General features: G+C 66.0%; 45 protein-coding genes and 1 tRNA gene (2 of these 46 only partly in view). 32 read left to right on the forward strand and 14 right to left on the reverse strand.

The window, feature by feature from the left end; translation table 11 throughout:
• The 21 genes from mraY to AC1VVK_RS14535 form a co-directional block, all read left to right on the forward strand.
• Positions 1-48 carry the end of a phospho-N-acetylmuramoyl-pentapeptide-transferase gene (mraY, locus tag AC1VVK_RS14435; protein WP_132389350.1) on the forward strand. The gene continues 1,023 nt to the left of window position 1, outside the view, so 48 of the gene's 1,071 nt are visible here — the last part of the coding sequence; its start codon lies beyond the left edge, outside the window; its stop codon occupies positions 46-48.
• A 4-nt stretch (positions 49-52) separates the two neighbouring features.
• Positions 53-1,399, forward strand: coding sequence for a UDP-N-acetylmuramoyl-L-alanine--D-glutamate ligase (murD, locus tag AC1VVK_RS14440; RefSeq protein WP_482903509.1), 1,347 nt, complete (start codon positions 53-55; stop codon positions 1,397-1,399).
• A 1-nt stretch (position 1,400) separates the two neighbouring features.
• Entirely contained in the window at positions 1,401-2,600 is a 1,200-nt protein-coding gene (locus tag AC1VVK_RS14445) for an FtsW/RodA/SpoVE family cell cycle protein (RefSeq protein ID WP_132389354.1), read from the forward strand.
• Positions 2,597-3,781 (forward strand): undecaprenyldiphospho-muramoylpentapeptide beta-N-acetylglucosaminyltransferase, encoded by a 1,185-nt coding sequence (murG, locus tag AC1VVK_RS14450; RefSeq protein WP_482903510.1) that lies wholly within the window; start codon positions 2,597-2,599, stop codon positions 3,779-3,781. The genes AC1VVK_RS14445 and murG overlap by 4 nt, the downstream gene beginning before the upstream one ends.
• 115 nt (positions 3,782-3,896) lie before the next feature.
• Positions 3,897-5,318: a UDP-N-acetylmuramate--L-alanine ligase gene (gene murC, locus AC1VVK_RS14455; protein ID WP_132389358.1), complete on the forward strand. Its 1,422-nt coding sequence runs from the start codon at positions 3,897-3,899 to the stop codon at positions 5,316-5,318.
• 112 nt (positions 5,319-5,430) lie between these two features.
• Positions 5,431-6,339 carry a UDP-N-acetylmuramate dehydrogenase gene (gene murB, locus AC1VVK_RS14460; RefSeq protein ID WP_482903511.1) on the forward strand — a complete coding sequence of 303 codons (909 nt, stop codon included), beginning with the start codon at positions 5,431-5,433 and terminating at the stop codon, positions 6,337-6,339.
• 9 nt (positions 6,340-6,348) lie between these two features.
• On the forward strand, positions 6,349-7,311 hold the full coding sequence (locus AC1VVK_RS14465) for a D-alanine--D-alanine ligase (RefSeq protein ID WP_482903512.1): 963 nt from the start codon (positions 6,349-6,351) through the stop codon (positions 7,309-7,311).
• Positions 7,308-8,309, forward strand: coding sequence for a cell division protein FtsQ/DivIB (locus tag AC1VVK_RS14470; RefSeq protein WP_482903513.1), 1,002 nt, complete (start codon positions 7,308-7,310; stop codon positions 8,307-8,309). Before AC1VVK_RS14465 ends, AC1VVK_RS14470 begins: the two co-directional genes overlap by 4 nt.
• Positions 8,309-9,589 carry a cell division protein FtsA gene (gene ftsA, locus AC1VVK_RS14475; protein WP_132389368.1) on the forward strand — a complete coding sequence of 427 codons (1,281 nt, stop codon included), beginning with the start codon at positions 8,309-8,311 and terminating at the stop codon, positions 9,587-9,589. The genes AC1VVK_RS14470 and ftsA overlap by 1 nt, the downstream gene beginning before the upstream one ends.
• Before the next feature lie 160 nt (positions 9,590-9,749).
• Positions 9,750-11,339 carry a cell division protein FtsZ gene (gene ftsZ, locus AC1VVK_RS14480; protein ID WP_482903514.1) on the forward strand — a complete coding sequence of 530 codons (1,590 nt, stop codon included), beginning with the start codon at positions 9,750-9,752 and terminating at the stop codon, positions 11,337-11,339.
• Between the two features lie 204 nt (positions 11,340-11,543).
• Positions 11,544-13,676 (forward strand): SPOR domain-containing protein, encoded by a 2,133-nt coding sequence (locus AC1VVK_RS14485; protein ID WP_482903515.1) that lies wholly within the window; start codon positions 11,544-11,546, stop codon positions 13,674-13,676.
• Positions 13,677-13,877: 201 nt separating this feature from the next.
• Positions 13,878-14,384: a type III secretion system chaperone family protein gene (locus tag AC1VVK_RS14490; protein WP_482903516.1), complete on the forward strand. Its 507-nt coding sequence runs from the start codon at positions 13,878-13,880 to the stop codon at positions 14,382-14,384.
• 137 nt (positions 14,385-14,521) lie between these two features.
• The gene (locus AC1VVK_RS14495; protein ID WP_482903517.1) at positions 14,522-15,331 is read left to right on the forward strand and encodes a pyrroline-5-carboxylate reductase family protein; all 810 of its coding nucleotides are present in this window, start codon (positions 14,522-14,524) and stop codon (positions 15,329-15,331) included.
• A gap of 206 nt (positions 15,332-15,537) precedes the next feature.
• Complete coding sequence (locus AC1VVK_RS14500; RefSeq protein ID WP_132389376.1) at positions 15,538-16,278, forward strand: Bax inhibitor-1/YccA family protein; 741 nt, start codon at positions 15,538-15,540, stop codon at positions 16,276-16,278.
• A 108-nt stretch (positions 16,279-16,386) separates the two neighbouring features.
• Entirely contained in the window at positions 16,387-17,154 is a 768-nt protein-coding gene (locus tag AC1VVK_RS14505) for a hypothetical protein (RefSeq protein WP_132389378.1), read from the forward strand.
• Between the two features lie 219 nt (positions 17,155-17,373).
• A tRNA-Ala gene (locus AC1VVK_RS14510) sits at positions 17,374-17,449 on the forward strand.
• A 145-nt stretch (positions 17,450-17,594) separates the two neighbouring features.
• Positions 17,595-18,650: a GTPase ObgE gene (obgE, locus tag AC1VVK_RS14515; RefSeq protein WP_132389380.1), complete on the forward strand. Its 1,056-nt coding sequence runs from the start codon at positions 17,595-17,597 to the stop codon at positions 18,648-18,650.
• A complete protein-coding gene (locus AC1VVK_RS14520; RefSeq protein ID WP_482903518.1) occupies positions 18,635-19,195 on the forward strand; it encodes a P-loop NTPase family protein in 561 nt (186 codons plus the stop codon). The genes obgE and AC1VVK_RS14520 overlap by 16 nt, the downstream gene beginning before the upstream one ends.
• Before the next feature lie 42 nt (positions 19,196-19,237).
• The gene (locus AC1VVK_RS14525) at positions 19,238-20,182 is read left to right on the forward strand and encodes a DMT family transporter (RefSeq protein WP_482903519.1); all 945 of its coding nucleotides are present in this window, start codon (positions 19,238-19,240) and stop codon (positions 20,180-20,182) included.
• 114 nt (positions 20,183-20,296) lie between these two features.
• A complete protein-coding gene (proB, locus tag AC1VVK_RS14530; protein ID WP_482903520.1) occupies positions 20,297-21,445 on the forward strand; it encodes a glutamate 5-kinase in 1,149 nt (382 codons plus the stop codon).
• Positions 21,442-22,404, forward strand: coding sequence for an NAD-dependent epimerase/dehydratase family protein (locus tag AC1VVK_RS14535; protein WP_482903521.1), 963 nt, complete (start codon positions 21,442-21,444; stop codon positions 22,402-22,404). The genes proB and AC1VVK_RS14535 overlap by 4 nt, the downstream gene beginning before the upstream one ends.
• Positions 22,405-22,410: 6 nt before the next feature.
• Here the strand turns inward: AC1VVK_RS14535 and fahA are convergent, their stop codons facing one another.
• The gene (gene fahA / locus AC1VVK_RS14540) at positions 22,411-23,727 is read right to left on the reverse strand and encodes a fumarylacetoacetase (RefSeq protein WP_482903522.1); all 1,317 of its coding nucleotides are present in this window, start codon (positions 23,725-23,727) and stop codon (positions 22,411-22,413) included.
• A gap of 71 nt (positions 23,728-23,798) precedes the next feature.
• Positions 23,799-24,551: an energy transducer TonB gene (locus AC1VVK_RS14545; protein ID WP_482903523.1), complete on the reverse strand. Its 753-nt coding sequence runs from the start codon at positions 24,549-24,551 to the stop codon at positions 23,799-23,801.
• Positions 24,552-24,698: 147 nt separating this feature from the next.
• Here AC1VVK_RS14545 and AC1VVK_RS14550 point away from each other — a divergent pair, with 147 nt between their 5' ends.
• The 4 genes from AC1VVK_RS14550 to AC1VVK_RS14565 all read left to right on the forward strand — a co-directional run bounded on the left by AC1VVK_RS14550 (position 24,699) and on the right by AC1VVK_RS14565 (position 27,229).
• Positions 24,699-24,968 (forward strand): GlsB/YeaQ/YmgE family stress response membrane protein, encoded by a 270-nt coding sequence (locus tag AC1VVK_RS14550; protein ID WP_132389386.1) that lies wholly within the window; start codon positions 24,699-24,701, stop codon positions 24,966-24,968.
• 71 nt (positions 24,969-25,039) lie between these two features.
• The gene (locus tag AC1VVK_RS14555; protein WP_132389622.1) at positions 25,040-25,345 is read left to right on the forward strand and encodes a hypothetical protein; all 306 of its coding nucleotides are present in this window, start codon (positions 25,040-25,042) and stop codon (positions 25,343-25,345) included.
• A gap of 291 nt (positions 25,346-25,636) precedes the next feature.
• The gene (locus AC1VVK_RS14560; protein WP_482903524.1) at positions 25,637-26,239 is read left to right on the forward strand and encodes a superoxide dismutase; all 603 of its coding nucleotides are present in this window, start codon (positions 25,637-25,639) and stop codon (positions 26,237-26,239) included.
• Between the two features lie 123 nt (positions 26,240-26,362).
• On the forward strand, positions 26,363-27,229 hold the full coding sequence (locus tag AC1VVK_RS14565) for an NAD(P)-dependent oxidoreductase (protein ID WP_132389390.1): 867 nt from the start codon (positions 26,363-26,365) through the stop codon (positions 27,227-27,229).
• Positions 27,230-27,617: 388 nt separating this feature from the next.
• Here AC1VVK_RS14565 and AC1VVK_RS14570 read toward each other — a convergent pair whose 3' ends face one another.
• Both AC1VVK_RS14570 and AC1VVK_RS14575 read right to left on the reverse strand, forming a co-directional pair.
• Entirely contained in the window at positions 27,618-28,163 is a 546-nt protein-coding gene (locus AC1VVK_RS14570) for a sigma-70 family RNA polymerase sigma factor (RefSeq protein WP_132389392.1), read from the reverse strand.
• Positions 28,156-28,308 carry a NepR family anti-sigma factor gene (locus AC1VVK_RS14575; RefSeq protein ID WP_482905177.1) on the reverse strand — a complete coding sequence of 51 codons (153 nt, stop codon included), beginning with the start codon at positions 28,306-28,308 and terminating at the stop codon, positions 28,156-28,158. Before AC1VVK_RS14575 ends, AC1VVK_RS14570 begins: the two co-directional genes overlap by 8 nt.
• A 450-nt stretch (positions 28,309-28,758) precedes the next feature.
• On the opposite strand from AC1VVK_RS14575, the gene AC1VVK_RS14580 reads away from it, so the two are divergent.
• Complete coding sequence (locus AC1VVK_RS14580; protein ID WP_482903525.1) at positions 28,759-30,420, forward strand: CHASE domain-containing protein; 1,662 nt, start codon at positions 28,759-28,761, stop codon at positions 30,418-30,420.
• 56 nt (positions 30,421-30,476) lie between these two features.
• On the opposite strand, the gene AC1VVK_RS14585 is transcribed toward AC1VVK_RS14580, so the two are convergent.
• Positions 30,477-31,487: an IS30 family transposase gene (locus AC1VVK_RS14585; RefSeq protein WP_482903526.1), complete on the reverse strand. Its 1,011-nt coding sequence runs from the start codon at positions 31,485-31,487 to the stop codon at positions 30,477-30,479.
• Positions 31,488-31,816: 329 nt separating this feature from the next.
• On the opposite strand from AC1VVK_RS14585, the gene AC1VVK_RS14590 reads away from it, so the two are divergent.
• Positions 31,817-32,188 (forward strand): PilZ domain-containing protein, encoded by a 372-nt coding sequence (locus tag AC1VVK_RS14590; protein WP_132389396.1) that lies wholly within the window; start codon positions 31,817-31,819, stop codon positions 32,186-32,188.
• 69 nt (positions 32,189-32,257) lie between these two features.
• Here AC1VVK_RS14590 and AC1VVK_RS14595 read toward each other — a convergent pair whose 3' ends face one another.
• The gene (locus AC1VVK_RS14595; RefSeq protein ID WP_482903527.1) at positions 32,258-33,052 is read right to left on the reverse strand and encodes a response regulator; all 795 of its coding nucleotides are present in this window, start codon (positions 33,050-33,052) and stop codon (positions 32,258-32,260) included.
• Positions 33,053-33,529: 477 nt separating this feature from the next.
• On the opposite strand from AC1VVK_RS14595, the gene AC1VVK_RS14600 reads away from it, so the two are divergent.
• The 3 genes from AC1VVK_RS14600 to AC1VVK_RS14610 all read left to right on the forward strand — a co-directional run bounded on the left by AC1VVK_RS14600 (position 33,530) and on the right by AC1VVK_RS14610 (position 35,290).
• A complete protein-coding gene (locus AC1VVK_RS14600; protein ID WP_132389400.1) occupies positions 33,530-34,216 on the forward strand; it encodes a sigma-70 family RNA polymerase sigma factor in 687 nt (228 codons plus the stop codon).
• 16 nt (positions 34,217-34,232) lie between these two features.
• Positions 34,233-34,685: a response regulator gene (locus AC1VVK_RS14605; protein WP_482903528.1), complete on the forward strand. Its 453-nt coding sequence runs from the start codon at positions 34,233-34,235 to the stop codon at positions 34,683-34,685.
• Positions 34,686-34,765: 80 nt separating this feature from the next.
• Entirely contained in the window at positions 34,766-35,290 is a 525-nt protein-coding gene (locus tag AC1VVK_RS14610; RefSeq protein WP_482903529.1) for a DUF2501 domain-containing protein, read from the forward strand.
• 37 nt (positions 35,291-35,327) lie between these two features.
• Here the strand turns inward: AC1VVK_RS14610 and AC1VVK_RS14615 are convergent, their stop codons facing one another.
• Entirely contained in the window at positions 35,328-35,792 is a 465-nt protein-coding gene (locus AC1VVK_RS14615) for a pyridoxamine 5'-phosphate oxidase family protein (protein WP_482903530.1), read from the reverse strand.
• A gap of 316 nt (positions 35,793-36,108) precedes the next feature.
• On the opposite strand from AC1VVK_RS14615, the gene AC1VVK_RS14620 reads away from it, so the two are divergent.
• Positions 36,109-37,107, forward strand: coding sequence for a DNA topoisomerase IB (locus AC1VVK_RS14620; RefSeq protein ID WP_482903531.1), 999 nt, complete (start codon positions 36,109-36,111; stop codon positions 37,105-37,107).
• 409 nt (positions 37,108-37,516) lie between these two features.
• Here the strand turns inward: AC1VVK_RS14620 and AC1VVK_RS14625 are convergent, their stop codons facing one another.
• Complete coding sequence (locus AC1VVK_RS14625) at positions 37,517-40,075, reverse strand: HWE histidine kinase domain-containing protein (RefSeq protein ID WP_482903532.1); 2,559 nt, start codon at positions 40,073-40,075, stop codon at positions 37,517-37,519.
• Positions 40,076-40,467: 392 nt separating this feature from the next.
• Here AC1VVK_RS14625 and AC1VVK_RS14630 point away from each other — a divergent pair, with 392 nt between their 5' ends.
• Positions 40,468-41,199: a Crp/Fnr family transcriptional regulator gene (locus AC1VVK_RS14630; RefSeq protein WP_132389410.1), complete on the forward strand. Its 732-nt coding sequence runs from the start codon at positions 40,468-40,470 to the stop codon at positions 41,197-41,199.
• 158 nt (positions 41,200-41,357) lie between these two features.
• Here AC1VVK_RS14630 and AC1VVK_RS14635 read toward each other — a convergent pair whose 3' ends face one another.
• The 6 genes in view from AC1VVK_RS14635 to AC1VVK_RS14660 are tightly spaced (at most 23 nt apart) and all read right to left on the reverse strand, a layout consistent with a single transcriptional unit that may run on beyond the window.
• Positions 41,358-45,431, reverse strand: coding sequence for an LVIVD repeat-containing protein (locus tag AC1VVK_RS14635; RefSeq protein WP_482903533.1), 4,074 nt, complete (start codon positions 45,429-45,431; stop codon positions 41,358-41,360).
• Positions 45,431-47,275 (reverse strand): hypothetical protein, encoded by a 1,845-nt coding sequence (locus tag AC1VVK_RS14640; protein ID WP_482903534.1) that lies wholly within the window; start codon positions 47,273-47,275, stop codon positions 45,431-45,433. The genes AC1VVK_RS14635 and AC1VVK_RS14640 overlap by 1 nt, the downstream gene beginning before the upstream one ends.
• 1 nt (position 47,276) lies before the next feature.
• Entirely contained in the window at positions 47,277-49,265 is a 1,989-nt protein-coding gene (locus AC1VVK_RS14645; RefSeq protein WP_482903535.1) for a heme-binding protein, read from the reverse strand.
• On the reverse strand, positions 49,265-50,590 hold the full coding sequence (locus AC1VVK_RS14650) for a multiheme c-type cytochrome (RefSeq protein WP_482903536.1): 1,326 nt from the start codon (positions 50,588-50,590) through the stop codon (positions 49,265-49,267). The genes AC1VVK_RS14645 and AC1VVK_RS14650 overlap by 1 nt, the downstream gene beginning before the upstream one ends.
• 23 nt (positions 50,591-50,613) lie before the next feature.
• Positions 50,614-56,859 (reverse strand): hypothetical protein, encoded by a 6,246-nt coding sequence (locus AC1VVK_RS14655; RefSeq protein WP_482903537.1) that lies wholly within the window; start codon positions 56,857-56,859, stop codon positions 50,614-50,616.
• Positions 56,856-57,671, reverse strand: the 3' portion of a protein-coding gene (locus AC1VVK_RS14660; RefSeq protein WP_482903538.1) for a ShlB/FhaC/HecB family hemolysin secretion/activation protein. The gene runs 990 nt beyond the window's last position; the window shows 816 of its 1,806 coding nt (coding positions 991-1,806); the start codon falls outside the window, past its right edge; its stop codon occupies positions 56,856-56,858. Before AC1VVK_RS14660 ends, AC1VVK_RS14655 begins: the two co-directional genes overlap by 4 nt.

Here is a 57,671-nt window from a genome sequence, read left to right on the forward strand (position 1 = left end):
TCGATCGTCCTTGCGGTGATCGGGCTGTCCACGCTCAAGCTGCGATAAGCGCGTGATCGTTTCTCCCGCCTTCGCCGGAAAGCATTACGCGGTCCTCGGCCTTGCCCGATCCGGCCTTGCCGTGGTCGAGACGCTGCTGGCCAGCGGCGCGCATGTCATGGCCTGGGACGCGCGCGACGAGCCGCGCCAGCTGATCGCCGGCCGCGCGGAGCTGGCCGATCCCGTCACGGCGGATCTTACCGGCTATGACGGGGTGATCGTTTCGCCCGGCGTGCCGCTCAACACGCATCCCATCGCCGAAGCCGCGCGCCGTTATGGCGTGCCGGTGATCGGCGATATCGAGCTGTTCGCGCTCGCCCGCGCCAGCCTGCCTGCGCACCGCGTGATCGGGATCACCGGCACCAACGGCAAGTCGACCACCACGTCGCTCGTCCAGCACTTGCTCAAGTCGGCCGGCGTCGATTCGCGCGTGGGCGGCAACATTGGCGTGCCCGTGCTCTCCGCCGATCCGCTGCCCGAGGGCGGGGTCTATGTGCTCGAACTGTCGAGCTACCAGATCGACCTGACCCGCAGTCTCGACTGCGATGTCGCCGCGCTGCTCAACATCACGCCCGACCATCTCGACCGTTACGAGAGCTTTGCGGCCTACGCGGCGGCCAAGGCGCGCCTCTTCGCGATGCAGGATGCGTACCGCCCCGCCGTGTTCGGCACCGGCGATGCCGAGACGGCGGACATTGCCGCAGTCGAGAGCGCCCGCCGCGAACCCGGTCTCGTGCGCGAGGTGGACGGCCACGATATCGCCGCGCTCCAGAAGAACTGGCCATCGCTGCAAGGTCCGCACAACCTCCAGAATGCCGCCGTCGCTGTCGCCATTGTCGAGGCGCTGGGCATTCCGGCCGCCAAGTGGAAGCCGGCGCTGCGCAAGTTCCGGGGCCTGCCGCACCGCATGGAGCGCGTGGCCGAGGCGAACGGCGTGCTCTACATCAACGATTCCAAGGCTACCAACCCGGCCTCTGCGGCGCCTGCGCTGGCGGCTTTCCCGCCCGATCCCAAGCCGCGCATCCACTGGATCCTGGGCGGTCTGCCCAAGGGCGACGACCTCGACGAGTGCGCGCCCTATTTTGGCAATATCGCCGCCGCCTATACCATCGGCGACGCCGGCCCGCGCTTTGCCGAGATCCTCGCGCCCTATACGCGCGTCCACCGCAGCGAGATGATGGCCGAAGCTATCCGCGAAGCCATGGCCGAAGCCGTTCCCGGCGATGTCGTCATGCTTTCGCCCGCTTGCGCCAGCTTCGACCAGTTCCGCGATTACGAAGCGCGCGGACTGGCCTTCCGCCAGATCGTCGAGGCCCTGCTGGAAATGCAGGGTACGGCGGCCGCAGGGGAGAAGCAGTAGCATGGCAACCATCGCGCCCGGGGCTGCTCCCGCCAATACTCGCTACAACCGCAACCGTCGCGGCCAGTTTGCGATCTGGTGGCAGGAGATCGACCGTACCGTTCTCGCGCTCGTGCTGATCCTGATGGGGATCGGCGCGGTGGCAGTTGCGGCGGGGTCCCCGGCCAGCGCGCGGCGCCTTTCGACGACGCAGGAACACCTGCCGTCACTTTACTTCTTCTGGCTCCACTTGCGCTGGCAGTTCGTGGGGCTCTGCGCGATGTTCTGGGCTTCGAGCCTTTCGAAGGACAGCGCGCGCCGGCTTGGCATCCTGATCGCCGGGCTCATGCTGTTCGGGCTGCTGCTGGTGCCGGTGGTGGGTTCCGAAGTGAACGGTGCCAAGCGCTGGCTGCACTTCGGCATCTCTATCCAGCCCTCGCAGTTCCTCGGCACCGGCTTTCCGATCCTGCTCGCATGGATCCTTTCGTGGCGCGCGCGCGATCCGAACATTCCGGTCGTGGCCATCTGCTTCTGCCTGATGGGCCTGCTGGGCGCACTGCTGATGGCGCAGCCGGACTTCGGCTCGACCATGCTGTTTTCGGGCACGTTCTTCGTGATGATCCTGCTGGCGGGTATCCCGCTCAAGCGCATCGGCATGTTTTTCGGGATCGGCATCGTCGGCATCGTCGTGATGTATTTCACGTACGCCAACGGCCGGAACCGCATCGATTCGTTCCTCTCGGGCGGCAATGCCTTCGACCAGGTGGACCTTGCCCAGCGCACGCTGTTGAACGGTGGCTGGTTCGGGCAGGGTTTCTGGATGGGCATCCGCAAGATGGCGCTGCCCGAGGCGCATACCGACTATATCTTCTCGGTCATCGGCGAGGAATTCGGACTGATCGCCTGCATGGTAATCGTGTGCCTCTACCTGACGTTGCTGGTGCGGGTAATGCTGCGACTGGTGGATGAGGAAGACCTCTTCACCGTGCTCGCCGCCGCCGGTATCGCCTCGCAGTTCGGCGGGCAGGCGTTCATCAATATTCTCGTCAACCTGCAACTCTTCCCCTCGAAGGGCATGACCCTGCCGCTGATCAGCTACGGTGGCTCGTCGACTGTCGCGATGTGCTTGACGGTCGGGCTTCTGCTGGCAATCACGCGGCGCAATCCCTTCATCAAGCGCGAGGGCTTCTCGCTGCGCGCCATCGGAGACATTCCTTCATGAGTCTGGTCAGCCGTCACTACGTTCTCGCCGCGGGCGGGACGGGCGGACACCTCATCCCCGCCTTCGCGCTCGCTGCCGAGCTGGAGCGCCGGGGCCATCACGTCGCGCTCATCACCGATGAGCGCGGCGCCGCGATTCCGGGCAAGCCCGATTACCTGACCGCACATGTGCTGCCACAGGGCCGTATCGCGGGGAAGAACCCGCTGAACTGGCTGAAGGGCCTGCTCGGCATCCTTGAAGGCAAGCGTATGGCGCTGCGCCTGTTCGAAAGCTTCCAGCCGACCGCCGTGATCGGCTTCGGTGGCTATCCGGCGCTGCCAACGATGCTGGCCGCACGCTCGGCCCGCATTCCGACGATCCTGCATGAGCAGAACTCAGTGCTGGGCCGCGTGAACCGCTACTTCGCGGGCAAAGTGGATGCCATTGCCACGGCTTTTGAACAGGTCGACCGGCTCGATCCCAAGCTGGCGACCAAGGTCACGCTCGTCGGCAATCCGGTGCGTGACGAGGTTCTGGCACTGCGTGACAAGCCGTTCCCCGAATTCGGCGAGGACAGCCTGCTGCGCATTCTCGTCACCGGCGGTAGCCAGGGCGCGCGGGTGCTTTCCGAAGTCGTGCCTGATGGCCTTGCCATGCTGCCTCCGGCACTGCGCTCGCGCCTCCAGGTGATCCAGCAGTGCCGCGCCGAGGACATCGAGGCCGTCCGCGCGCGTTACGCCGGCCACGGCATCCCGGCCGAACTGGCGACTTATTTCGAGGACATGGCCGAGCGTTTGGCTGGTGCGCACTTGTTCATCGGCCGCTCCGGCGCCTCGACGATTGCTGAGTTGACCGACGTGGGCCGTCCGGCGATCCTGATCCCGCTGCCCATCGCTACGGACGATCATCAGGCTGCCAACACGCGTGAGATCGTGGCCGCTGGCGGCGCCCGCGCGATCCGTCAGGAAAGCTTCACCGCGACTACGCTGGCCAAGCAGATTCAGGCCATGGCGCTTCATCCCGAAACGCTCGCCAATGCCGCGCATGCCTCGTGGAACTGCGGCTATCCCAACGCTGCTAGCGACCTTGCCGATCTCGTCGAGAGCTACGGCGCCAGCCCGATTATGGACGTAATTCGAATGGACAAGACCGTGCCCGCCAAGGGCGGCGAAGCCCTCGCGCGCAAGGGTGGCGTGGCATGATCCTTCGACCCTTCGACAAGCTCAGGGCTCAGGATGAGCGGACTTTGACTTGCTATTCCCTTTCGCCGCTCATGCTGAGCTTGTCGAAGCATGATGCTCAGCGCGAGGTGTCCCAGTGAAGGGCGTCGGCACCGACATCGGCACGATCCACTTCGTCGGCATCGGCGGCATCGGCATGTCCGGCATTGCCGAGGTGATGCACAACCTTGGCTACGCCGTGCAGGGCTCTGACATTGCCGAAGGTTACGTGGTCGAAGGCCTGCGCAAGCGCGGCATCAAGGTCTCGATCGGCCATGCGGCGGAAAACGTCGAGGGCGCGGCCGTGGTCGTGACCTCCACCGCCGTGAAGCGTGAGAATCCGGAAGTCGTCTACGCGCTCGAACACCGCATCCCTGTGGTGCGCCGGGCCGAGATGCTGGCCGAACTGATGCGCCTGAAGAACACCGTCGCGGTGGCCGGCACCCACGGCAAGACCACCACGACCTCGATGGTGGCTGCGCTTCTCGATGCGGGCGGGGTCGATCCCACCGTCATCAACGGCGGCATCATCAATGCCTACGGGTCCAACGCCCGCCTTGGCGAGAGCGACTGGATGGTCGTGGAAGCCGATGAAAGCGACGGTTCGTTCCTGCGCCTCGACGGCACGATCGCCGTCGTTACCAACATCGATCCCGAACACCTCGATCACTACGGCTCGTTCGACAAGGTGAAGGACTCCTTCGTCGAATTCATCGAGAACGTGCCGTTCTACGGCTGCGCGCTGCTTTGCATCGATCACCCCGAAGTGCAGGCGGTGATCCCCAAGGTGCGCGACCGCCGTGTGGTGACTTACGGTTTCTCCGCACAGGCGGACATTCGCGGCGAAAACGTCACCCCGGTTCCGGGCGGCAACCGTTTCGACGTGGCGCTGCGCCAGCGCGACGGCTCGTTCCGCCGGATCGAGGGCATCGAACTGCCGATGCCGGGCCGCCACAACGTCCAGAACGCGCTCGCCGCCATCGGCGTCGCGGTGGAGATGGGCTGCTCGGATGCCTGCATCCAGACCGGCTTCTCCAAGTTCGGCGGCGTGAAGCGCCGCTTCACCAAAGTCGGCGAGATCGCAGTCGATGGCGGTGCGGTCACCGTGATCGACGATTACGGCCATCACCCGGTGGAGATCCGCGCCGTGCTCGCTGCCGCGCGTGAGGGCGTGAAGGGCCGCGTCATCGCCGTGGTCCAGCCGCATCGGTTCACCCGCCTGCGCGATCACATGGAAGACTTCGAAGGCGCGTTCAACGATGCCGACGTGGTCTATGCGGCGCCCGTCTACGCAGCGGGCGAGCAGCCGATCGAGGGCGTCGATTCCGATCACATGGTCTCCGGCATGAAGGCGCGCGGGCACCGTTCCGCGCAAGTCATCGCCGGGCCGGATGCGCTGGCGGATGTGCTGGCGACGTCGATCCAGCCGGGTGACATGGTCGTCTGCCTTGGTGCGGGCGATATCACAAAGTGGGCGGCCGGTCTGGCCGATGCCGTGGTCAAGCGGAGGGCTGCGTGATCGGCCACCTCGCGCTTCGCCCATGTGCTTCGACAAGCTCAGCACGAGCGGCATTTCATGGTCTTCTGGTAACCCACTCCGCTCATCCTGAGCCTGTCGAAGGATGATGGACGTGGCGCAACCGCTCCTTCCTGAAACGCGGGGCAAGCTGACGGCCGATGCGCCGCTGGCCCCGCTCGTCTGGTTCAAGTCCGGCGGCGCGGCCGAGTGGCTGTTCGAGCCGAAGGATCTGGCCGACCTGCAGGCGTTCCTGCGCGATCTCGATCCCGCCGTTCCGGTCATGGCGCTGGGCCTTGGCTCCAACATGATCGTGCGCGACGGCGGCGTCCCGGGCGTCGTGATCCGCCTCGGCAAGCCCTTCGCCAAAGTGACGAAAGTGGACGACATGACGCTGGAATGCGGCGGCGGCGCCAGCGGCATCCTCGTCTCCTCGACCGCGCGCGACAGCGGCATAGCCGGCGTCGAATTCCTGCGCTCAATCCCCGGCACTGTCGGCGGCTTCGTGCGGATGAACGGCGGCGCCTATGGCGGCGAGGTCAAGGACGTGCTGGTCGATTGCGATGTCGTCCTGCGTTCCGGCGAACTGGTCACGCTGGTCAATGCCGACCTTGGCTACACCTATCGCCATTCGGAACTGCCCGAAGGCGCCGTGGTCGTCTCCGCCCGTTTCAAGGGCCAGTCCGGCGAGCCAGAGGCGATCCAGGCCGAGATGGACCGCATCTCCGCCAGCCGCGAGGCCAGCCAGCCGCTGCGCAGCAAGACCGGCGGTTCGACCTTCAAGAACCCCGAAGGCCACAAGGCCTGGGCTCTGGTGGACGAAGCCGGCTGCCGCGGCCTGACCATCGGCGGTGCGCAAGTCAGCGAGAAGCACACCAACTTCCTGCTCAACGTGGCCGACGCCACCAGTAGTGATATCGAGGCCCTGGGCGAGGAAGTGCGCCGCCGGGTCAAGGAAAAGTCGGGCGTCACGCTCGAATGGGAAATCCAGCGGGTTGGACTATCCGCTGAAAGCAAGAAGTGAGTTGATCTAGTGTCCCTTCCTAAGCTTCACGTCGCAGTCCTGATGGGCGGTTGGTCGAACGAGCGGCCGGTCTCGCTGATGAGCGGCGAGGGCGTGGCCAAGGCGCTCGAGTCCAAGGGCCACAAGGTCACCCGCATCGACATGGACCGCGATGTCGCGCTGCGCCTTTCGGAAGCGAAGCCGAATGTCGTGTTCAACGCGCTCCACGGCGCGCCGGGCGAGGACGGCACGGTGCAGGGCATGATGGACCTGATGGGCCTCACCTACACCCATTCGGGCCTCGCCACGTCGGTGATCGCTATCGACAAGGAACTGACCAAGCAGGCGCTGGTCCCGCACGGCATTCCGATGCCCGGCGGCCGCATCGTCGAGAGCGCCGAGATTTTCGAGCGCGATCCGCTGCCGCGTCCTTATGTGCTGAAGCCTGTCAACGAAGGCTCGTCGGTCGGCGTCGCCATTGTCACCGCCGAGGGCAATTACGGCAACCCGATCGGCCGCGATAGCGAAGGCCCCTGGCAACACTTCGACCGCCTGCTGGCCGAGCCCTATATTCGCGGGCTTGAACTCACGACCGCCGTGATCGGCGACCGCGCGCTGCTGGTGACCGAACTGAGGCCCAAGTCGGGCTTCTACGACTTCGATTCCAAGTATACCGACGGCATGACCCAGCACATCTGCCCGGCCGAGATCCCGGACGAGATCACGGCGGCGTGCAAGGATCTGGCCCTGCGCGCGCACCAGTTGCTGGGCTGCAAGGGCACCAGCCGCTCGGATTTCCGCTGGGATGACACGCAGGGCGTCGAAGGGCTGTTCCTGCTGGAAGTGAACACCCAGCCGGGCATGACCCCGCTCAGCCTCGTGCCTGAACAGGCCCGCGCCTGCGGCATGGAATATCCCGATCTGGTCGAAGAGATCATCGCTGAAGCGCTCGAAGACGCGCGCGCCCGCAAGGCGGCCAAGGAGGGCGGATGAGCCAGACGATCCGGCGCAAGCCGAAGAGCGCAAGGAAAGTCGCCGCCCGTCAGGGCACCAAGGCCAAGGTCCGCAAGGCCAAGGCGACCACGGGATCGACGCTCGACGCAGCGATGTCGTGGCTGCCTTTCACCGAAGAGCAGCTGCACAAGATTTTCCTCATCGCCATCCTCGGCGGTGCGGTGGGGCTTGCCGCCGTCGTCGCCAATGCAGCGGGGGTGCCGATGCTGGCGGCCGACCAGTTCGCGCACGTTTCCGCCAATGCGGGCTTCGAGGTGAAGCGCGTGGAAGTGCGCGGCGTGAAGCATCTCAATGAGCTGAAGGTCTACGAAAAGGCACTGGCCGAACGTAACCGGGCGATGACCGAAGTCGATCTCGACGCGCTGCGCGGGGAACTGCTGGGCCTGTCATGGGTCAAGGATGCGCGCGTCTCGCGCCAGTTGCCCGATACGCTGGTGATCGACATCGTCGAGCGCGAGGCCCACGCGGTGCTGCGCAAGGACGACCAATACGTGCTGATCGACGAGACCGGGCACGAACTGGAGCAGGTCAGCCGCAAGGATACCGGCGGCAAGCTGATCGTCTCGGGCCCGGGCGCGGGCGAGCAGGTGACGGAGCTCGCGAAGCTGCTGGAGGCGGCCCCCGCGCTCCAGCCTGGCGTGCAGGAGGCTGAGTGGATCGGCAATCGCCGCTGGAACCTGACATTCCGCACCGGGCAAGTGCTCGCGCTGCCCGAAGGCGACAAGGAAGCGGCGGGCGCGCTCGTCACTTTCGCGCGGCTTGACGGCACCAATCGCCTGCTGGGCGGCAAGGTCATGGCCTTCGACATGCGCGCGCCGGACAGGATCTATATGCGTGTGCCTGATGGCGAAGGGCAGCAAATCGCCGCAAGCGCCGGTGCCGTCCCCCACACCGGGGATCAGGCGACCGGCGCCGTGCCCCCAAGTGCCCAGAGCAGCCCGAAAACCGAAATGCCGGCCGTAGCGGAGGAGCAGTGATGGCAGGCCCCCGGATCACCCGCGTATTCGGCGCGGTCAACATCGGCTCCTTCCGCATTTCCGCGATTGTCGCGGGCATGTCCGAGATGGGCGACATGATCGTGCTGGGTTCCGGCCACCGCGCCAGCCAGGGCATCAAGCGCGGCTACGTCACCGATATTGCCGCCGCGACTTATGCGGTGCGCGACGCCATCGACCGTGCCGAGAAGATGGCCGACACCAGCGTCTCGAAAGTCTGGATCGGCTGTTCGGGGGCAGGGCTCGCCAGCCGGATCGACCAGTTCGATGCCGAAATCGGCGGCCGCCGCATCGAGCAGGAGGATATCGACCAACTGCTCGTTTCCGCGCGTGAGGTGATCCAGCCCGACGGGCGCATGGTGCTGCACGCGCAGCCTGCGCAGTACCGCCTCGATGGCGCGCACGGCGTTGGCAATCCCAAGGGGCTTCATGCCGAGCGTCTGGGCGTGGACATCCACATCATGCTGGCCGACGGCGCGCCGATCCGCAATCTGACCGAGGCGGTGCAGAGCGCGCACCTTGAGGTTGAGGCCGTTGTCGGCTCGCCGATCGCGGCGGGCTATGCCTGCCTCTCGCCCGAGGAGCGCGATCTGGGAGTCGCACTCGTCGAATTCGGTGCGGAAGTGACAAATGTGGCGGTCTATTCGCACGGGCTGCTGATCGACATGATCTCGATCCCGATGGGATCCGCCGATATCACCGACGCGATTGCTTCCGCTTTCGGCATCCGTCGCTTCCAGGCCGAGCGTCTGAAATGCGTCAACGGATCGGCCATCGCCAGCCCGCACGACCACCGCGAGATGATCCCGGTCAATGCGCCGGGCGAAGAACATGCCGGCCCGATCGCCCGCCACGCGGACGACAAGAACCGCATTCCGCGCGCCGAACTGATCGGCGTCATCACCGGTCAACTCGGTGTGCTGATGGAAGAAGTCAACAAGGCGCTCAAGGTGATGCGCTTCAATGCGCAGCGCGGCAAGCAGGTGGTCTTCACCGGCGGCGGTGCGGAACTTGTGGGGCTGGCCGATTATGCGCAGGCGGCGCTGGGCAAGCCGGTGCGCGTGGGCAGCGTGCCGCATTTGACCGGATTGGCGGAAGCCCATGTAAAACCGGGCTTTTCCACCCTCGCCGGACTGGTGCTCTATGCGGGCGCGGACCCGGTGGACATCCGCAGTTTCGGAAAGAACCGTCAGCAGACAATAAGTTATTCCGGTCTGGGCGTGGTCAACCGCGTCTATAGAGCGCTGAGGGAATACTTCTGACCCGTTGTCACCAGACCGTGGCCGGTCCGGCACGATTGGCCGCAATCGGCGGCTTCTGCTGTGGACAAAGGGTCGTCAAGCTTTGCCTCGATGAAACGAAGCGTGCAATCAGGCTAGTCAAGGTAAATGTCTTCGCGCACGGGCCTGCCAGGAGATCGAAATGAGCATCAACATCGGACCGCCGGCTATCGAGGAGCTTCGTCCGCGCATTGTCGTCATCGGTGTCGGTGGCGCGGGCGGCAACGCTATCGCCAACATGATCCAGGCGCAGATAGAGGGCGTAGACTTCGTCGTCGCCAATACTGACGCCCAGGCGCTCAATAATTCGATCGCCGAGACACGCATACAGCTCGGGCCGGACATCACGCAGGGCCTCGGCGCCGGCGCGCGTCCCGAAGTGGGGCGTGCGGCAGCGGAGGAAACTCTGCCTGATATCGAGCGTCTGCTCGATGGCGTGCACATGGTCTTCATCGCGGCCGGCATGGGCGGCGGTACCGGTACCGGCGCCGCGCCGATCATCGCGCAGGCCGCGCGCGCCAAGGGCGTGCTGACCGTGGGCGTGGTCTCCAAGCCGTTCATGTTCGAAGGCACGCGCCGCATGCGCTCTGCCGACGCCGGTATCGAAGAGCTGCAAAAGCACGTCGATACGCTGATCGTCATTCCGAACCAGAACCTGTTCCTGGTCGCCAAGGCGGAAACCACTTTCAAGGAAGCGTTCGAGCTTGCCGACGAAGTGCTCCAGCAGGGCGTGCGCTCGATCACCGACCTGATGATCATGCCGGGCCTCATCAACCTCGACTTTGCGGACGTCCGCTCGGTCATGGGCGAAATGGGCAAGGCGATGATGGGCACGGGCGAGGGCGAAGGCCCGAACCGCGCACTCGAAGCGGCCGAACGCGCCATAGCGAACCCGCTGCTCGATGGCGTGTCGATGCAGGGCGCCAAGGGCGTGATCATCTCGATCATCGGCGGCGACGACATGAAGCTGCTCGAAGTCGACGAAGCCGCGAACCACATTCGCGAACTGGTCGATCCCGATGCGAACATCATCTGGGGCTCGGCGTTCAACCCTGACCTTCAGGGCAAGATCCGCGTCTCGGTGGTCGCCACCGGTATAGAGCAAAGCGCCGAACAGGCCGAGATTGCCTCGCGTCCGATGTCGCTGGGCGCCAGCCGTGGTCCGGTCCGGCCGATGGTTTCGCGTCCGGCTCCGATGGAAGCTGCGGCGCCCGTGCGCCCGGCCATCCAGACGCCTTCGGCCTATACGCCGGCTGCGGCTCCGCTGAACCTGTCAACGCCTGCTCCGGCACCGGCGCCTGCTCCCGAACCCGAAGAGTTTGACGGACTGGAACTGGGCGCTGGCGAGGAACTGGGCGAGGTTCACGGCGAAGTCGCGGCGGACGGTTACGCCAGCCTCTCGGGCTTCAATGGCCAGCGCGCTGCGCCGCTTGACCTTTCGGGCGGCATCGAAGTGCCGGCGCCCGCGGTGCCGCAGGATGAGCTTCTGCTCGACGGCGGACAGTCGGTGCCCGCTTCGCCGCTGCGTCAGCGTCGTCCGGCGGCCGAGGCTGCTCCGGCGCCTGCCCCGGTTTCGGCGCCCGCACGTCCGACCGGTGGCGGCAGCACGCTGTTCGAGCGTATGACCAGCCTTTCGCGTCCCAAGGCGGCGGCAGCCGAGCCTTCGGCCGACGATGAGGATTCGGCATCGATCTCGATCCCGCGCTTCCTCGGACGCCAGAACAACCAGTAATCGACTTTGATGCGGGGCGGGCGGCTTTTGAGCCGTCCGCCCCGTTGTCGTTTCTTGTATCGTCGTTTCTGGCGGACCGGTTCCTTACGTGTTAGCGCGAGGTTCAGGTAACGGGCGGCATAGGCCCGCCCCGGAAGAGATCAACCGGCGCGCGGCGGCCTAGGGCCCCGCTCTGTCGCAGCAAAGGTATCGCGAAACTTGCGGGTGAGGCAGAAGCCATCGGGCAGGGTGTGGTCCGGCAAGAACGTCCGCGCGGCGCTTGCTTTTCCAATGCTTGCGCCGATCGCGCTGGTCTTGCCGCAGGCGGCGTCTGCCCAGAGCGCGCCCGTGGTGGCGCGGCCGGTGGTTCAGGCCATTCCCGGCGCCGAATCGCAGCGCCTCAGCGCCGCGCTTGCCCGTCTCGGTCGCAATCCGCGTGATGCGGCGGCGCTGATGGAGGCGGCCGATGCCGCCAGAGCCCTCAACGACTTCGATGCGGCCATCGGTTTCTATCGCCGTGCCGACGAAATCACGCCCGGAAATGCGCGCGTCAAGGCGGGGCTGGCCGCCTCGCTGGCCATGAACGGAGACCCGGTTTCCGCCATTCCGCTGTTCGCCGAGGCCGAAAAGGCCGGGGCCGCCCCGTCGCAGATCGCTGCGGATCGCGGCCTCGCCTACGATCTTGTCGGCGCGAATGCGACCGCACAGCACTATTACGCCACAGCGCTCGGCAGCGCTGCGGACGAGGAAGTGCGTATGCGGCTGGCGATCAGCCAGGCGATCGCTGGTGACAATGCTTCGGCGCAGACCACGCTGATGCCGCTGCTCCAGAAGCAGGACAAGCCGGGCTGGCGCACGCGCGCCTTCGCGCTGGCCATTGCCGGTGAGACGCAGCAAGCGGTTGATGTGTCCAATTCGATTCTGCCGCCGCAATTGGCGCAGAGCATAGCGCCCTATTTGCGGTACATGCCGCGCCTGACCCGCGCGCAGCAGGCCTCGGCGGCGAATCTCGGCAAGTTCCCGCGTGCGTCCGAGATCGGCCACGACGATCCCCGTATCTCTGCTTATGCGGTGCAACTCGCGGCCACCGAGGCGGCGATGGCGCCGCGCACGGCTCTGGCGGCGAACCAGACCGCCTCGCCCCGGGCGAACAGCCGGAGCGGACGCAAGGCTGCTACTCCGCTGGCGGCTGCGCGCACTGCTTTGACGCCCGGTGCCGCGCCGTTCGGCCCCGTTCCGCCGTCGACAACGCCCGCGCATGTCGGGCTCTCATCCTCGACGACTCCGCCCCGCACATCGCCTCCAGCGCACACTGCGTCGGATTCCGCGCGGGTCGCTCCGCCCGAGCCCATGCCGACGATCGAGCGCGATGCTTCGGGTGAACTGCTGCCGGTAATGCCGGGCAGGGCCGCTGCGGCTTCTCCGGCGCCGGCCGCCCTCGCGCCATCGCGTGCGGCATTGACCCCGGCACCTGTGCGCACGGCAGTGGCGCCGCCTCCGCCAGTCTCCTCCGTTCCTGCGGTGAACAGGACGCCGACGCCGGGCTTCGACCTTGCGCGCGGGCAGGGGGCGTCCGCCCCGGTTCCTGCCGCTTCGGTGCCCACGCCTGCGCCCGCAAAGCTCGCTGGCAGCGAATCGCCGCCGGAGCCCAATGCGCACCAGCTCTCGCTGACCGAAATCTTTGCCGACCTTGGCAAGCCGACGATGCAGGACACGCCTGCCGACGGCGCGGTCGACATCCGACAGATCAAACCGACCCCACCGGAGCCGATTCCCGCACCCAAGGTCCCGGCAAAGCCCGAGGCCAAACCGGACGCGAAGCCTGAGGCAAAGGCAACGGGCAAGCCGGACGCCAAGGCCGAGGCAAAGCCCGATGCCAAGGCAACCGACAAGCCCGACGCCAAGGCGGACACGAAGCCGGGAGCCAAGGGCGACACGAAAGCCGGCGCCAAGGGCGATACAAAGCCCGGAGCCAAGGGCGATACGAAGGCAGGCGCCAAAGCCGATGCGAAGCCCGGAACGAAGGGCGATGGGAAAGGCGATACGTCGGCCAAGGGCAAGAAGCCCGCAGCGCCAACGCATCCCAGCCGTATGTGGGTGCAGATCGGCGTCGGCCGCAACAAGGATGCGATCGCCTTCGACTGGCGGCGCAACCTCAAGCAGGCTCCGTCGTTGTTCAAGGGGCATGAGCCTTATGTGACCGACATGGGGCGGACCAACCGCGTGTTGATCGGTCCGTTCGAGACGCAGAAGGCTGCCAATGCCTTCTTGGCCGAGGCGAAGAAGCAGGGCTTTGCCGATGCACTGCCTTGGACCAGCCCGGCAGGGCAGGTCGTGGACCCGCTTCAGGCCAAGTAGCCGCCGATCAGCGTGCCCTGTGGACAAACCGCGGGGTGTGCTGGCGAATGCTCTGGTCTCTTGCGCGAAAGGCCTTATCCACACGCTGTTAACAGCCTAGTGCAGTTTTGCGCAGGCGATCGCATTCACTGGATTGTGCAGCAGGGGCAAGGCGAAGCATCCAAGCGGCCAAGCGTTGCGGAGGTCGGAATGTCGGAGATCATGAGAACGGTTCAGGACGATATCGACCGCGAAGAGGACAGCGCTCCCGTGGAGATGCTGGCAGCCCTTTTCGAGGCGCGTGACTGGCCCTTCGAGCTTGCCAGCGAGGACGAGATTTCCGGTGAGGTGAAGGGCGCCTGGGCGACCTATCAGTTCCAGGCGATCTGGCGCCCCGAGGACAGGGTGTTGCAGTTGCTCTGTCTGCCCGACGTGCGCATCTCTGACGCCAAGCGCGCCGCGATGTACGAAGCGCTGGCGCTCATCAACGAACAGCTCTGGGTTGGGCATTTCGATGTCTGGTCGAACGGCTGGGTGGTTCTCTATCGTCACGGCCTGATGCTGGGCGAGGATGGCCTCCTCGGGCCCGGTCAGGCCCAGACCGTCGTCGAGGCCGCGATCGAGGAATGCGACCGCTTCTACCCGGTGTTCCAGTTCATCCTCTGGGGTGACAAGACGCCCGCCGAGGCACTGGCCGCTGCCATGATCGACGCTGCGGGCGAGGCCTGAGCGTATTTACGGGGCGGGCGGCCGGTCTGGTCCGGCCCGCTTCCGTGTGCTTGGGTCTTGGCACGCATCCGGCGCTGTCCTAAGTGGCGCGCCTGTCGCAGGGGCGGCGATCCCGCGCCATGATCCAAGGAAATGATATGGACCGCTTTCAGAACATTCTGCTCGTCGGCTGCGGCAATATGGCCGGCGCCATGCTCGAAGGCTGGCTGAAGAGCGGTATCCCCGCGTCCCGCTTCACGGTGGTGGACCCCAATCGCGCCGAAGTGCCTGAAGGCGTGACCCTGCTGAAGGATCTTCCGGCGGAAGGACGTTTCGATGCCGTCATGCTCGGCATCAAGCCGCAAGGGCTGGATGCCGCCGCTCCGGCCATCGCGCCGCTGGTGGGCGCCGAGACGGTGCTGTTCTCGATTCTCGCCGGTGTCGAATTCGACAGCCTTGCCGCGCGCTTCCCCGATGCCGGTGCGATCCTGCGCATCATGCCGAATCTCGCCGTGGCCATCGGCAAGGCGCCGGTCGCGCTCGATTCGCGCGGACTTGACGAGATCGGCCGGGCGATGGTGACCGCGCTGATGGAGCCGCTGGGCACGCCCGAGTGGCTTGATGACGAAAGCCAGTTCAGTGCCGTCACTGCGCTGACCGGCTGCGGCCCGGCATTCGTCTACCGCTTCATCGATGCGCTGGCCTCGGGCGGCGTGGCGCTGGGAATCGAAGCCTCCCAGGCCCGGCGCCTTGCCGTGGCCATGGTCGAGGGTGCCGCGCAACTGGCAGCCTCTTCGCCGTTTTCGCCGGGCGAACTGGCCGACAAGGTGGCAAGCCCCGGCGGTTCGACCCGCGCGGGCCTGAATGTGCTCGATGCCGATGCTGCCATGATGAAGCTGATCGCGGCCACTATGCAGGCCTCCAACGACCGCAATGCCGAGATGGCTGCCGAAGCCCGTCAGGGATAAGGCGGCCTTCGATCGGGCCGGAAACAGGGCCGATGCAGACCATGAAATTCGGACCTGACCGGATTTTCGAGGCGGCGTCGGCGTCTGTTTACACTTTGACACATAGTGGGACAGCCGGTTTTCCTTGAAATGAAGGCGGGCGGAGGCGATATTCGCCTTGTCCGGGTTTCCGCGTTTGGCGGAGTACCCGTCTAAGGGAGTGTGACATGGCGAATTGGAACGACCCCCAGCCCCGTACGGGCTTCGGTGCGTCTCCGAGCCTTGACGGCAGGACAGGCGGCAAGGTCGCGTATGATACCGGCCTGCGTCGCTACATGCTGTCGATCTATAACTACATGGCCTCGGGCGTGTTGCTCTCGGGCATCGTGGCTCTGGGCTTCGCAAGTTCCGGCTATGCCGAGCAGATGATGTTCTCGCCGCTGAAGTGGCTGGTCATGCTGGCGCCCATGGGCTTCGTGATGGCGATGAGCTTCGGCGCGCAGCGCATGCAGACTTCGACGTTGCAGATGCTCTACTGGGGCTTCTGTCTGGTCATGGGCCTGTCGATGTCGACCATCTTCATGGTCTTCACGGCAACCTCGATCGCAACGACGTTCTTCGCGACGGCGGCGGCTTTCGCAGGCCTCAGCCTGGTGGGTTATACCACGAAGAAGGACCTGTCGGGCTTCGGCACGTTCCTGATCATGGGCCTGTTCGGCATCCTGATCGCGATGCTGATCGGCATCTTCGTGCATTCGACCGCGCTGCAGCTTGGCATCTCGATCCTCGGCGTGCTGATTTTCGCGGGCCTCACGGCCTACGATACGCAGATGCTGAAGAACCAGTACTACAGCCTGCGCGGCACCGAGTTCGTCGGCAAGGCGGTGGTGATGGGCGCGCTGCGCCTCTATCTGGACTTCATCAACATGTTCCAGTTCCTGCTGAGCTTCCTGGGCGACCGCAGGTAATCCACCGTTTTCTGCATATGGCTGTTGTCATGCCCGGTTCGATTCGTCGCACCGGGCATTTTCTTTAGCGGCGCGGCACGGTAGTTAATAAAGATCGAGGACATTGGAGTGAACGGGGTGGTAAACCTGAGCAAACGCGGCCTGGCATGGGGCCTTTCGCTGACGGCAGGTTCTCTGGCCGTCGCATTGTCGGGCTGTGGGCCGCAAAAGGTGGCCGTTGCGCCGCCGCCGCCGCCGCAGGCCGTCGTGATTCCGCCGCGGCCGATGCCGCCGGCAGGCGCACAGAACAACATGCCGATCCCGGCGCTTGCCGCGAACGGCATGCGCGCGACGGTCAATTCGGGCATCTCGCCCGCGCAGGCGCTGTGGAACCTGCGTTCGGCCTACAACGTGGCGGCGCTCAACTGCATGGGGCCTGATCACGGGCCGATCCTGGCGGGATACAAGGATTTCCTGATTCGCCATGCCAAGTCGCTGACGGCGACGAACAAGGCGCTCGATAAGGAATACGTGACCCGTTACGGCGCGAAAATGGGCGCCAAGACGCGCGAGACTTATCAGACGCAGGTCTACAACTTCTTCGCGCTGCCGCCGGTCGTGCCGGCGCTTTGCAACACCATGATCGGTCTTGCTGCCGAGCTTCAGACGGTTCCGGCGAACCAGCTGGACAGCGTTGCGGCGGCTGACCTTGCCAAGGCGGAGGCTCCGTACATGGAGTTCTTCAACAGCTACGATCAGTATCGCGCCGATCTGGCTGCATGGGAATCCCGTTACGGCGCGGGTTCGGCCGCTCCGCAGCTGGCGGCACCGGTGCCGACCACTCCGGTGGCGTCGGTTCCGGCCAACAAGTCGCAGCAGCAGGCGTTTGCCCAGTAATCTATCGGCGCAATAGTGCCGTGATAGTGCGAGCCGCCAGCCCCGTGTAATGCGGGCTGGCGGCTTGTTCGTTTCCGGTGGTGCAGGGAGGGCGGTCTTGCAAGCCGTTCTGGCGGCGCGAAAATTCCCGGCCTGCGATTTTTGCTCTTTCAACGCGCGGATCTCTTCGCTAAGGGGGCGCTCCCGGTGCGCTGCGTCGCTTCGGGGCAGAACTGGAACGGGGCCGTAGCTCAGCTGGGAGAGCGCGTCGTTCGCAATGACGAGGTCAGGGGTTCGATCCCCCTCGGCTCCACCAGTTCGCTCAAATCTGATCTGAGCCGGATGAACCGGTTCTACCCCGGCCCGAGGCGCGGATGCGCGACAAGGTCGGGTTTTTTGTTTATCTGGCGTTGAGGCGTTCGATCGCCCATGGCCGTCTTTGAACCCGCTGGACCGTACCCATGCACTTTCTTGACCAGGCGAAAATCTACATCCGTTCAGGCGGCGGTGGCCCCGGCGCGGTCTCGTTCCGTCGCGAAAAGTACGTGGAATACGGCGGCCCCGACGGCGGCAATGGCGGCAAGGGCGCCGACATCATCTTTGAGGCCGTCGCCGGCCTCAACACGCTGATCGACTTCCGCTACACCCAGCACTTCAAGGCCCCGCGCGGCGGCCATGGCATGGGCAAGAACCGCAATGGCGCGGCGGGCAAGGACCTTGTCATCAAGGTGCCGGTGGGTACGCAGATCGTCGACGACGAAGATCGCGAGACCGTTCTGGCCGACCTTACCGAAGCGGGCCAGCGCGTGACGCTGCTCGAAGGCGGCATGGGCGGGCGCGGCAACGCCAGCTACAAGACTTCCACCAACCGCGCCCCGCGCCAGCACCAGCCCGGCATTCCGGCGCAGGAGCAGTGGGTATGGCTGCGGCTGAAGCTGCTGGCCGACGTCGGCCTTGTCGGCATGCCGAACGCGGGCAAGTCCACTTTCATCAACAAGCTCTCGAACGCGAAGGCCAAGGTGGGCGACTATGCCTTCACCACGCTGCGTCCGCAGTTGGGCGTCGTCATGCACAAGAACCGCGAGTTCGTGCTGGCCGACATCCCGGGCCTGATCGCCGGCGCCGCCGACGGTGCGGGCATCGGCGACCGTTTCCTGGGCCATATCGAGCGCTGCCGCGTGCTCGTCCACCTGATCGACATCTCGAACACCGACCCGGTCGAGGCGATGCGCATCGTCGAGGAAGAGCTTGAAGCCTATGGCGGCGAGCTTGAGGACAAGCCGCGCCTTGTCGCGCTCAACAAGATCGACCTCGTCGACGACGCGCTGGCGGAGGAATACGCCAAGGAACTGCTCAAGGCCGGTGCCGACGAGGTGTTCCCGATCTCCGGCGCGACCGGCAAGGGCATGTCTAAGCTGCTCGACGCGGTGATCGACTACCTTCCCGCCGCAACCGTCACCGAACGTCCCGACGGCGAGCGTGAAGAGGCTGACGACAAGCCGTGGTCGCCGATCTGACATGCAAGAGCGCGGCTGTTTCGCTTGACGATCTGGGGCCGCGCATCTGCATCATGGGGCCGTCGGGCAGTGGCAAGCCCACGCTGGCGGCGGCCATAGAAGCCTCGCGAGGGCTTCCGGCGATCCATCTCGATCAGTTACACCATAAACCGCAGAGCGACTGGGTCCCGCGGCCTTACGTAGAATTCGCGGCCTTGCACGACGCCGCGATTACGGGTGAGCGCTGGGTAATCGAAGGCAATTATTCCCGCTGCCTGCCGCAACGCCCTGCGCGTGCCACGGGGATGATCCTGCTCGAAACGTCCACGCCGACCAGTCTGTGGCGTTATGTTCGCCGTTGCTGGTTCGAGCGTGACCGCATCGGCGGGCTGGCAGGGGGCAGGGACAGCGTGAAATGGCAGATGCTTCATCACATCGCCGTGGTCACGCCGCGCAATCGCAGGCGCTACCGCGAACTGCTGGCCGATATTGCGCTGCCGATGGCGGTTCTGGCCAGGCCGGGCGATCTGAATCGTTTCTACAGATCCGAGCGCCTGACGAACTGATGGTGCTTTCTCGCGAACCGGGGAGCCATTAAGGCGTCGGCCATGATGGATTCGAACGTGAACCAGCGCAGGCCCGTGGACGGGCGCGCGGCTCTGATGATGGTTGGCCTCTGCGCGATCTGGGGAATGCAGCAGACGGCGCTCAAGGCGGCTGCGCCGGACATGGCGCCGGTGCTGCAAATCTCGCTGCGTTCCGGCCTTGCTGCGGTGGTGATCGCGGCGCTCGTCTTCGTGCGTGGCGAGGGCCATGCGCTGCGCGGCGGCACCTGGAAACCGGGGCTGGCCATCGGCGCGCTGTTCGCGCTCGAATACTTGTTCATGGGGGAGGGGCTGCGGTTCACCAGCGCCTCGCACATGGGGATCTTCCTTTATACCGCGCCGATCTTCACGGCGCTCGGGCTCCATTTCCGTTTGCCCGAGGAGCGGCTGAGCCCGTTGCAATGGCTGGGGATCGTCACGGCCTTTGCCGGTGTCGCGGTCTCGTTCCTGGGCGGTGTCCACGATGGTCCGGGACATGATTCGGCGTGGATTGGCGACCTCATGGGCATCGGCGCCGGTGCGTCGTGGGGCGCGACGACGCTGACGCTGCGCTTCTCCCGCCTTTCCCACGCGCCGAGTACGGTCACCACGCTGTACCAGTTGCTGGGCGCCTTCGTGCTGCTGGGCCTGCTGGCGCTGGCGACCGGGCAGACGCAAGTGACCGTCACGCCGCTGCTGGGTCTCAGTTTTGCCTTCCAGACCATCGGCGTTTCGCTGGTTAGCCTGCTCGTCTGGTTCGGGATGCTGCGGGTCTATCTGGCCTCCCGCCTTGGCGTGCTGTCGTTCATGACGCCTCTGTTCGGCGTCGCGTTCGGCGTGGCGCTGCTGGGCGAGCGACTCGAACCGGCCTTCATCGCCGGAGCGCTGATGGTCATTGCCGGTATCCTGCTGGTGAGCGGACACGAGATGTTCCGCGCCCGGCAGGCACGCCGTGCCGCACTGAACTGATCCCGCCGCAGCCACGCGCCACCTTCCGGCGTTGCGGCAGCGGGACAGGGTGCCGATTGTTTCGCAAGCGGGCGCTTTTCAGCGCGCGGCATTTCACCTAGAGGCTGGCGGCACATGTCCATCGCCCGTCTTCCTGAACTTTTCGATCCGAAGCTCTGCCCCCGCCTTGTCGTCAAGGTGGGCTCGGCCTTGCTTGTCGGCGCTGAGGGTGTCCGCCGCGCATGGCTGACCGCGCTGGTCGCCGAAATCGCCGAGGCGCGTGCGCGCGGGCAGCAGGTGATCGTCGTCTCCTCGGGCGCGATCGCGCTGGGCGCCGCCACGCTGGGGCTGGACAAGGGCGGGCGCGGCTCGCTGGCCGATGCGCAGGCGAGTGCCGCAGTCGGCCAGATCGCACTGTCGGGCCTCTGGGCCGAATTGCTGGGCATGCATGGCCTCACCGCCGCGCAGATGCTGCTGACGCTGGAGGACCTTGAGGAACGCCGCCGCTATCTCAATGTCACCGCCACGCTCGGCCGCCTGCTGGATGCGGGCGCGGTTCCGGTGATCAACGAGAACGATTCGGTGGCGACCGAAGAGATTCGCTTTGGCGACAACGACCGTCTTGCCGCCCGCGTGGCGCAGGCCGCGCAGGCAAGCGCCGTGCTGCTGCTCTCCGATATCGACGGCCTCTACGACCGCCACCCGAAGGAACCCGGCGCGGCGATGATCCCGGTGGTCGAAGGCGTCACCGCCGAGGTGCGCGCCATGGCCAGCGCCGAATCGAATTCGGGCATGGGCTCGGGCGGCATGATCTCCAAGCTTCAGGCGGCCGAAATCGCCGAACTGGCCGGGATCGCCATGGTGATCGGCAATGGCCAGTACGAGAGCCCGATCCGCCGCATCGTCGCGGATGGGATCGGCACGCTGTTCCTGCCGCGCGGCAAATCCGGCGCGCGCAAGGCGTGGCTGGGCGGACGACTGCGGCTGACCGGCACGATCCGCGTCGACGACGGCGCCGCTGCTGCCCTGCTGCGCGGCTCCAGCCTGCTCGCCAAGGGCGTTACCGGTGTGGACGGCACTTTCGAGCGCGGCGACGCGGTCGCAGTGGCGGATGCTGCGGGCCACGTCATCGCCCATGGGCTTTCCGAATATGCCGCCGGTGAATGCGCGGCGATCCAGGGCCTGCATTCCAGCGATCAGGCCGCCGTGCTCGGCTACGCGCCGCGCTCCTCGGTCGTCCACCGCGACCAGATGGTGCTGAAGGCGCGACCGGAAAAGGCATGAGCCGTGCAAAGACCATGAACCAGAGCGATCGTCCCGTCATCGCGCTAACCGGCGCCACCGGCTTCGTCGGCCAGTCCGTGCTCGAAGAGGCGGTGCGGGCGGGCTATCACGTGCGCGCGCTGACCCGGCGCGAGCAGCCCGCGAATCCCTTGCTCGATCCCCACGTTACCTGGGTACGCGGCGAACTGCGCGATACCGCGTCGCTCTCCCTGCTCACGCGCGGGGCCGAGGCGGTGGTGCATGTGGCGGGCGTCGTCAACGCGCCCGATGCCGCCGGGTTCGAGGCGGGCAATGTTACAGGCACGCTCAACCTGATCGAGACGGCAGTGATCAAGGGCATCGCCCGGTTCATCCATGTCTCTTCGCTTTCGGCGCGCGAGCCGCAGCTTTCGGCCTATGGCGCGTCCAAGGCGCGGGCGGAGAAGCTGGTCATGGCCAGCCCGCTCGAGTGGACCATCGTGCGTCCTCCGGCGATCTACGGCCCGCGCGACAAGGAAATGTTCGAGCTGTTCCGTTCTGCCCGCTGGGGCGTGGTTCCGGTGCCGAAGCAGGGGCGGGCCTCGATGATCCATGTCGAGGATCTCGCGCGGCTGCTGGTGGCGCTGGTTCCCGGCGGCGAGCCGGTGACCGGGCGCATCTTCGAACCCGACGACGGCCGGACCGAAGGCTGGTCTCACGAAGAGATGGCGCGGGCGATCGGCTTCGCGGTGGGCCGCCGCGTGCGCGTGCTGGGCCTTTCGCCGCGGGCGCTGATGATGGCGGCGAAGGGGGACAATTTCCTGCGCGGCGCCAATGCCAAGATGACGCAGGACCGCGCCGCCTATTTCAGCCACCCGGACTGGGTGGTGGGCGCCGCCGGACGTGTTCCGCCCGCAATCTGGGAGCCGCGCATTGCCACCACCGACGGCCTGCGCGCGACCGCCGAGTGGTACCGCGCGCAGGGGTGGCTCAAGGAATAGCGCGCTCTATCCCTGCACTGTGCCCGTGCAGCCGCCGAAGCCGATCGACACCGCGCCGTCGGCCACGAAGCGGCCTGCCAATGCCAGTTCGTCGCCGTCCTCAAGGAACGTGCGCGTCTCGCCGGTGGGCAAAGTGATCGGCTGACGGCCCGAGCGGGTGATCTCCATCAGGCTGCCCTGCGTGCCGTCGTCGGGGCCCGAGATGGTGCCGGTGCCCAGCAGGTCTCCGGTGTTCATCTCGCAGCCGTTGGAGGCATGGTGGGCGACCATCTGCGCCACCGTCCAGTACATGTTCGCGGCCGGGCCATGGCTGAGCCGGACCGGCGCGATGCCCGCCGCGCGCATTTTCGCGGTGGAGAGGAAGACTTCCAGCTCCAGCGACAGCGCGCCGCCAGCCTGATCGGCCTCGTCCCACAGATAGGGCAGGGGTTGGGGATCGCCCTCCGGACGCGGTGGCTGGGCAATCCGGAACGGCGCCAGCGCTTCCATCGTCACCAGCCAGGGCGAGACCGTGGTGAGGAAGTTCTTGGAGAGGAACGGGCCGAGCGGCTGATATTCCCATGCCTGCACGTCGCGCGCCGACCAGTCGTTGAGCAGCGTCAGCCCGGCAACATGGTCCAGCGCCTCGCCGATGGGGATCGGCTGGCCCAGCGCGTTGCCGGTGCCCATCCACACGCCCAGTTCCAGCTCGTAATCGAGCCGCTTGATCGGGCCGAAAGAGGGCGCCTCGGCATCGGGCGCCTTGGTCTGGCCCTGCGGGCGGATCACCGGCGCGCCGCTGGGGCGCACGGTGGAAGCGCGGCCGTGGTAGCCGATGGGGACGTGCTTGTAGTTGGGCAGCAGCGGATTATCGGGCCGGAACAGCGTGCCGATATTGGTGGCATGGTGGATGCCCACGTAGAAGTCGGTGTAGTCCCCGATCCGTGCGGGCAAGTGGAGCGTGGCTTCGGCCATCGGCACCAGCAGCGGCTCGACTTCGGAGCGGCCGGCACCGGCTTGCTCGGCCCCGCCTTCGGTCAGCAGTGCCGAGACCCGGCGGCGCAGCGCGGCGCGCGGGCCCGCGCCCAGTGCCAGCAAGGGGTTGAGACTGTCGGCCGAGGCCGCGCGGGCGGCGTCGAGCGCGGCACCTTCGACCAGGCCCGAGCCCGCGAGCGCCGCAAGGTCGAGGATCATGTCGCCGATGGCGATACCGCCACGCGGCCGCTCATCCCCGCGCGAAAACATCCCGAGCGGCAGGTTCTGGATCGGAAAGTCCCGGTGCCCATTGGCGCTTTCGACCCAGGAGCGCAGAGTGGGCGCGTGGGTTGCGTCGATCGTCGGCATGGGTGCTCCTCTCAAAATACGGTTCTTGGGCGGCTTCCTAGCGCCCCTGCGGCGCAAGGTCACGGGGGCCCTCACTCGGTGCCTGCGGAATTATCCCAGCCATGAGTCTCGGTCATGACGAAAGGCACGGCTTGTCCGGATGCATCGCGTGCCGGGCGAAAGCGGAAGCGGCGGGTGATGTGGTCGCAAGTGGCGGCATCGAGATCGGGCCGCCCGCTGGAGGCGAGCACCACGCAGCCGCTGACCAGTCCGTCGGTGCCGATGCGGTAGCGCACCGTGAGTTCGCCGCCCGCGCGCGCCTTGCGCAGATCCTCAGGCAAGTCGGAATAGAGCATCCGGCCGGCAGTCTGGCGCGGCAGCATGGCGACGCCGGAATTGAGATTTCCGCCGCTCCCGCTCCCGCTCCCGCCATTTCCGCCGCCGCCCGTTCCGTTGCCATTTCCGCCCGCGCCGGTTCCGGAACCCGCATCGCCCGTGCCGGTGCCTGCCATCGGTACCGGGAGGGGGGAGGCCAGCACCAGCGGCGGCAGCGGAATGGCGAGCGGCGGCGCCTTGCGTCCCTCGGCGGCAGGTGCGCGGCTGGCCGCATCATGCTTCGGGCGGGGCATTGAAGGAGGTGGCGGCGGCGGCGGGGGAGGCGGCACCACTTCGCGCGCTGGCAGAATCGCCACCAGCGCGAGGCGCGGGCCCGGAGGCGGCTGGCGCAGATCGAGCCCCAGCACCAGCGCCGCGAACCCTGTCGCCACGACAATCGCCGAGGCCAGCGCCGCCAATGCGCTCCGCGAATGGTCGTCCCGAATGATGTCCCATCGCTTCATGCTCATGGGAACAAGTTGCAGGAGCAATTGGTTTCGCCCGATTCGCCAAGCGGCCAAGTCGGTTGGAATACGACGAAATGTTGCTGCCGCGCAGGAACTCGCATCGTAGCGGCCCGTTATGTTGGTACTTCGACCCATTACGGAGATCTGACAATGACACTTCTTCTTATCCTCGTGGTCGGTGGCGTCATCGGCTGGCTCGCTTCGATCCTGATGCGCACCGATGCGCAGCAGGGGATTTTCCTCAACATCGTCGTCGGCGTCGTCGGTGCGCTGATCGCGGGCTTCCTCGTGACGCCGCTGATCGGCGGGGCGCCGATCACCAGCGGTAACTTCGATATTCTGTCGCTGTTCGCCTCGTTCCTGGGCGCGGTGATCCTGCTGGCGATCGTCAACCTGTTCCGCCGCGGCTCGATCCGCTGAGCATGACGGCGACCGGGGGGCTCCAAGCCCCCCGGAGTAGACACCAGAAAATGGGAAAGGATGCCAAGACCATGACCTCGATCACCATCATCCGCTCGGGCTCGCGCCTCGGCCTTGCCGCCGCAGTCGCCGCCGCCTCGCTGGGCCTTGCCGCGTGCAACAGCCATGCCGACGATGCCACGGAGAAGCAGGCCGATGCAGTCGAGCAGGCCTCGGACAACGCGGCCGATGCCATGCACGACCAGGCCGACCAGATGACCGGCGCTGCTGCCGACGCCATGGACCAGAAGGCCGAAGCGGTCGAACATGAGGGCAAGGCCACGGCCGCCGCGCTCGACCAGAAGGCCGACGAGCAGGCTGCGCAGAACCCGCACTGACATCCGGCCCCTGCCGGACATTCAGTTTCGGGGACGGCAGCGTGAGGGATGGCGGCATGTCCGCCGTCCCTTGCGCGTTCTTAATGTTGGCAATGAAGGCCTTGTCTTCGAAATGTCGACAAAATGTGCTTCACTGCCGGGGCTTGACCAATCCGGGCTTGAAGTGTCTGGCAATAAGACAGACATAGCCCACCGACCTTCTCGATGCGTTGCCGCCGGTCCCCGGAACGCGCGGTACGTCCAGGCGCTTCGAAGTCCACGTTCTTGATAACCCGAAACAGGAAGACAGCCATGACCATTGCCCTGATGCCGCTGCCCTACGCGCAGGATGCGCTCGAACCGCACATCTCGGCCAAGACGCTTGAGATCCACCACGGCGCACACCACAAGACGTACGTGGACAAGCTGAACGCCGCGATCGAAGGCACGCCCAACGCCGGCAAGTCGGTGGAAGAAATCACCAAGTCGGCATCGGGCCCGATGTTCAACAACGCCGCGCAGATCTGGAACCACGGTTTCTACTGGCACTCGATGAGCCCCAGCAAGACCGCGCCGAGCGAAGCGCTGGCCGCTGCCATCACCAAGGATTTCGGTTCGGTCGACGCGCTGCTCGAAGCGCTCTCGAACGAAGCGGTCAACCACTTCGCTTCGGGCTGGGCCTGGCTCGTGGTCGAAGGTGGCGCGCTCAAGGTCATCTCGACCCACGACGCCGGCTGCCCGATCACCACCGCGGCGGTTCCGCTGCTCACCATCGACGTGTGGGAGCATGCCTACTACATCGACCAGATGAACAAGCGCCCGGCTTATGTGAAGGCAGTGCTTGAGAACCTGATCAACTGGGACTTCGCCAGCGAGAACTTCGCCCGCGGCACGGCTTGGACCTACCCGGCGTAAGCCGCCCGGCCTGACGGCAGGTTTTACGGGGGCCGGATCGCCTTGAGGGCGGTCCGGCCCTTCGCACGCCAGTCCGGCACATAATTCCCGAACACTTACTCCCCCCGAACAAGGACTTTTCAAATGGACATCGGATTCATCGGTCTCGGCGCGATGGGCAGCGCGATGGCACACAACCTGGCGAAGGCCGGGCACCGCGTGCGCGCGTGGAACCGCTCGGGCGGCGCGGTCGAGGGTGTGGAAATGGTCGCCACCCCGGCCGAGGCTTTCGCGGGCGACGTGGTGCTGACCATGCTCTCCGAAGACGGCGCGATCCGCGACGTGCTGCTGGACAGCGGCGTGCTGGACAGTGCGCCGAAGAGCGTCACGCATCTCGTCTGCTCCACGATTTCGGTCGCCTTCGCCCGCGAACTGGTGGAACGCCACGAGGCGGCGGGCGTGGGCTATCTTTCGGCCCCGGTGCTCGGACGCCCCGATGTGGCGGCGGCAGGCCAGCTCAACGTGATTCTGGGCGGACCTTCAGCATACCGCGCGGCGCTCGATCCGGTCTTCGCGGCGATTGCCGGCAAAGTCTGGGACATGGGCGAGGACGCCGCGCGCGCGAATGCCGCCAAGATCGCCTGCAACATGATGATCACCATGGCCATCGAGGGCATGGCCGAGGCAGTGGTCCTGACCGAGGGCCTCGGCATCCCGCGTGAGGACTTCTTCGAACTCATGCTGGGCACGCTGTTCGGCTGCCGCATCTACCAGAACTATTCGGGCGCCATCGCCGAGAGCGTCTACGAGCCGGGCTTCAAGGCGGTTCTGGGCCTCAAGGACTTGAGGCTGGCGAAGGAACTGGCGGCCGAGACGGCGACGGGCACGCAAGGCCAGTTGCCGATGCTCGACGCGGTCTACGCGCGCATGGGCGAGACTGTCGATGCCGGCTACGCCGCGCGCGACTGGGCGGCGATGGCGGAACATACGATCTCGACTGCAAAGGGCTGACGGCCCGTCTCGCGAAACGTGGCCTGCCGGATCCCCGGCAGGTCGCTTTTCGTATCGCCGGAACAGACATTTGCGGCGAAGCCGCCGTCTCCGGCAACATTACCCCTGCGGCAAGGCCCCCGAAACGCGTGAGGCTGCCCCGCAGAGCAACGTCTTCGCGCCTTTGCGCCTTTGCGCGAATCTTACTTTTCTTCCTCTCCGCGTCTCCGCGCCTCCGCGCGAACCGTTTTCTTAGACGGCATCGCGCGCTGAATGGATTCACGCGGAGGCGCGGAGAAGAAAAAGAGAGAAATCGCGCAAAGGCGCAAAGAGGATGTCGGCGCCGTGAAGGCGCGTGTGCCGGAGACGTCGTTTCTGCCGAAGTGGAGATGGCCTGCGGCGCAGGCTTTCAGCCGTGAGGGTTCGGCTTGGGGACCACAAGGTCCGGATCGCCCTCCAGCAGCCGGTTCAGATCCGCACGGGCGCGGGCGACGCGGCTTTTCATCGTGCCGATCGGGCAGCCGGCGATATCGGCGGCTTCCTCGTAGCTGAAGCCTGAGGCACCCACCAGCAGCACCGCCTCGCGCCGCTCGGGCGCCAGCTTCTGCAAGGCGTTCTCCATGTCGCCGAGGTGAAGCGGGCTTTCCTGGTCCGCTTCCATCACCAGCATGCGCTCCACCGTGCTCTCGTCGAGATCGGTCTGGCGGCGGCTCTTGCGCAGTTCGGACAAGTAATGGTTGCGCAGGATCGCGAAAGTCCATGCCCGCATGTTGGTGCCGGGCGTGTAGCGTTCGCGCGCGGTCCAGGCCTTGATGAGGGCTTCCTGGACAAGATCGTCGGCAAAGTCCGGCCGACCCGAAAGACCGCGAGCGAAGGCGCGCAAGTGCGGCAGCACGCCGAGTAATTCCTCGCGGAAGGCCTCTTCGGCGGGGTGGGGGCGGACGCGATCAGTCATCGTCGCTTCCGTCGAGCTTCTTGAGGAGGTCCCTGAAGCTGTCCGGAAGCGGTTCGTCGACCACGGAGTTGTACAGCTTCCTCAACCCCGTGGCCCAGCCCGGCTCGCCTTCGGCGGGCGCATGGGGTCGGGCTTCCGGAGGCATGCCGGAAGGATCCCGCCCGGGGTGTTCCGGCTCGCCTTGTGCTGGAGGCTGATTCAATGCGAACTCCCTTTCGAGCTGCTCACTTGCGGGCTGACCGGGACGCGGTCAAGGCCGGCGCGGCGCCAGCCGCGCATTACAAATCGGTCACGTGGGCTAACCATCGTTGGACCGTCGATCGGGCTCGTCCGCCGAGCCCCATTCGGGCCCTCCGCTGTTTGCGTCGGGCCCGAATGGGAGTTCGCTTTCGGATGCCCGGGCGTCTTGGTGGGGTCGTGATAGGCAAGCATCGTTTTCATTGGAACAATCCGGCTCGCTCATGGTTCCCTCGCATGCGATGACCTGCCACATGTGCCCCGCCCCGCGCCTTTCCGGCTCGCCCTTTTTCCGAATTGTCCTTAGTCACCGGGATGCCTATCGCGGAGCCGAACGTGAACTTGCGGGAATTACCGGGTGATTGATCAGGCTCTGCTCGACAGGGTCCAGAAGCAGGCTTGGTTCCACAAGTATCCGCGCGGCTGGCCATTCCTGCTTTTCGTGATCGCCTCGATCACGACGGCGGTGTCGGTCATGGCCATCGAACGCGCGGACCGGCAGACCCGCCGGGTCGAGCTGGACCGCAACTTGACCGAGATCGCCTCGGCGCTGGAACGCCGCGTTACCGAGAACATCGCGCTGCTGCGGGCCGGCGGGGCGCTCTTCGCCAGCCAGGAGGACGTCAGCGAGGACCAGTTCCGCGCCTTCGCCGAAGATTTGCAGGGCAAGGGCGACCTCTACGGCTCGCTGGGAATGGGCTGGGCCCCGCTGATCGGTGTGGACCACCTCTCCGAAGTGGAAGTGGCCATCCAGGAAAGCCGCGATCCCGAATGGCTGGTCCATCCCCGCCCCGATGTCGGGCAGGAATACGTCACGCCGATCATCTACATCGAACCGCAGGATCCGGCGAACCGCCAGGTGCTCGCCTACGACATGTTCTCCGACCCGGTGCGGCGCGCGGCGATGGAGCGGGCGATGAAGCTCGGCAAGCCGGTGGCTTCGGGCAAAGTGCATCTGGTGCAGGATGCCGACAATCCGGAGGCGGCGGGATTCCTCATCTATATGCCGGTGATCGTCGGCAGCGGCGAGCACCGGCAAGTCAAGGGCTTCGTCTACAGTCCGTTCCGCGCGGAGACTTTCCTCACGTCCGCCGCCGAACTCTACCGCAACGACCAGATCGACGTTGCCGTCTACGATGGCTCGGTCGCGCCCGAAAACCTGCTGGCCGAACGGCAGAGCGACGGGGTCACCGGCCCGACGATGGAGCGGCAGATCGACGTGGGCAGTCACACCTGGGTCGTGGTTATCAGCGACCGCAAAGTCGGCCTGCTTTCCACGGCCTCGCGCATCACGCTGTTTTTCGGGGCACTGACCTCGCTGATGGTCATGGCAATCGGGCGTTTCATCACCCGCCGCGCGGCCGAGGATCGGCGCGTGCTGGAATGGCTTCAGGGGCAGGCGGCGATCCGCAACTCGCTGACGCGCGAGTTGAATCACCGCGTGAAGAATACGCTCGCCAACGTGCTCTCGATCGCCGCGCTGACCCGCCGTCGCGCCACTGATATCGAGGACTTCACCGACAGCCTCACTGCCCGTATCCGCGCGCTTTCGGCGACGCATGACTTGCTCTCGCAGTCGGACTGGCGCCATGCGGCGCTGGGCGATGTCGTGCGATCGGAACTGGCGCCCTACATGGAGGGCAGCGAGGGGCATGTCGAAATGTCCGGGCCCGATATCAAGCTGGCGCCGAACGATGCGATGTCGCTGGGGCTGGCGATTCACGAACTGGCCACCAATGCCGCCAAGTACGGCGCGCTGACGCGGGCGGAGGGGCGTATCCACGTGCACTGGTCGATCCTCTCGTCCGAGCTGGCGGAAGTCCATTGGCGCGAGGAGGGCGGTCCGCCGGTCAGCCCGCCTGCCAAGCGCGGCTTCGGGCGTGACCTGATCGAGAAGATCGTGGCGCATGAGCTGAAGGCGCAAGTCCAGCTCCAGTTCTTGCCAGAGGGTGTGGAGTGCCGACTTAAAGTCCCGGTGCGGTTCAACCGCGAGTTCGCGCTGCGAAGTGAGCGTCGTTAGGGCGCAGCCACGGGCGAACTGGCGAGCTTAAACACGTTTTTTCTCAAACCTAACCGTCATCCCCGCGAAGGCGGGGATGTGGATTCACATTCGAAGTGCAACGGTTGAAGAGAGCATGCCTCGGCGGGTGTTTTGAAGTCGAGGCATTTTCGCGGTGTATTGTTGTAGCGTTGGATGATGTCCTCAAAGTGGGCAGGCGAGAGATCCTCGATGTTGGTCTTGCGCGGCAGGTCGCGTCTGAGGCGGCCGATGGCGTTTTCGACGCCGCCCTTTTGCCATGGGGCATGGGGGTCGCAGAAGAACGTATCGATGCCGAGACGGTGCAACCTGTGGTGCTGTGCAAACTCGGTGCCGTTGTCGAGGGTCAGGGTTTGGCGCAAGGCGGCGGGCCAGGGCCGCAGCATGGCGGCGAGCAGGTCGGCGGTGCGCCGGGCCTTTCGGTCGGGCGGATGGCAGATCAGGGTGTAGCGCGAGGAGCGTTCATGGGCGACGAGGATGGCCTGGCCGTATCGGGCGAAGAGCATGAAGTCGGCCTCCCAGTGGCCGGGCCGGGACCGATCCGCGGCCTCGTCCGGGCGCATGGCGATGGGTTGGCGCTTGGCGATGAAGCGGACCGAGGATCCGCCGGGCTTGCGGCGCCATCCGCGGCGGGCCTTGGCGCGGGGCAGATAATGGCGCCATGATCGATCGTTCGTCCGCCTGATCTGGGCATGGATGAAGCGATAGATGCTCTCGTGACTGATGATACGCACGCCGGCCTCGCGGGCCATGCGGCCGGCGATCTGCTCGGGTGACCAGCCGGCCGCGAGGCGGCCCAGCACGCCCTCGCGCAAGGCCTGATCGCGTTCGAGGCGCATGCCCGACCAACGCCGGGCGCGCGCCTGCTCTTGCGCATAGCCGGGCCGATAGCCCACCGTGCTGCCGCTGTTGCGCTTCAGCTCCCGAGAGATCGTCGATGCCGAGCGATCCACAGTTGCCGCGATCTGGCGCAGCGATTGCCCGTCTTCATGAAGACGGGCAATCGTACACCGCTCTTCCAGATCAAGCTGTTCGTAAGCTCTTCCCATGACAACACCATAACCTGGTGTTGCACTTCGTTTGTGAACTTGGCGGATCCCGCTTCTCTTGTGCAGGGCGAGAGGTCGCCAAGAAAGCGGGGCCCCCGCCTTCGCGAGGGCGACGGAGTGGGGGCTGATAGCCCATCTCGATATTGAGCCATTGGTTGGGCCATTCAGTGCCGAATTCGTTCGCGCTTCGGCGCGGTGGAGAAGCTTCGTGGCGCCCGCTCGCGCAATTGCACGAGGTTTCACGAGGGTCGTTCTTTCGGATTATTTCACTCTTATTTAAGTGAACGGAATGTAACCCGGCCCTGAAAGTGCATTTCAGGGGGTAAGTCATGGATTCGCGTGCCTGGGATCGGCATATCGTGGAAAAGAAGGTCGAGTGCCGCATAGGCGAGCAATCCGGCAGTGTTTTCCTCTACAACCTCTCGGTTGGCGGTGGCATGCTGGATGTCGCGCAACTGCCGGTCGCGGTAGGCGACGTGGTTGAAGTGTCTCTCGGCGGTATCCAGAGGGCGAACGGGCTGGTCGTCTGGGCACACGACGGCTGCGCGGGCGTGCGTTTCGATACGCCGCTCCACGAAGCCATCGTTCGCCATCTCGGCTTCAATCCGCCCGAAATCGATTTTGAGGCGCAAGCACCGCGTGACCGGTTTGGGCGCGTGCTGCCCCCGATCGACGCGGGAGAGCGCCCGGTTCTTTACTGAGCACCGGATTTTCACTGGGCCCCGGATCTTCACTGGACAGCGCCTTCCGGCCGCTGCCCAGTAAGCGGCTCAAGCGATCGATCGGCCCGGGGCGAAGAACAGCGCCTGGCTGATTGCCGCGCGCACGGTGGCTTCCTGGAACGGCTTGGTCACCAGATAAGTCGGTTCGGGCCGTTCGCCGGTCAGCAGGCGTTCCGGATAGGCGGTGATGAAGATCACCGGCACGTCGCCGAAGCGCAGCAGGTCTTCCACCGCCTCGATGCCCGAGCTGCCATCGGCCAGCTGGATATCGGCCAGCACCAGCCCGGCGGGGCTGCGTGCGAAAATCTCCACTGCCTGCGCATGCGTGGCCGCCGTGCCGACGACGGTGTGGCCCAGTTCGGTCACCAGTCCTTCAAGCTGCATCGAGATCAGCGGCTCATCCTCGATGATGAGCACCTCGGTCGTGCTTTCGCTCTCGATCTCGATCACCGCCTGCATGACGAGCGCGTCGACATCCGTAGGCGAGACGCCCAGGATCCGGGCGGTATCCTCGCGCGAGAATTCCTCGACAGTGGTGAGCAACAACGCTTGGCGATGTGTGGGGGCCACTTTGGCCAGCCGCGTCTGCGCGGCCTGTTCGGCGCCGTCCACGTCCAGGATGGGCGCGGGTTCGTCCACGTGGCCGGTCGCCCAGATGCGGGTGAAACCGGCGTAGAGCGCCGCGCGGCTGCGGGCGATCTCGTCGCGCAAGGTGTTGTCGGCCAGCGCGGCTTCCAGCGTGGCGCGGACATAGGCGTCGCCCGAATGCTGCGATCCGGTCAGCGCGCGGGCATAGCGACGCAGGTAAGGCAGCTGGGCTGCAATCTGGTCAGAGACGGACATCGATATTCCTCGGCTCCTGGGAAATTGCTTCCCGTTGTCTTCATCCGGTGAACCCGGCCTTTTCCCGCCCCGATCCATCATCCCCCTACCTGTCTCCAGTGTCTGGCGATGGCGACGGGGAAGGGCAACCTCAAAATTTTTTCCCGTGGGTCGACTTTGCCGGGAACCGACACAGTCCTTGCACGTTCCTCCGGCATCACCACTGGCTCCCCCACCCCCCGCAAACCGGTGGTGACCCGATCCGAAGGCCTCCGTTCACCGCAAGAAGTGAACGGAGGCCTCAATCGTTCTGGGGGCCCAAGGTTCCCACCCTCTGTGCAATTTTTCGCGTATCCCGATTCGCCGGCATTGCGCCCGCCCGAGTGGTCCATGCGATGGATCGGGACGAGGCCGGATGGTTTTCGGGAACTTTCCGCGAGTTGGCGGCGTTTTCTCGTCACTGATCCCAAGCGGGCGACGGACATGGAGGGTTTCGCAATGGCTGTAACAACCGAAGCAGGGGCCGAAGCAAGTGCCGAAGCAGCGACGCACGGAGCGGCTGTGGCCATGACCGGAGTCGTGGCCCGGCTCGACGACCGCGAATTCAAGAATGCCCTTGCCCATGTGGCACCGCATCTGCGCGCTTTTGCGCGCGGCCTGTGTGGCTGCCGCGACCGGGCCGACGATCTGGCGCAGGAAACGATGCTGCGCGCCTGGGCGGCGCGGGACCGTTATGCGGCCGGCACCAATTTCAAGGCGTGGACCTTCACGATCCTGCGCAACCACTTCTACAGCGAAGCGCGCCGCGCCCGCTTCCATGGCGATTATGACGAGGTTGCCGCCGAGCGCATCCTCTGCGCCGAGGCGAGCCAGGAAAGCAGCGTCGAACTGACCGACGTGCTCCGTGCGCTGACCACCATTCCCGAAACCTATCGCGAGGCGCTGATTCTGGTGGCCGCCGGCAATCTTTCCTACGAGGAGATCGCCCGGATCTGCGGGATTGCGCTGGGCACGGTGAAGAGCCGGATCTGCCGCGCTCGCGCCATGCTGGCAAAAGTTCTCGAATCCGGCCAGCTCCCGGACTTCCGCCACAATTTCGTTCTGACCGGAGATGCCATCGACGCATTCTTCGAAGAGCTGGTCAGGATCGCCAACGCCGACGAGAAAGCCGAACTCGCCGCATGACAAGGATTACCGTGTCTTGGGCCAGATCTTAACAGGGGGGGCTTCGCTGGAAGCCGCTGGGGGAGCAAAGGTCCTCATAGTCGAGGACGAGTTCCTGGTCGCGCTCCAACTGGAGGACATTCTGTCCGACGGTGGGCACGCGGTGCTGGGAAGTTTCCCCGATGCGGCATCTGTGGCGATGCTCGGAGAGGCGCCCGACGTGGCGCTGGTCGACCTCAACTTGCGGGACGGGCTCACCGGCCCTGCCATCGCGCGCGAGATTGCGATCAAGTTCGGATCGCGGGTGATCTACGTCACCGCCAATCCCGGCCAGATCGACTTGCCCGCGACGACGGCGGTAGGGGTGGTCCAGAAGCCGTTCTCGCGCGAGGCGATCCTTTCGGCTGTGGCTTATGTGCTGGCGGGGTGTCCCCCGGTCGGGCGGCCGCGTGAACTGGAACACCTGAACACGGCCCGAAACGCGGCCTGAAAAGGATACCGGCACTGCGCGAGCAGCGGGGTGGCGGCATAGTGTGGGGGCATTTCACTTCCGTTTTTGGGAGGCAGCCCATGACTCTTTTCTTCACCAAGCCTTTTCGGGTTTCCCGCAAGCTGATGCTGGTGCCCGCATCCGTTATCGCACTGGCGGCAGCAAACGCAGGTGCCCAGATCCCTGGCGTTCCTTCGATGCCGACTACATCCTCGATGCCAGGTACACCGTCGCTGCCTGGCACGCCCTCGCTGCCCGGGACGCCATCATCTTTGCCGAGCACGCCCTCTCTTCCCGGCACACCTTCGTTGCCCGGCGCCTCTTCGGCACTTCCCGATCTCTCGACGATGGGCGGCAGCAACGCGGCCGGCGTGCTCAGCTACTGCGCGAAGAACCAATTGGTCGACTCGGTCGAGGGTAATTCCGTCGTTTCCAAGCTGACCCAGAAGCCAGACGTGTCACAGCAGGACAGCGGATACACGTTCGGGACGTCAGGGACGATACAGTCCGGCAGCGGTTCCAGCTTCTCGCTCGATCAGGCGCCGCCGTCGGTTCGCAAGAAGGTCTGCGGCATGGTGCTCAAGCAATCGCGCTCGATGCTCTGAAAAACTGCCCGGGTTAATCTGAAAGCGCTTTCGCGCTTCAGATTAACCCGGTTTCGTGCTCGCCGATGCGGGCCGGGTCGATCGAGCCGCCGGTGGCAAGGCGGAACACGCCCTTCAGACTGGTGTCCACCGTCCAGACTTCGGCATCGTCGACCTCGAAGCGCAGCATGACCACGGCGGGATCGTCGCGTCCGCCGGGGAACCAGCTTTCGACGGCCTTGTTCCAGCGCGCGTTGCGCACGGCGGGGTCGGTTTCCTCGATCAGGGTCCCGGCGGCGCAGGCGAAGACTTCATGGTCGAGCGTCGCGACTTGCGCCATCGCCCGGCCACCCTTGCCGATGCGATTGTCCTTTCGACAAACGAACCAGACGGCGTGATGGGCTTCCTTGTCCAGGATTGCCGTCATCGGCTCGGCATGGCCGTGCGAATTATCCAGCTTTATCATGGTGATCGGGCTGACGGCGAAGGCTTTCCAGAACGTCTCGCGCACATTGGAATCCATGACGATCCTCCTCTCATTTGCACCAAGTCAAACGCTGCGATGGCTACGGACGTTCCCGGATTGCCTCCCGTACCGCAAGAATACAGGGAAAAGGCATTTGCGTGGAAGACGCGCTCGCAACATGAGTATCTCGGTAAGATACGGATATTATGGCGGCGGCGAGGTCGAATTACGCCGATCCATTCTTTCTCTATTCTCGGGTGTTGCCCGGCACTTCATGGTCATCCGTTCGCGGGGCATTGCCGCATTCCGGACAACCTCGCGGCCACTGGTGCGTTTGCACAGGACAAGCCGTTCAAAGCAGGACCACCGCCCGATGCCGCGCCTGACTTTCGCCGATCCCGATGCCCCCGGCATCACCCGCAGCCGCACGCGCGCTGGGAAATGGGCCTATTACGGCGCGGACGGCACGCGCATCATCGAGCGCGACGAGATCGACCGGCTCAACCGCATTGCCTTGCCGCCCGCCTATGTGGACTGCTGGTTCTCGCCCGAGGCCGAAGTTCACCTGCTTGCCACCGGTTTCGATGCGCGCGGGCGCAAGCAATACCGTTATCACCCCGATTGGCGCGCGGGCCGTGATGCGCGCAAGTTCGACCGCTGCGCTCCGTTCGGTCAGGCCCTGCCGGTCTTGCGCGAGCGGGTGGCGCGGGATCTGGCGGGCGCCGGGCTGTGCCGGGAGCGGGCGGTGGCCTCGATTGTCGCGCTGCTCGATGCGGAGGCGATCCGGATCGGTAACGAGCGCTATGCCGCCACCAACAAGAGCTTCGGCGCGACCACACTGCGCATGCGCCATGCAAACCTTCAGGGGCGCAAGTTGCGCCTGCGTTTTCGCGGCAAGCATGGAAAACTGCGCGAAGTGGTGAGCGCCGACCGTGCACTGGTTTCGTGTGTGCGGCGGATGCAGGACCTGCCGGGGCAGCACTTGTTCCAGTATCTCGATGACGAGGGCTGCGCGGTTCCGGTGGGTTCGCAAGACGTCAACGATTACCTCCACGAAACCATGGGCGAGGACTTTTCGGCCAAGGACTTTCGTACGTTCGCTGCCAGCACCATCGCGTTTGCGCGGCTCTGGGAGGCGCCGGGTACGACGCTGAAAACGATGCTGGAGGAAGTGGCGGAGCGGCTGGGCAACACGCCCGCCATCGCGCGCAAGTCCTACGTCCACCCGGCGCTGATCGCGTTCGTGCGCAAGGCTGACCCGGTGCCGGAACTGCCTGCCCGGCTGCCGCGCCGCACGAAGTGGCTCACGGGCGAGGAGCGGGGGTTGATCGCGTTTCTGGAAGCGGCACCACCGGCGGCGAGTTGGGGGTAAACAGCATCGCCTCGTCCCGCGCCATCGCCCTATTCCCCGTCATCGCTTCGTTCCCCGTCATCCTGAACTTGTTTCAGGATCCATTTCACGGCCTATCCCGGACGGCTGCGTGAATGGCGCGGCGGTGCGAGTTGCCGATCGAAGCACGGCGCAGGTGGCAAAATGGATCCTGAAACAAGTTCAGGATGACGGGGTTGGGGACGAGGTCTCGATTGACCAAATTCTGGCGATTGAGCGCACCGCAAGGGCAACCGGCGCTTCTCAATTGACCTCCTCTCCAACCCCGCTCAGGCTGAGCTTGTCGAAGCCCCCCGAGACGGGGCGCGAGGCTCCTCATCCTTCGACAGGCTCAGGATGAGCGGTGTGCGGGAGGAGGGGAGGGGGCAGTAGGGCATCAGATCACGCCCCTTCACCTCTTCGCAAGCTGCGCCAGCGCCGCCTTCACATCGCGCAGGCCGTAAGGCTTGGTCACGATAGGAACGTTGCGGAAAACCTCCGCGAGCATCGAACGTTCGCCGTAACCGCTGGCGAAGATGAACGGAATGCCGCGCTCCGTCAGCGCGTGGGCGACATCCTCGCTGGTATCCTTTCCCAGATTGACGTCGAGCATCGCAAAGGCAATCTCGCCGGAATGGACCATGTCCAGCGCATCGGCGACGGCGCCGGCAACGCGGCAATCCTCGAAGCCCAGATCGCGCAGCACGTCCTCCGCTTCCATGGCGATGATGACATTGTCCTCCACCACCAGGGCCGCGCCGATGCTGGCGGCGGAGAGCCCGCTTTCCTGTGCCGGATCGGAGCGCGGTTCGGCGAGCGGCACCGCGGGCGTCTCGAAGGCCGCGATATGCTCGGCCGGCAGCAGGAACCGGGCGTGCAAACCTTGCACGGGGAAGTCGACCGAGGCCGTTCCCCCCAATTCGTGCGGGATGGTGCGTTCGATGATCGTCGACCCGAAGCCCCGCCGGGTCGGCGGGCAGACCGGCGGGCCATCGCTTTCGCGCCAGTCGACCTCCAGCGCGCCGTCGGCAGCGCGGGCGAGCGCTACTGTCACGCAGCCGTGCGTGTCGGACAGAGCGCCATACTTGACCGAATTGGTCGTCAGCTCGTGGAACACCAGCGCCAGCGTGGTGAAAGCGCCCGGCGCGATCAGCGCGTCGGGGCCGAGGATGCGCACACGGTCGGCGCTGTGCCCGGCATAGGCGGCCGCCTCGGTCCGGATCAGGGTGTAAAGCGAGGAGGGCGTCCAGTCCTTCTGCGTGACCTGGTCGTGTGCGCGGGCGAGTGCGTGGATGCGGCTGCCGACAATCTCTGCGAACTCGTCGATGGTGCGCGCGCCTTCCTTGCTCTGCGTCACCAGCGCGCGGATCAGGTTGAGGATATTGCGCACGCGGTGGTTGAGTTCCGCGATCAACATGTCCTGCTGGCGGTTCGCCTGCTCGCGTTCGGCATGGGCGGAATCGGCCAGCCGCAGCACCACTTCGAGCAAAGTGACGCGAAGCGAATCCGCCGCCTGGATCTCGTCCTCGCTCCAGGAGTGGGACTGGCCCCGACGCTCTTCCTTCCAGATCTCGAAGCTCTTGCGCGGGGTGAGGCGCGGGCCGTTGGGGCCGAGTTCAATGGTCTTTTCCGGATTACCGGCCCAGTTCACCTCGCGCAGCTGCTCGCGGCGGAACAGCACGATGTAATCGCGCGGCGTGCGGCTGACGGGAAGGGCGAGCAGGCCCGCCGCTTTGTCCGCCCATTCACGCGCGGGCTCGAAAATGCGGGCGATGGCGTCGGTCGACCAGACCGTGCTGGCGCCCGCCGTGTTGAGGAAGCGTGCGAGTTCGGCGAACTGCGCCTCGTCCGGAGTGGCGCCGCGGCTGACGAAGCGCCCGTCGACCCAGCCGACCGCGCCGTCGAAGGGGATGACGCGGCCGATCGCCTCGCCGAAATCCTCGAAAGCTTCCAGCAGCGAACCGCCCCCGGCGACGCGGGCCATGATCTCGTCATGCAGCCGTGTCGAGGCGGAGCGGCGGGCGAGTGCGAAATCGGTTTCCTTCTGCTCCAGCAGATAAGCGAAGAATTCGCCGAACAGCTCGCTGGCGGTCCGTGCCGAGTAGGACAGTGTGAGCGGGGAGTAGTGATGGCAGGCCATCAGCCCCCAGAGCTTGCCCCGGCGCATGATCGAAACCGACATCGATGCCTTCACGCCCATGTTGCGCAAGTATTCGACATGGATCGGCGAAACCGCGCGGAGGCCCGACATCGAAAGGTCCAGCGGATCGCCGCTGGGCCCGGTCGCCGGGTAGATCGGCACGGTGGGATCGTCGATGTCGGAAATGATGCGCAGCAGATTGCGCGCATAGAGCCGGCGCGCCTGTGCGGGAATGTCGGAGGCCGGGAAGTGCATGCCCCGGAAGCTGTCCACCATGCCGTTCAGGCTTTCGGCGATCACTTCGCCGGCGCCGTCGGCCTCGAAGCGGTAGATCATCACGCGGTCGAACCCGGTGAGCGCGCGCATGTGCCGGGCGGCATTGGCGCAGAGCTGTTCGAGCGACGGAGCCTCGCGCAGCCGCTCGATCATCGGCCGGACATAGCTGACGAAATCGCGCCGCCGCCCACTCTCGCGCGGTTCGATTTCAAGCACATAGGAACGGCCGGAGATATGCAGCGCCATGTCGAACAGGCGGCCGTCGCCCATAAGATCGATTTCGAAGATGCGCTCCACGCTCGATCCGCCGCCCAGGATCTGAAGCCGCGAGCGTACATCGTGCAGCGCGTCGGGCGAGAGGAACTGCGCGGCCGGCAGGCCGATCAGCGCATGCGGATCGAGGCCGAACAACGCTTCACAATTGAGCGAGGCATGGTTGATGATCCAGTCGCTTGAAAACGAGACGAGCCAGCCGAAGCTCTGGATGCGGCCGATTACGTGGATCGGCTCCAGATCGCATGTGTTGAGATCGACCGTCGGCGCGCCGTCAGCCATCGTTACCGATACCTCCGGCTGTATCCGGGGCGGGGGTATTCAGGGCGGCGGTACTCCGGGTGGTCTTGTGGTCGGTTTGCATCTGCTACTCGCTCTGGGCCTGCGCACTCTGGCCTATTGGCTCCCTGACGGAAAGGTCTGACAATTCCGTATCGTCGGAGTGTTTCTCCCTCCCGCTGCGCGGATCGTGCGGGAACACTGGAGGGCGCTCCCGCTCCGGAGAGTCTTACCCATCCGAACCGGTTCCGTCTGTCCACAAGTGCACGGAACCTTGCTCCGTTTGCCGGGTTGTCTGGCTCACGGCGGCTGGATCTGTCCGGCCGAAGAGTGGTGCCGTGCCTGGAAAACCCGGCCCGGCGCAGCATGATAGCGAGCGAGTTCAGGAATTCGACATGGACGTACAGACCGTTCAAGAGGACAGCGATCTTCTCGGGGCGCTGCGTCCCGGAGACCGGGCGCTGCTCGACCCCTATCTCGTCGACGTACGGCTGCGGGCGGGTGAGGTGATCTATCGACCGGGCGATCTGGTGGAATTCTGTTATCTGCCCCGCGGAGCGGCGGTCTGCTCCTACTTCGTGGAAATGGACAGCGGGATCGAGGTGGAAACCATTCTGGTCGGCCGCGAAGGGGCGCTGGGCGGGGTGGTCAGCATGGGCCATCTGCCGGCGTTTGCGCGGTCCGGTGTGCTTCACGCCGGGCGGTTCTGGCGCATTCCTAGCCGGCAGCTTGAGGAGATCAAGGACCGGTCTCCCGCCATCGCAAACCTGTTCGCGCGCTATGCGGACTGCGTGATGGCGCAAGTGTTCCAGTCGATCGCGTGCAACGCCGTCCACACCATAGAGCAGCGCGCGGCGCGCTGGCTGGGCGCGGCGGTGGACCGCATCGGGCGCGACGATGTGACCATGACGCAGGAGCAACTGGCGGCGATGATGGGTATCGGCCGCAGCTATGCCAGCCGCGTGCTCCAGCGCTTCAAGCGCGAGGGGTTGCTGCGCACCCGGCGCGGGGGGATCACGATCCTCGACCGCACGGGGCTGAGCGACAAGGCCTGTTCGTGCAACGCGCAAGTGCGCAATCACTTTGATAAAGTGCTGGAAGGCGTCTACCCGCGCGAGGGTGGCTAAAGGCCCGGCCACTTCAGCCTCGCACACTCAACCTTCGTCATTGCGAGCGCAGCGAAGCAATCCAGAGGCGGTTTGCGCCGCTCTGGATTGCCGCGTCGGCTTCGCCTCCTCGCAATGACGAGAGGTGGGTGGGACGGGTGGGCGGCGTCCCGTGACAGTTACTGCCGCGGCACCCAGACGCGCATGTCGACTTCATCCGAAACCTTGAACGGCACACCCCGCCGGTTGAGGAACAGCCGCTCCATCTCCGCCCGCGTGAAGGGGCGGGAGCCGAGCCGGCCGAACACCGCGATCTGGCCGCCGGTCTCGTCCACCGCGCGGTCGCGATCTAGCCCCTTGGACAGCGCGCGCGCCGCGCTGGGGGTATGGGCCCAGGCGATCAGTTCGGGCATCGGCGCGGGGGAGAAGCCGTAAAAGTTCGGCTGACTGGAGGGGGAGGTCAATTGCACCACCTTCAGCCCGTTCACCCCGTCCGCCACATAGGCGAAGAGCGAGGCATTGGTGCTGCCCACCACTACGTCGGACGCATCGTTCATTACCCCGCCAAACGTCTCCTTGCGGTAGATCTGCGGCATCGATGGCCGCAGTACGTCCACGATCACCAGACCCTCCGGCCCGCCGGCCACATAGGCATATGTGCGCGCCACATAGAGGCGGCGCGCGTCGGTGAGGTGCACCGTGCCCGACGCCACGGCGACCGGATTGCGCAGATCGGTCACGTCGAACAGCTTCAGCCCCTCGCGGTCCGTCACCCAGAGGTAGCGGAACTGCACCGCGCTGGCCCGCGCGTCGTCCAGCGGGCGCACGGCGGTGACTTTCGGGTGGAGCGGATCGTGAAGGTCCACCGCGACGAGGCCGACCTTGGCGGTGATATAGGCCACTTCGCCCGCCAGCGTCACATGCCGTGCCCCGTCCAGCACGTGATCCGGGTTCCACGTCAGCGCGCGGGTCAGGCGGTTGTTGCGGAATTCGCCGTCCGCCAGCGTGTCGATATCGACCAGGATCAGGCCTTCCTCGCTGTCGGTCACGACGGCGTAGGAATAGATCGGCTCGAACGCCTGCTCCTGATTGGCATCGCGCAGGCTCATCGGCGTGCCGTCCGCCTTGTGCAGCGGCTGGCCCTTGGCATCGGCCAGCATGGTCGCGGCCATCTGGCGATTGCGGGTGGGGGCGATCGGCTGGGTGGTGGCGATCGCCATGCAAGTGGCGTTCTTGCTCTTGACCCCGGTATCCTGACCCAAGGGTGAGAACGGCGCGGAAATCACCGCATCCGACACGCCCTTGTTCGCCACCGAGGCGACGTCATAGACCTTGAAGCCGCCGCGCCCTTCGGCAACGAACATGTATTCGCCGCGCAATTGCAGACAGCCGACCTGATCGCGCGTGCCCTGCGTGACATTGCGGAACTGTTCCAGCGGACGCGTCTCACCCGAAAGCTTGGCATCGAACGTGCTGCCGCGCGTCCAGTTCTTCAGCTCACGCCCGTTCTGTTCGACATGCAGGCGCCAGTAATCGGGATAGGCATAGCGCTGGAGGTAGGAGCCGATCACCGCCTGCGGTTCATCCCATTCGGTAACGCGCACGGCCTCGAACCCGGCTTCGAGCCCGACCCATGAATTGAGCCCGACGAAGTTCACGAAATTGGTGCCCAGCAGCAGCGTCTGCGCCAGGATCGCGTTGTTGTCGTCCTTTTCGGACAAGTGGCAGTCCGAACAGGTCTTCGTCTCGGAAAGGCGGACCGTATGCGGGAAATGCGGCGCGAAGGCCTGGCTGGAAAAGCCCGCCGCGCTGATCGGCGGCTGCTGGATGTAGATCCGTTCCCGATTGGCATTGGTGGAGGACAGCACCAGCGCGGATGTGGAGCGCACAGGGGCCACTTCCGCGCCCTTGGTAGTCATGTGCTTGCCAAGCTGGAACATGTCGTCCCGCGCGACTTGCGGGTTGTAGGTGGCGAAGTTGCGCGTCTCCTCCCCCTCGAAGTGGTGGGAGGATGTTTTCCAGTTCGCTTCGATCGGCAGGTGGCAGCCGCCGCAACTGGTGGTCCACGAAAGATGGCAGGTGAAGCAGGCCATCTCCTCCGTCTTGTGCGCGCGGTCGGCCATGGGCACGCCGGGGCCGAAGCGGAACGAACCGTCATCCGCGCCCGAACGGCTCATCAGCTTGGCGCGCGCGGCCTTGGCGTTGAATTCGGGAGAGGCGGGGTCGACCGCGTTGACCACCAGCTTCACGTCCCACGAAAGATTGGGATCGACCACCGATCGCTGCGTCAGATGCCGTCTGCCGCCCGCATCGGTGCGCCATTCGAAACGGCGCTGGCCATCGGGATTGCGCAGCAGCGACAGATCGGTGCCCTTGGGTGGGGCGGCCGGGCCGGAGGTGAGCAGGGTGGGCAGCGCGTCCGCCGTGCCGTGGCAGTCCTTGCAGCCGATCTCCACCGCGTTGGCGACTTCGCCCTGGATCAGCCCGTTGCCGTGGGCATCCTGCGCGAAGTGGCAATCGGCGCACTGCATGCCCTTTTCGGCGTGGATGTCCATCATGTGGACGGCCTTGCCGGGATTGACGCCGGGCTTCACGAACTTGCCTTCCCCGGCGCGGCGCCACTTTTCCGGATCGTCGGGAGAGATGATGTGCGCCTTGTCGGTGCCCCAGGTGGCCATGTTGCCCCCGGCATCGAGCAGGTTGCCCGCGCGGTCCCGCTTGAAGATTGCGCGGAAGGCCCAGCCGTGGCCGTGGTAATCGGCGAACTGGGTGTCCTTCAGTTCGGGATTGAGATCGTAGAGGTTGCGCAGGAAGTCGATATCGCCCCACTTGCCGCGCGGGGCGGCGCCTTCGGGATTGCGATCGTTCACCGCGCGCACCTCGGCGGCGGTGGGATACTTCTGTTTTTCCGGCCACATCTTCGGCGCATCCGCCTCGTAATCCCACATCGTGTAGCCGAGGTAGGAATTCAGGAAGATGTTGGGCTGGTGCATGTGGCAGTTCATGCACTGCGCGGTGGGAATGGCGCGGGTGAACACATGCTGGAGCGGGTGGCCGCGTTCGCGCTTGTCCGCCCCCTGTCCACTTTCGGCGTCATGCCCGTCCTTGAGAGCGCCATGCGCGCCCCGCTGGGTGAGGGCGGCGATGGTGGGATCGCGGGTGATGCTCTGCCCGTCACGACCCAGGCTGGCATAGATCAGCGAGTGGCGTGGTTCGCGGTCGTTGGCATAGATCACGTGGCAGGCTGTGCAGCCGGAGGAGCGATAGTCGCCCGGCTGGTCGTTCGTGCCCATGAACCAGGTATAGGGATCGTTGAGGCGCGTCTTGTGGATGTTCAGCACCGGAATGGCCACGCGCAGGCCGGTGCCGGGGCCGCGGTTGGACTGCTTCAGGTCCGGCCGGCCCGGCTCCTCCAGCCGCTGGATCGATCCGGACAGGTTCGGCAGGCCTACTTCCGCAAAGCCGGACCCATTGGTGCGTCCACCTTGTTCGAACACGCGGAACACGTCGGCAGGGGGCATGACGTTCCATGTCGGCAGCGGATAGAGTGCCGCCAGCGCGCCGCGTGCCTCCTGCGCGGGCGTTACCGTGCCGGGCGGGGTTCCGGGGGAGAGCAGCTTCGCAGGCTCTCCCTTGGCGGTGTAGGCCTCCCCGAAGATGTAGTTCTTGAAGGGCGCGATGCCGTTGTTGTACGCCGCGCCGCCCCAGAGCATGGCGCCGGTCGCCATCAGCGATCGTTCCGCCGCCTCGATCGCGGGCATGTGGCAATTGCCGCAGGAATCGCGCGCCACGCGATAGTCGCCGGGATTGACGAAGCGGATGTATTCGGGCGCTTCCTTGTTCAGCAGGGTATAGCTGCGTTCCGGATTGGCGGAACTCGGCCAGTTCCAGCCGTGCGGATAGCGCGGCAGCACATGCGCCTTGTTCCGCGCGGCCACATAGTCGGGATGGTCGAAGCCCAGTTCCGGGCGGCCGCGCACGGCGGGATTGCCGCCGTGGCAATCCACGCAGCCCAATTGCACGGCCGGACTGGCATGCATCGAGGGTGCATCGGAATCGGTATGGCAGGTGAGGCAACCTGCGGATTTCGACAGCACATCCGCCGCGCTCTGCCGCGCCGGGGCGGCCGGCGCGCGGACCAGTGAATAATCGCGCGTGACGGGTCGTTCCTCGCTGCTCGCCATGAGCCGCGCCGCCGGAATGGCAAAGGCGGTCAGCAGCGCCAGAAGGAAGACGAGGCGGCTCAAGCGCATCAGTAACTCACGATCACATTGGCGAGCACCGAGTAATAGCTGCGGTTGCCCTGATTGTTGTCGAACAGGTCGCGGAAGCCCTTGCCTGCCACCAGCGTCGCGGCGCTGAGCCGCATGACGATGTTCTGCGTCGCTTTCGGCCGCCAGACCGCCGCCATCGACAGGTCCCAGCCGATATCGCCCGGGATCGAGCCTTCGTTGCGCAGCGTTTGCAGCACGGTGGTATTCTCGAACCACAAGTGGTTAGCATTGCCCGACAGGCGCAGCTCAGGCGTCAGGTCGAAGTCCGCGCCCGCGCCCGCCAGCATGGTGCCGGGGTTGTTGAAGTTGGACTGGCCCTGTTCCTTCGACGAGCGCAGCGAATTGAGAATGCCGTTGCGCCCGTTGATGGAGATCACCCGGCCGCCGCCGGCGAAAGGCACCGACTGGCGAATCCAGTAACTGGTGTCCGCACCGGCGAAGACCGGGTTTTCGAACACGGCATCGAAACCGGATTCCGTATTGTCGTAAGGATCGTGATCGCCGCTGGCCCAGAGGCCGGACAGGCGGAAGCGCATCCAGTCATGGTCGTAGCTCAGTTCACCGGCGGCGAAGAAGGCGCGGATGTTCGCCGGGCGTCCGGTGAAAATGCTGTCCCGATCCTGCCCCAGCGCGGCATAGGCCGATGCGGTGAGGTTCAGGCGGCCGACATGCCCATCGGCATTGTAGCCAAGGTAATAGACGTCATAATCGCGCCCGCGCAGATTGCCGATCAGCGCCGGGCGGACGGGGAAGCCGTTATCGTCGATCTCGATCCGGCCCGCCTCGCGATTGCGGTTGTAGGCCACTGTAATCTGGCTGGTCAGCGCCGGGATCAAGAAGTCCTGCCGATAGACGTTGGCAATGAACAGCAGATCGTCGCGCGGACGCTGGACCACCGAATTGAGGCCGGAATTGGTGTCCTTCTCCAGCCGCCAGAACGCGGCGAGGTTGTACTGGAAGCGGTTGCCGTCGCGGTTGCCGAACAGGCGAATGCCAAGCTGCTGGTCGTTGAACAGGAAGCCCCGGAAATCGGCCTGAAACGGTTGGATGCCGACGCGGATGGAATCGAAATCGTACCGGTCGGACACGTTGCGCAGGTGATAGTCCACGAACAGTTCCTGCACGCCCAGGAACTGGTCCGCGCGGTGCGAGGGCTTGCTGGGCTCCACATGCAGCACGCGCTTTTCGGGCACGTTCACGTAGTTGTAGTTGAATGCGAGGGCGACGCGGTACTCGATCTCCGGCGGCTTGAAGGCGGTGTTGCCCTTGGTCAGCCCGGCGCCGAGGATGAAGGTCTGCGAGAAGACGAGGCTGGCATCCTTGCCGAACACATCCAGACTGCCCGGCCGTTCGGTGGTCTGCACGCCCACGGGAATGGGGAAAGTGCGCGGTTCGAACACCATGTCCGATATCGCGGAGAGCGAGAAGAACCAGTCGTCCCCCGTGATCGGCAGCCATTTCACTTTGGCGCGGTCGATCGGGCGATCGCCCTTCAGGGTGTTCTGGTGATAGGGATCGAACCAGCGTTCCTTCACCACGCCCAGCGTTTCGATCAGGCGCCAGCGGTCCGGTACCGGGATCTGGTCGGTGGGAAAAGCCTCAGGCGGGGGGGCGCGCACGGCGCCGGGATTGTCCTGCGTGACGCGGTCGGGCAGCGGCGCCTGATAGCCGGGGCGGCGGCGGCCGGGAATCACGCCGTTATCGACATCCTCCGGCGCGGCTTCGCTGCCCGGTGCATTCAGCACCGGCGGCTCGCTTGCAGGAGTCGCAGCGGGCGGCGCCGCCTGCGCGACAATCAGGGGGACGAAAAGGGCGCTCAGCACGTCATAAGCCTTGGCAGACGTTCTGGTCGCTGGTGTCGAGGAACGGCGCGAAGGGGCAATTGATATAGCGCAGCCGCACGCCGCTGCCGTTCACGTTCACCACGATCTGGTCCGCCCGGATCGCCGCCGGGGCATTGCCCAGCGTGCCCAGCTTGATCCCGGCATTGTTGGTGCCGAGGAACGAGATCATGTCGTCCTGATCGATGCCGTCGCCCGACACGCCGATGGCGCCCACCAGCACATTGCCGCGATAGATCGGCACCGATCCGGGAAATATCTGGATGCCGTTCTGCAACCGGTTTTGGCCGCTGGCCGCATCGGGCAGGAAGGTGCAGCGCGCCTGCGTATCGGCTGCGCTGGCCCCGGTCACATAGTTCAGGTGCTGGCCAAGGTTGGTCAGCACCAATGCCGATTGCAGCCCGGTGGAGAACGGGTTCCACTGCGCGATCGGGCGCGAGAGCGGGCCGTTGGGATTGCCCACTTCGCCATCGGGGAAATAGGGGCGCGACAGGTTGCCGCCTGAGCGATCGGCAAAGGCGTATGTGCCGGTCAGCGCATTGGCATCGTTCAGGAACGTGCGCACTTTGCCGACGAAGCCCTGCACATCGGCGCTGGGATCGGCCAGGAGATCGCTACCCGCGTGGCTGCCAGAGAAGAACGCGGCGGTGCGCGCCTTCTGAAGCGAAACGTCCGCCCCGAAGATCGGCGCATCCGGCGCGCGGACAATGCCCAGCACCGCGCCGTGCGTATCGACCATGGAGATCGTCACTTGCGCGCGGCTGTCCAGCGGTTGACGGATCTGCGCGCGGGCGCGGGTCATGATCGCGAAGGCCTGTTCCAGCACCGTGCGCACTTCGTCGGCAGTGAGCGGTTGGGCCACGTCTCCGCCATCGGTGGCGGCGCGGATCGGGAAGCGATTGGCGCCGCTGCCGTCGGTCAGCACAAAGGCGTCACGGTCGGAAAACTCGGCGCTGGTGGAGGCGCGAATGCCGGAGCTTTCGGAGCCATAGGCGGTGCCTGCGCGCAAAGTGGCGGTCTCGAAGTAGCCGCGCACGGTGACGAGGCTGCCCAGCGCGGGCGCGGTCTGCGCGTATGTAGCGGCGGAAACGTCGAACAGGCCGGTGTAGACCGCGTCCGAATAGCGCAGCTGTGTGCCGTCCACATAGATGCGGTCGGCCTGAATGCTGGCAGGAGCTTCGAAGCCCACTGTGCCCGCCAGCGCGATCTGCTCGTCGGTGTCGGTATCGGTGTCCAGCACATTGGTATCGAGCGAATAGGCCCCGTCCGCACTGACGCCCACGCCGCCGACCAGCACGCCGTCGATATAGAGCGGAAAGCCTCCCGGATCGGCCGAAAGCCCCAGCGGAGAACGCTTGGGTCCGATCATCGCGGCATTGCCGGACGCCTGAAAACGCTGCGCGAAATCGGAGCAGGGAAGCTGGCTGAACTGCACGCCGAACAGCGGCCCGCTCTCCAACCCCACAGTGCTTGGCGCGGGCGGGAAGTGCTGCTGTACGATCATGCTGGCGGTGCGCGTGGAGAAGGCATTGCCACCGCTGGACAAGTACGCCCCGGTCACGGCCTTGGCGATGGCGGCGGCTTCGGATGGGACCGAAAGGCCCTGAATGTCGATGTTCTGGCCGTTCGGCGCATCGGGGATTTTCGCCGTGGCCGGGGCGCCGTTCATGCGGAACACGGCCAGCACGTTGCCCACCCGGTCCACCACCGCGATCGTGCCGGGATGGCCCGATTGGCTGGCCTGCGCGGCGGCCTGCGCGACGACTTTGCCCACTTGGGCCGATGTCAGCGCAAGCTGCGCGGGCGCGGTATATTCGCCCAGCACGGTGCCCGAGTTTCCGCTCGAAGAACTGCCGCCGGAGTTGCTGCCGCCCGAATTGCTTCCGGAAGTTCCGCCGGAAGACCCGTCACTCCCCCCGCAAGCGGTGAGCAGGGCGAAGGCGGCCATGGTCAGGATCGATCGCAGGCGCATCAGTGCAACGCCCCGATCGCGCGGGTGGCCTGCCCCAGCGCGGCGCGGAAGGCGGGGGGATCGAACCGCTCGGGCGCGGCGGTGGCGGCATAGGCGCGGTTGATCTCCGCCCGGATACCGGCGGCGGCGCCCACGGTAACGCGGCCGTCGCGCACCAGCGCGTTCAGCAGGGTGTCCACCGCCATCACCGCCTGCGCCGACCCAGTATAGTCGGTGAAGCGTGCGGCCGTGGTCTTGCCCGAAATCGCGGCGATCACCGAAAAGGCGGTGTCGCCCGGATAGCTGCGCGCGGCCAGCGTGTCGGAAAGCGTTGTGGCGGCGGTGCCCAGCGCTTGCGCGGCGACCACGCTTTGCGGGCGGCCCTTGGCCATGGCGGCATGGAACCCGCGCGCGGCGGCATCGAAACGCGCGGCTTCCGCCGGGGCGAGCGTGGCGGCAACGGCCGACAGCATGATCATGTTCTCGTCATTGAAGGGGGGATTGCCGAAGGGGATCGGCCGGCCGGGATTGACCTCGAACTTGCGGGTGGCGGCAGGATCGTCGCTGATCGGGCGGTGGCACGAATGGCAGTCGAAGAAGGTGAATTGCGGGAACAGGCCCTCGCTCGCCAGCGCGGGATCGGCGAAAAGCCGCGTCTGGCGGCGGATCGCCTCCGCCTGGCCGACGGCCCAAAGCTGCACGCTGTCCAGCCGGCCCTTGCGCTTCGCATAGTCGCCGTCGAGGTCGTAATGCGCCTGCAGCGCGGAGAACAAGTCGAGTTCGAAAGAAACGCGCGGGTGCCCGGCGGCCATCATCGCATGGGTGACGAACTGGCCCGGCTTGTCGCTGCCGTAATGGCAATCGAGGCAGACGCGGGCGCGCACTTGCGGCCTGTCCAGCGCGGTCATCCCGGCGGCTAGATTGCCGGCATGGCTGGCGGGCATGGCATAGTGGCTGGAAATCCAGCCGGAAGCCGCGCCGTGGCAGGATTCGCAGCCCACCCCGTCTGAGGCCTGATATCGCTCGCCGCGCATGGCGGCGGGCGCGTTGGTGGCATGGCAGCCGAGGCAGGCCGGGGCCGATGCCGCGCTGCCAAGGCCGAGCGCCGTCGCGATCCGCTGGCCGCGCGCGCCGGAAAGCACCGCCGTGGCGCGCGAGTGGGCACCGGCGGGGCTGGACGGGTCTTGCCACAGCCGCAGTTCATCCTGCCGCACGACTTTGCCGTCGCCTTCGCCGCGCCCGTGGCAGGTCGATCCCGCGCAACTGGCAACGCCAAGGTAGCTTGCCGCCTGTGCCATCGTTGCCGCCGTAAGACAGGTAAGCGCAATGACCAGTAACCGGGGCATCAGGGACTTTCGTTTCTTCGCAATCACTTGCTGCTGTCTCCCGCGCAACCTTGCGCGCCGGAAGGGCAACCGGCCTCCCAGAGGTCTTCGTTGCCGATGCCGGTGACGGGATCGTCGACCAACGGCAGGTTCTCGCCCGGCTGGAATTCGGGCACGTCGACCGTGATGGGCGACACGGTGATCTGCGCGAGCGGCGTGGTGGGCGTGTCATCGGGATCGAGAGCGCCCTGAAGGTCGCCCTTGGTTAGGACAGGGGCCACGATTTCGGGCTGCACGATCGGGCCGCAATTGCCGCCGATCGCGCAGCCGTTGACCGTCGAACCGGCGGCATAGGATCCGTTGACGGCGATAGTGCCCACGGTGTCGAGCCCGGTCACGATCTGGCCATTGGCATCGTAGGTAACGCCGTTGATGACGATCCGCGTGGCCCGCGATCCGGTGGCGATGGCGAGGGCTCCCACATTGAACCCGCGCCGATCGGCATAGGCGGTCGAGGCGCCCGTGTTCTGCACATAGATCCCGTCCCGCACCGTGGCGGTGATCGCTCCGGCACTGACGCCGCCGGTCCCGCTGGTGGCAGGCGGCGTGTCCATCGCCGCATTGATCGCGGCGATCCCGGTGGCCTGATCGAGCGCGGTAATGGCGGCGCTGCTGGCGACCACGAAGCGATCGGCATTGACGTTGAGGCGGCCTTGTCGTGCGCTCGCACTGTCCGCCAGCGCAATGCCGCCGGTGTCGGTCACCACTTCGAGACTGCCGGCGTCGATCCCGAGACTGTCGCTGGCCGAGGACGTTTGCAGGGCAAGCAGCCCGGTCACCGCGATCCGGCCGGGCGAGGACAGCAGCAGCGATCCACCGGTGCCGATCTGCGCCGATGCACCGAAGCTCAGGGAAAGGGCGTCCACCATCATGTCGCCCGGCTGGTTCGACTGCGCGGCCGCGACGGCTATCGACTGGTCGGCAAAGACCTGCGCGAATTCCGCAGCGTCGAGACTGTAACCGCCGGTCTGGGCGGTCCCTCCGAGCCACGTCGTGGTGTCGCCGGACGAGTTGGTGAAACGGACCGTCTGCGTCGTGCCGCGTCGGCCGACTTGCGCGCCCCGCCCGATGGCGATGTCTGCAGAGGCGACCGAGATCGTTGCCCCCGTAACCGCCCCGCCAAGCGTCGCGAGATTGCCTGCAGCAAGATCAATTCCCCTACCAGCGGTAAGGTCGCCATCCGCGGTGAGATCATGCCCGGCGGTAATCCTCATGTCCGCGCCAGCGGACAATGCTGCCGACATGGTGACATTCGCCCCACCGGAAATGGCGAGTGACCGACCGGCCTGCACCCGATCTCCAAGCGTCACGTCGCCGTTGGTGGCCGTAAGCGAGACGTTCCCGCCGCCATTCAGCATGCCTGCGGACAGGTTCCCCACGGCTTGCATAGTGATATCGCCGAACGCCGTGACAGGCGCGGAAGTCGCGATATCGCCGCCGGCCGTGTAGGTGATGGAATTGCCGCTCACGGCGGCAAGCGTGGTTATGTCCGCCCCGCTGGAGACGGCGAGCAGACCGCCGGCCTGCACGGTATCGCCAAGCGTCACGTCGCCGTTGGTGGCCGTAAGCGAGACGTTCCCGCCACCATTCAGCATGCTTGCGGACAAGTTCCCCACGGCTTGCATGGTGATATCGCCGAACGCCGTGACAGGCGCGGAAGTCGCGACATCGCCCCCGGCCGAGAAGGTGACCGAATTGCCGCTCGCGGCGGCAAGCGTGGTTATGCCTGCTCCGCTGGAGACGGCGAGCAGGCCGCCGGCCTGAACCGTATCGCCAAGCGTCACGTCGCCGTTGGTGGCCGTAAGCGAGATGTTCCCGCCACCATTCAGCATGCCTGCGGACAGGTTCCCCACGGCTTGCACGGTGATATCGCTGAGCGCCGTGACAGGGGCTGAAGTCGCGATATCGCCCCCGGCCGAGAAGGTGATCGAATTGCCGTTCACGGCGGCAAGCGTGGTTATGCCTGCTCCGCTGGAGACAGTGAGCAGACCACCGGCCTGCACGACATCGCCGAGCACCACGCCGCCATCGCCCGCAATGAGCGAAACATTCCCGCCGCCGCTCAATGCGCCGGCGGAGATGCCGCCGGTCGCAGTCATCGTCAGGTCTCCGGTCGCGGTGACCGGAGCGGAGGCCGTGATGTCGCCCCCGGTCGAGTATGTCACCGAACTCCCATTCACTGCGCCGTTTGAAATGACCTGCAAGTCGCCGGAGAGAGTGACGGCGCCCGTGGCATCGACCGTGTTAACGACGAGCCCACCGCCTGCCGCCAACGAGAGCGCGCCGCCCGTCGCATCCGCGTCTGCAAATGTCAGCATGCCGGCAGAGCTGATGCCGACCGAGCGGCCGGAAACGGTGACCACCCCGCTCAAAAGCATGTCGTCGATCGAAATCGCGCCCGTCGTCGATTGCAGCAGGACATCTCCGCCCGCTGTGATCTGGGAAAGGGCGATGCCGTCCGGCGCGGTGATCGAGACGTTACCGATGCTCTGAAGCGCGCCGGTTCCCGTGACCGCACCCTGCGTCGAGGATACGACGAGCGACCCGGTGCTTTGGAGATTTCCGACGACGCCTGTCATGGCAAAGTCGATATTGCCGGTCGCGGTAAGGGCGGTCTGGCCGTAGACCGTGATCGGTCGCTCCGCCGCTGCGCCGCTGAGCCCGAGGCCGTCGGCGCGGGCGGCGTCTCCTTCCGCGCGGGCAGTCAGGTTTCCGCCGATCGTCAGGTAGCCCCCCGAAGCCGCATTCGCGCTGCCGAGTTGGACAAGTCCCGCCACTGTCGGCGGCGGGGGAAGCAGCGCGCTGCCGCCCGGGAGTACCGAAGCATCGAGCGAGACGTTGCCGCCAATCCGCGCGTCGCCTGCTCGCGAAAGCAGCGCGGCGGTACCGCCGGTGGCCGTGCCGAGCGCGGCGCTGTCGGAGCCGCTGTAACCGGCGGTCGCGCCGGCGCCAACCGTGAGGTCTCCGCTGATGACGAGCGTGCCGCCCGCTCCCGACTGGTCGATCACGGCGCTGCCGCCACGGGCGTCTCCGCCCAGACCCGCGGCGCCATTGCCGTTTCCGCCCGTGCCGATAGCCAGCACGGTCACCGGGCCGACCAGCCCCATCGTGCCGCCACCGCTGTTGGCGATCATCGCGGAACCGCCCGTGCCGGAGCCGCCGGTCGCATCGTTCGAGAGACCGCCGCTGCCGTTGGCGCTGACGAGCGCCTGACCCTCGGCAAAGACCGCGCCGCCGGAGGCCTGCAACCGTGCCGTGCCGCCGATGGCGTTGCCCGCCGTGGCGGTGGTATCGGGGGCGGTGTCGCCAGCCAGCGCATTGGCCGAAACCGTCAGCATGTTGGCATAGACATTGAGCGCGCCGCCCGCGACGTCGATGGAGGCAAGGCCGCCCGTCGCATTGCCGGTGCCGAAGCCGCCGCCGTTATCGCCGCTGGTCCCCTCCGCCATTACGGTGAGCGCACCGTTCAGCGACATCGTGCCGCCGGTGATCGTGAGCGACGCGGTGCCGCCGGTGCCGCTGCCGCTGGTGGCGTTCCCGGCGGGCCCGCCGTTGCCACTGGCATTGACAGTGCCGGTGCTGTCCACCGCGATCGTGCCGCCCGCGAGGCTGATTTGCGCGGTGCCGCCGATGGCGCTGGCGCCTGCGCCCGTGTCGACCGTGCCGTAAACCCCGTCGATATAGCCCTGGAAATTACCCGAAGCGCTGGCATCGACCGAGAGCACGCCTGCGTAGCCGTAGCTGGAATTGGCGCGCACTTGCAGGGTGCCGCCGTTCTCCACGCTCAGCCGCGCGGTTCCGCCGGTCATCGTTCCGGCATCCTGCAAGGCGCCGACGCCTGAGACATTGGCAAGGACGGACACGTCACTGGAATCGAAGTTGGAGCCGTCGATCGAGAGCACTGCCTCGCCGCCGGTCAGCGACGGGCTGCTCAAGGGAACGGAACCGAGGCCTTCCAGGTTCATCGTCGCCAGGGCGCTGACCGTGGCGGAGCCTTCCATCGTGAGCGAGGAGCCGCCGCTCAGCGCGACGCCGGCGTGGCCCGCCGAAGCGAAGGCGCCGGGCTGCCCGTTCGTCGCGCCGCTGGCATCAGCTGTTACATAGAGTTCGCCGGTCAGCGTGACGGTCGCGCCGTTCAGCGCCAGATTGGCGCCACCGGTCAGGCTGCCGGTGGCGTTGCCGCCGATGCCGGAGCCGCCATCGACCCCGCCCGCATAGGCGTTTGCGTTAAGAGTGATGCCGTCCCAATCGTAAGTGCCGCCGGTTAGCGAGATCCCCGCAGTGCCGCCAAAACCATTGCCGGACTGGGCGGTGGAATCGCCGCCATGGCCGTCTGCGCCCAGCGAGACATAGCCGAAATCGAGCGCGCCGCCGCTGCTGACAAGCTCGGCCCGCCCGCCGTACCCATTCCCGCCGATGCCGTCTCCGCCATTACCGCCTCTGGCGGTGGCATCGATGCGGACATCGCCGTTGTAAAAGTTGCTCGCATTCCAGGCGGTGTTTGCGCCTGTCGAAATGGTGACGGAACCGCCGTATGCGTCTCCGCCCGCGACAGCCCCCCTGCCGCCTTCGCCTGAGGCGTAAACTTGCAGGTAGCCGCTGGTCAGGCTGCCATTGCCGGTCAGTGAAAGCTGGATCGTGCCGCCTCTGGCAAGGCCGCCCGCGCTGCCGGGATAATCGCTATCCGCGCCAAAGGCACTGGCGGTGAGGGCCAGGGATTGCATGTCCATCGGGCCGTCGCTGGCGATGGTGATCGTGCCGGCCGTTGCGCTGCCGCCGTCGATCGCATTCAGCCCGCCAACGGCAGTGACGTTGAAATCGCCATAAAGGGCATGGAGGCTACCGCCGCTGTTCGTCACCGATATGGTGCCGCCGACGGCATCGCCGCTGGCCGAAAGGGCATTGTCGAAGTCGCCCCGGGCCGAGAGCTCAAGAGCGCCGCCAATCGAGAATGTGCTGCCGGTGCCGACGTTGATCGCAATGGTGCCGCCGCGCTCGGCATAGCCGGCATAGGCCGAGAATGCGCTGGAAGTCGTCGGGTTGTTGTCGATGATCGAGGCACCGCCCAGCGCGTCGAGCTGGATCGTATCGATGGCGTTCAACTGTACGGAATTGTCGAACACCGTCTGGATCGTGGGGGCCACGTGGATGCTGCCGGTGACACTCGCCGTCATCGCCGAAGTGAAGTGGGCATCGCCGATGGTGATGTTGGAGGGATCGGCCGTGACGGCAGCGGCATCGACGCCGTCGATCCCGTGACCGGCGGTCAAGATCACGGCATTGCCGTCATCGGTGGCGGAGGCCGCCGCGTCGTAGCCGATGTTGCCCGAAAGCAGCATGGTCAGGCCATCGTTCTTGCTGACTGCGACCATGCGGATCACGCGCGGATCGGCGGCCCCGGCCGAGCTGCTGCCACCGGTCGAACCGGTATGGACGATGCCATTGGGATCGTCGGTGCCGGAAGAGACGGCGATATCGAACATGCCCGCGTTCATCGTGATGTCGGCGGCATTGGCGGCGACATAGGCGATGGGCCCGTCCGCGCGCACGGTGCCGCCCTGCTCGATGCGAGGGGAGACGATGGCGATGTAGGATCCGTTGTTCGGCGCCTGCGGGTTGAGGCTGGCAGTGATCTGCGCGCCGCCGGCGATGCTGACCAGCGAGGCCCCGTTCGAGGGCGCGGTGAAGCGGATCTCCCCGTTTGGGCCGTAAAGCCCGCCCGTCGTGTCGATGGGATCGGTGGTGAGCACCAGCCCGCCGACCGAGAACTGCGCAGTGGCCCCGACGATGATGCCGTTGGGCGAATAGAACCACACGTTGCCGCCGGTGCCGCCCAGCAGGTCGCTCTGCACGGTGCCGTTGAACTGGACGGCCGAATTGGTCGGCGCGCCCAGCGTGTCCTGCGTGACGATGCGGTTGAGCACGGTGTAGTCCGTGCCCGAAAAACCGCTGCCGGTGGTGAAGCTGGCGGTGGTGCCGCCGGGCTGGAAGTTGACCGGCCCGCCGCCGGAATCGGGCGCCACCCAGTCGATCACCGTCTGGTTCGAGCTGACCTGCACTTGCGTCGTGCCGATGCCGGTGTTGATCGTGGCGTTACCCGTGGTGACGGTTCCGGTGCCCTGGAACGACTGTGCCATCGCGGCGCGCGGGAGCAGTGCGGCGAGTACCAGCGCGGGAACGCTGGCACCGGCAAGCGCTAGCGTACGGCCTGAAATGCGGTTCTGGATCATGACGCATCCCACGGCAGCAGCCGTGCCCTGATGGTGAAGAGTATGCGCACGTCGCCGCGCTCGGCCTGAAGGCCGGTGCGGTTAAGCGGAACGGCGAACGAGAGATTGCCGTCGAAACGGTCGTTCCAGCGGCCGCGCAGGCCGCCGCCAGCGGTCCACGCCTCGTCCGGATTTTCGAGCGCGCCGGGCCGGTGGCGCCATGCCCAGCCGGCATCGACGAAGGCATAGGGCTGGACCACGAGCCCGCCGCTGCGCCGCCCCGAAAGCCGCCCGTAGCGCACCTCGAACGCGGCGCCGATACCGCTGTCTCCCGCGACCGTGCCCGGATCGAGGCCGCGCCCGATGGTGTAATTGCCCAGGCTGAACTGCTCGTAGGACAGCAGCGTGTCCGGCGAATATTGCGCGCGGGGGGAGAGGGCGAGGGTAATGCCCGGCACCGGCCGGAACTCGGCATTGACCTGCGCGCGCATCACGAAGGCGCTGGGATCGGCAAGCTGGTTGCTGATCGGCACATGCGGCGCGAGGCACTGGGTGATCGGCGTGCAGTCATCGCTGGCGCCAAGCCCGCTGAGCCCCTGCCGCAGTTCGGCCAGCCCGCCCAGCCGCCAGCGCGGCTCGCCCAGCGAAAAGCGCCCGCGCCCGAGCAGGCTGTTGCGGTCGATGGTGTCGAAGGCGAGGCGGCCGTAGAGCACGCGCAGACGGTCGCGCGTGAACGGCGCGCCTGCATAATCGAGGTCCTGATCGACCACTTCCAGCCCGGCTCCTGCCCGCACGGACAGCGCGCGGCGGCGGACCAGCGGATACGTGAGGCC

The sequence above is a fragment of the Novosphingobium sp. BL-S-32 genome (genome assembly GCF_056857055.1).

Coding starts and splice junctions, on each gene's coding strand:
- AC1VVK_RS14575 (WP_482905177.1), bottom strand. CDS start 28,308: ATGCCTCCGGAAGCCCGACCCCATGCGCCCGCCGAAGGCGAGCCGGGC.
- AC1VVK_RS14495 (WP_482903517.1), top strand. CDS start 14,522: ATGGACCGCTTTCAGAACATTCTGCTCGTCGGCTGCGGCAATATGGCC.
- AC1VVK_RS14585 (WP_482903526.1), bottom strand. CDS start 31,487: ATGGGAAGAGCTTACGAACAGCTTGATCTGGAAGAGCGGTGTACGATT.
- AC1VVK_RS14625 (WP_482903532.1), bottom strand. CDS start 40,075: ATGGCTGACGGCGCGCCGACGGTCGATCTCAACACATGCGATCTGGAG.
- AC1VVK_RS14550 (WP_132389386.1), top strand. CDS start 24,699: ATGACACTTCTTCTTATCCTCGTGGTCGGTGGCGTCATCGGCTGGCTC.
- ftsZ (WP_482903514.1), top strand. CDS start 9,750: ATGAGCATCAACATCGGACCGCCGGCTATCGAGGAGCTTCGTCCGCGC.
- AC1VVK_RS14470 (WP_482903513.1), top strand. CDS start 7,308: ATGAGCCAGACGATCCGGCGCAAGCCGAAGAGCGCAAGGAAAGTCGCC.
- AC1VVK_RS14560 (WP_482903524.1), top strand. CDS start 25,637: ATGACCATTGCCCTGATGCCGCTGCCCTACGCGCAGGATGCGCTCGAA.
- fahA (WP_482903522.1), bottom strand. CDS start 23,727: ATGCCGACGATCGACGCAACCCACGCGCCCACTCTGCGCTCCTGGGTC.
- AC1VVK_RS14555 (WP_132389622.1), top strand. CDS start 25,040: ATGACCTCGATCACCATCATCCGCTCGGGCTCGCGCCTCGGCCTTGCC.
- AC1VVK_RS14565 (WP_132389390.1), top strand. CDS start 26,363: ATGGACATCGGATTCATCGGTCTCGGCGCGATGGGCAGCGCGATGGCA.
- AC1VVK_RS14535 (WP_482903521.1), top strand. CDS start 21,442: ATGAGCCGTGCAAAGACCATGAACCAGAGCGATCGTCCCGTCATCGCG.
- AC1VVK_RS14630 (WP_132389410.1), top strand. CDS start 40,468: ATGGACGTACAGACCGTTCAAGAGGACAGCGATCTTCTCGGGGCGCTG.
- AC1VVK_RS14655 (WP_482903537.1), bottom strand. CDS start 56,859: ATGATCCAGAACCGCATTTCAGGCCGTACGCTAGCGCTTGCCGGTGCC.
- ftsA (WP_132389368.1), top strand. CDS start 8,309: ATGGCAGGCCCCCGGATCACCCGCGTATTCGGCGCGGTCAACATCGGC.
- AC1VVK_RS14490 (WP_482903516.1), top strand. CDS start 13,878: ATGAGAACGGTTCAGGACGATATCGACCGCGAAGAGGACAGCGCTCCC.
- AC1VVK_RS14615 (WP_482903530.1), bottom strand. CDS start 35,792: ATGGATTCCAATGTGCGCGAGACGTTCTGGAAAGCCTTCGCCGTCAGC.
- AC1VVK_RS14645 (WP_482903535.1), bottom strand. CDS start 49,265: ATGCGCCTGCGATCGATCCTGACCATGGCCGCCTTCGCCCTGCTCACC.
- AC1VVK_RS14595 (WP_482903527.1), bottom strand. CDS start 33,052: ATGTCCGTCTCTGACCAGATTGCAGCCCAGCTGCCTTACCTGCGTCGC.
- AC1VVK_RS14610 (WP_482903529.1), top strand. CDS start 34,766: ATGACTCTTTTCTTCACCAAGCCTTTTCGGGTTTCCCGCAAGCTGATG.
- AC1VVK_RS14620 (WP_482903531.1), top strand. CDS start 36,109: ATGCCGCGCCTGACTTTCGCCGATCCCGATGCCCCCGGCATCACCCGC.
- proB (WP_482903520.1), top strand. CDS start 20,297: ATGTCCATCGCCCGTCTTCCTGAACTTTTCGATCCGAAGCTCTGCCCC.
- AC1VVK_RS14600 (WP_132389400.1), top strand. CDS start 33,530: ATGGCTGTAACAACCGAAGCAGGGGCCGAAGCAAGTGCCGAAGCAGCG.
- AC1VVK_RS14650 (WP_482903536.1), bottom strand. CDS start 50,590: ATGCCCCGGTTACTGGTCATTGCGCTTACCTGTCTTACGGCGGCAACG.
- AC1VVK_RS14570 (WP_132389392.1), bottom strand. CDS start 28,163: ATGACTGATCGCGTCCGCCCCCACCCCGCCGAAGAGGCCTTCCGCGAG.
- AC1VVK_RS14635 (WP_482903533.1), bottom strand. CDS start 45,431: ATGCGCTTGAGCCGCCTCGTCTTCCTTCTGGCGCTGCTGACCGCCTTT.
- AC1VVK_RS14525 (WP_482903519.1), top strand. CDS start 19,238: ATGATGGATTCGAACGTGAACCAGCGCAGGCCCGTGGACGGGCGCGCG.
- obgE (WP_132389380.1), top strand. CDS start 17,595: ATGCACTTTCTTGACCAGGCGAAAATCTACATCCGTTCAGGCGGCGGT.
- AC1VVK_RS14500 (WP_132389376.1), top strand. CDS start 15,538: ATGGCGAATTGGAACGACCCCCAGCCCCGTACGGGCTTCGGTGCGTCT.
- murG (WP_482903510.1), top strand. CDS start 2,597: ATGAGTCTGGTCAGCCGTCACTACGTTCTCGCCGCGGGCGGGACGGGC.
- AC1VVK_RS14590 (WP_132389396.1), top strand. CDS start 31,817: ATGGATTCGCGTGCCTGGGATCGGCATATCGTGGAAAAGAAGGTCGAG.
- AC1VVK_RS14445 (WP_132389354.1), top strand. CDS start 1,401: ATGGCAACCATCGCGCCCGGGGCTGCTCCCGCCAATACTCGCTACAAC.
- AC1VVK_RS14545 (WP_482903523.1), bottom strand. CDS start 24,551: ATGAGCATGAAGCGATGGGACATCATTCGGGACGACCATTCGCGGAGC.